The following is a 48,502-nucleotide window of genomic DNA, read 5'->3' on the forward strand; positions in this document are numbered from 1 at the left end:
CGATGTGATTAAAAATCCACAAGTGGAACAATACTTAGCAGACTACCAAGCACACTTAGAAAAAGTATTCGGCTAATGGCAAAAAAGGTGGGTAAAATGCCCACTTTTTTATTATTGATGAATGGGTGTGATCATTGTAAATGAGCCACATCGTTAAGCTGCTCAATATGAAAACCGCTTTCACTATCATATTTCACAATACTGATTGAAGTATGCAACAATGACACGGATTTACCCTCATCACGATGGTTTTCCCAAGTCGCTCCGCCTAGTAAGGACAATAAAAGCCGCAGGGTATGACCATGCGATACCACTAAAATATTAGCGCCCGATTGATGTATCGTAAAGGGCGGCCATTGCACGTACTGCTAATTGTTCAAAGGTTTCAGGCCGTCTGAAAAATTTTCAGACGGCCTTTTCACTCATATCGTTTTATGCGGCGAAGCGTTTGGCAACTTCATCCCAGTTAACAATTTCCCAGAAACCTTTCAGGTAGTTAGGACGGCTGTTGCGGTAGTCGATGTAGTAGGCGTGTTCCCATACGTCGCAAGTCAACAGCGGAGTGTTTTCAGTAGTCAGCGGAGTACCTGCATTGGAAGTAGAAACCAGATCCAATTCACCGGCAGGTGTTTTCACCAACCATGCCCAACCGGAGCCGAAAGTACCGGCCGCGCAAGCATTGAACGCTTCTTGAAATTTCTCGAAGCTGCCCCATTTGGCGTCGATGGCTGCAGCCAATTCGCCGGCAGGTTTGCCTTGGCCTTTAGGGGTAAAGCCCAGCCAGTAGAAAGTGTGGTTCCAAGTTTGGGCAGCGTTGTTGAACATACCGCCGGAAGATTTTTTCACGATTTCTTCCAAAGGCATTTCTTCAAACTCAGTGCCTTTGATTTGATTGTTCAAATTGGTGATGTAAGTTTGATGGTGTTTGCCGTAGTGAAACTCCAAAGTTTCTTTGGTTAGATGGGGAGATAACGCATCCAGTTCATAAGGCAATTGTGGCAGCTTGTGTTCCATTTTTATGCTCCTAATTATTGATATTTATATTTTGGTAGTGTACGTCGTCATATTGACAATATAGCTATTTTACCTGCTTTAGCCTAAACAAACCAATTGAACTTACACTGCGTTATAATAGCGGATTACAATTTTCCAGCCAGAGATGCCCGTCATGAGCAATTATTCCGATATGCCGTCTGAAGACCGTGAAATCAGCGCATTATCACTGCCGCCACATTCCACAGAAGCGGAGCAATCCGTATTGGGCGGCCTGATGCTGGAAAATTCTGCTTGGGACCGTATTGCCGATGTCGTTTCCGGCGAGGATTTCTACCGCCACGAACACCGCCTGATTTTTCGTGCCATTGCCAACCTGATTAACGAAAGCCGCCCTGCCGACGTCATTACCGTTCAAGAAAGTTTGGAACGCAATGAAGAATTGGAAGCAGCAGGCGGATTCAACTATCTGATTACACTGGCGCAAAACACGCCATCCGCTGCCAATATCCGCCGCTACGCCGAAATCGTGCGAGAACGTTCCATCATGCGCCAGCTTGCCGAAGTCGGCACGGAAATTGCGCGTAGCGCATACAATCCACAAGGGCGCGATGCAGGTCAGCTTTTGGACGAGGCGGAAAACAAAGTATTCCAAATTGCCGAAAGTACCGCCAAATCCAAACAAGGCTTCCTTGAGATGCCCGACCTTTTGAAAGAAGTGGTCGAGCGCATCGATATGCTTTATTCGCGCGACAATCCTGATGAAGTAACCGGTATATCGACAGGCTTTATCGACCTCGATAAAAAAACATCAGGCCTCCAACCGGGCGATTTGATCATCGTCGCAGGCCGTCCTTCCATGGGTAAAACCGCCTTTTCGATCAACATCGCAGAACACGTTGCCGTAGATGGCAAGCTGCCTGTTGCCGTATTCTCGATGGAAATGGGCGGTGCGCAGCTGGTTATGCGTATGCTGGGTTCTGTCGGACGTTTGGATCAAAGCGTTTTAAAAACCGGCAGATTACAAGACGAACACTGGGGCCGTCTGAACGAGGCGGTCGTTAAACTCTCCGATGCACCCATGTATATCGATGAAACGCCGGGTTTGACTGCACTCGAACTGCGCGCCCGCGCCCGTCGTCTTGCCCGCCAGTTCAACGGTAAATTGGGCTTGATCGTCATCGACTACCTGCAATTAATGTCAGGCTCCGGCCGTTCTGACAACCGCGCTTCCGAGCTTGGCGAAATTTCCCGCTCACTCAAAGCATTAGCCAAAGAATTGCAAGTTCCCGTCATTGCACTGTCGCAGTTAAGCCGTACCGTTGAGCAGCGTACCGACAAACGCCCGATGATGTCCGACTTGCGTGAATCCGGCGCAATCGAACAAGATGCCGACTTGATTATGTTTATGTATCGTGATGAATACTACAACTCAGAATCACCCGCAAAAGGCTTGGCGGAATGTATTATCGGTAAACACCGTAACGGTCCCGTCGGGAAAGTATTCCTCACTTGGATGGGTCAATTTACCAAATTTGATAATGCCGCCTATGTTCCAGAATCCATGTTGATGGAAGATTGAGACAGATTGTCTGAAAAACTAACCGAATTTCATATTTCATTAGTCACGCATTACAAAATCGTTTAAAATAAATCTAATAAAAGCAAAAGCATTGCCACAGGCAAATGCAAAAGAGAAAACGTCAGTTACCCAACACATTACTACCAAAAATCACTCATGTATCAGACACAAAAAGGCTTCACCCTAATTGAGTTGCTGATCGTCATTACTATTGCAGCAGTAATGGCCGTCATCGCACTTCCCAATATGAATCAATGGATTGCCTCCAGACGTGCAGCATCGCAAGCAGAGCAAATTGCCAATCTGCTGCGCTTCGCGCGAAATGAGGCCGTCCGTCTCAATCTTCCCGTTTACATCTGCCCGGTCAAAATCAAATCCGATGGCTCGCCCAATAATGGTTGCGATTCCAAATATGCCGGTAATGGTATGTTGGCCTACGCCGATAAAAACGAAGACTTACGCTATCAAAACGATACTGTCGATTTATCCATCCGCTCCATTATCCTTAATGGAGATACTGACAAAGTGGAATACAGCTTTAACTATATCCCTATCGGCAATGACCGTTCTGCCCTCTCTGCTTCAGCTCCAAAAGAAGTCTGGTGGAGATTTCTTCCCAATGGTACATTTGGCCATTCAATCGATGGAAAGAATTATCAATTTTCAGACGGCCACATCAAAATCAGCCTGACGGATAAATCCGCCACCGATGCTGAAACCAAGAAAGCCCGTGCTACCGTACTTTTAATCAATGGCAATGGGCATGTCGAAATCTGTGCTAAAAACGATGAGCGCAAAATGTGCGAATACTCTTCCAAATAATAACAACGGTATCTTATGAACATTACTAATCCTACTCATATCAGATTATTTAAAGGCCGTCTGAAAACGAGCTCAACAAGCTTTACTCCAAAACTTCAATCAGGCATGACCCTGATTGAAGTTTTGATTGCCATGTTTGTCCTTGCCATCGGTGTGCTTGCCCTTCTGGCTGTCCAACTGCGTACCGTATCCAACGTGCGCGAGTCTGAAAATCAAACCACCGTCGCCCAAATTACGCAAAATCTGATTGAAGGCATGCTCATTAACCCAACGCTCTCTGAAGAAACCGATACTACAGGGGAAAAAACCTCCCGTTATAAAAAATCCTATGATGCCTATCTAAAATCCGACTCTAAACAAACTGGAAAATTTGAAGCCAAAATGAGCAAAGCCCAACTTGCACAGGCTCAAATTGCACAGTTTAAGGCCGACTTAGCCAAAGCCCTTCCCGAAGCCCAAGTGTTCTCAACCATCTGCAAAGATTCTTCCGGTGCAGAGCCGACTTACGAAAATGGCTTCCAAGCAAACTGCGATGGCAAAGGCGACACAACCATCGTTAAAGTTTTATGGTTGCAAGATGTCGAAGAAGAAAATAGCGCAAAAAATCTCAACACATCGGGGCATCACGTTGTCTATACCTACCAATCACGCGTAAGAGACTAACAATGAACAATAAACGCTTACTCAACCATATTCCCAATAAAACTGCTATGCGCGGTTTCAGCATCCTTGAATTTCTGGTTGCCAGCCTGCTCAGCATGATCGTCTTAATGGCTGTCAGCTCCACCTACTTTACTGCACGCGGATTGAACAAATCTGCCAACACCCGTATCGGTATCCAACAAGATTTGCGTAACACCGCCAACATGATTGTCCGCGATGCGCGTATGGCAGGCAATTTCGGCTGCTTCAATATGGCGAATTCTCCTGCCTCTGCAGTGATAGAAGACAAAAGCTCAGATGAATATACCTTAAAAACAGCCGGTGTGAATAAGCTGTTGCCAGTTAAAGAAATCAATAAATTAGGCTATGCAGGTTTTGCTCAAACCGGCAAAGCTCTGCTGTTTCAATACGGTATCGACAAAGCAAACCCTGCTGCAAAAACTACCATTGTCAGCAGCTGTTTCGGCATTGCCAAACCTCAAACAGAAATTAAAGATTTGGCTGCGGCAAAATTGGCTTTAAAAATTAACGACTCTGATCAAGACGGCAGTATCGCCATCATGAAACATGAAATGATTGCTTACGCTGTCGGAAAACTTGGCGAAGAGAGCGGTTTGTTCCGTTTCCAATTATCAAATGATGGCTCATGGAGTAATCCGCAGCTGTTGATTAAAGGCATTACAACCATGGATATCCACTATATCTATGCAGAATGTCCTGATTCTGAAAATGCATCTGCCAGCGGAGTAAATACAGAATCATTTGATTACAAAAACGCATTGGATATCTCAGCTGAGGCTAAGTCTCCGGCTTCTATCCAAATCGTACTGAATAACGGCAGTATTGACCCATCAAAAGAACAAGACAATAAAGTCGATATCTATAATATTAATGCCACTATCCGCGGAGGAAACGTATGTGCCGACCGATCACTCTAATCAAACCTGACCGGCAGCAGGGCTATGCTTTGTTTATCGTCTTAATGATGATGGTCGTCATCGCCCTGCTCGTGGTCACAGCTACCCAGTCCTACAATACTGAACAGCGTATCAGCACCAATGATGCCGACCGCAAACTGGCAACCACTTTGGCCGAAGCGGCACTGCGTGAAGGTGAAAATCAAATTTTTGATATTGAAGGTAAAAAGACTACTTTTACCGCAAAATGTGAAAAAGGTTTATGTTCCACGCCAAACGTCAAATCCAATGGCGATTTTACTGAAGAAGGTAGCCCAACCGTAGATGCTTGGAAGCGTAAATGCGACAAAAGCCTGTGTATTGACATCAATGGTATGGAATATCCTGTAGATAAAAAAAGCGGCATCGCAAACAATCCACGCTACATCATCGAATATTTAGGCAAAACTACTGAGGGTCGAATTACCTACCGCGTTACTGCCAAAGCATGGGGTAAGAATGCCAATACCCAAGTCGTTCTTCAGTCTTACGTTGCCAGCGAATAATATAATGAATAAAACCTTTACCAAACAACTAGGCTTTACGCTGGTTGAAATGATGATTGCCGTCGCCATCTTAGCCATCCTGAGCGTCATTGCCATTCCGTCTTACAACCGCTACATTGAACGCGGCTACCAATCACAAGCGCATGCCGAGTTAGTCGCCATCAATTCCGCTTTTAAAAACCAGATGGTTAAAAATCCAAAGTGGAAAACTGATGAGGTTAAAACTCAGTTGGATGACTTTATTACCTCATATAAAGGCCATAAAGATTTGGCAGACAAATACAAATACTCCGCCGAAATGATTGATGCCAGTACAAGCCGAGCCTATCGTTTGAAAGCCATTCCCACAAAAACAGGCTATACCCTTTCCGTTTGGATGGATAGTTTGGGCAATGCTTACAAATGCACTGATATTGATTCAGCCAATAATTTCAAAACCGCAATGACCAATGGCAAAGGTTGCGAATCAATTTCCAAAAAGAAATCTTCTTAGTCTGACAACCATAAAAAAGCAGTGTCATTTTATCGACACTGCTTTTTATATTTTACTGTTTCCAATCATCGTCTCGGCGTTGACGCTTCAACAAAATCCTGACTGCGCCATCATTGCCTTGTCGAGGTTCGACATAAGCCAACACGTCAGGATGCTGCATCAACCAGCGACGCGTCATATTTTTCAAAACCGGTTTATAGCCTGCAGAACCCAAGCCGCTGCCATGGACAATCTCGCCACAAACGCCGCGTTTTTTCGTAAACTCAATAAATTCGTTCAATACCTGCTGCGCTTCTTCCTGCGTATAGCCGTGTAAATCTACATCCGCCACCACGGGATAATGGCCGTTTCGCAAACGCATCAAATCATTTTTACCCTGCCCGTTTTTACTGAACGAAGCCGGCGGTTCTTCCCAGCCGCCGCTACCCACATAAAAATAATCTTCCTGCTCCAAAGTTGCCATTTCTTTAGGTCGCGGCTTGATAGGTGATTTATCACGGGGCTGTTCATAATAGTTACCGGCATTTTTTAACGGCGTAACCTTACCAACCGCCTTGCTGAAATCCACATCTTCTGCCTGCTTTTTAGCCTTCGCTTCCGCTTCCCGTTCCGCAGCTTCCTTTTTCGCCTGTTTGCCCAAAGCCTTCAGCGTTTCTTGAAAGTTTGCCGTCATGGTTTGTCCTTTCCAAAAAATTGATTGCGCACATTATAGCAAACCCGATTACAAGTCCGTCTGAAAGACTCTTATCATTGCTTCTTGTTTAGGGTATAGTATTAACGCATTGCCAGTCTTATAAAAGAGAGAAAATATGTTTAAACGCCCGGAAGAAATCATCGTCTTGATACTTGCCCTATTATGGGTCGCACTCAGCTACTACTTTGCCGCCATCCTGATTTCAGATGCCTACACCATTCTCCTGATTACCGTACTGACTTTTGTTTGGGCGGTCATCTGTTTCCTTTTATGGCAACGCAACTTAAGCCGTCATATTTGGCCGCTGTTCCTCGGCAGCCTGGTTGCCTGCTGGTGGCCATACTTCACTTGGCTTGCAAGCGACGTTCCTGAAGGTACATGGTATTCAGGCTGGACATTCAAATCCATTATCGCCCTGATTCCCGTTGTTGCCGCTTATGTTTTCAAGTGGAAACGGAGCCGAAAAAACAAAATCGGCAATACCCTTGCCTGATACCTCGCGCCGTCTTTTTCAGACGGCGTTTTCTATATCTGACATAACGCTCAGACTGTCAACAATCCCAATAAAATGCTATACTCTTCACACGATTTAACACCCTAAAACAGGCCGTCTGAAAGACTTATCAAGATGATCAGCAAACAAGAATACCAAGCCCAAGCCACACAAGGTTACAACCGCATTCCACTCGTTCAAGAGCTGCTTGCCGACTTGGACACACCGCTCTCAATCTACCTCAAACTTGCCAACAAGCCTTTCACCTACCTGCTCGAATCCGTTGTCGGTGGCGAACGCTTCGGCCGCTATTCCTTTATCGGCCTGCCTTGCAGCCACTATCTCAAAACCAGCGGCAAACATGTCGATGTGTATCAAAACGGCGAAATCGTCGAACAACACGACGGCAATCCCCTGCCCTTTATCGAAGCCTTCCACAACCGCTTCAAAACGCCCGAAATCCCAAGCCTGCCGCGCTTTACCGGCGGCCTGGTCGGCTATTTCGGTTATGAAACCATCTACAATTTCGAACATTTTGCCCACCGCCTGAAACATACAGCCAAAGCCGATCCGCTCGGTACGCCCGACATCCTCCTGATGCTCTCGCAAGAGCTTGCCGTAGTGGATAATCTAAGCGGCAAAATCTACCTGATTGTTTATGCCGATCCCTCTCAAGCCAATAGCTACGAACACGCGCGCGAACGTCTTGAAGACATCCGTACCCAGTTACGCCAAAGTTGCGCCATCCCGCTTTCCCTCGGCAGCAAGCAGACGCAAGCAGTCAGCGAATTTGGAGAAGAACCTTTCAAAGCCTGCGTCAACAAAATCAAAGACTACATCTTTGCAGGCGACTGCATGCAGGTTGTCCCCAGCCAACGCATGAGCATGGAATTTACCGACAATCCGCTTGCCCTCTACCGCGCCCTGCGTACGCTGAACCCATCGCCGTATATGTTCTACTACGATTTCGGCGATTTCCATATTGTCGGCTCTTCGCCCGAAATCCTCGTCCGCCGCGAATGCGACGATGTTATCGTCCGTCCTATCGCCGGTACACGCCTGCGCGGCAAAACACTAGCCGAAGACCTTGCCAACGAACAAGACCTGCTGAGCGATGCCAAAGAGATTGCCGAACACGTCATGTTGATTGACTTAGGACGCAACGACGTCGGCCGTATCAGTAAAACCGGCGAAGTCAAAGTCACCGACAAAATGGTGATTGAAAAATACTCCCATGTGATGCACATCGTCTCCAATGTCGAAGGCCGTCTGAAAGACGGCATGACCAACATGGACATCCTCGCCGCCACCTTCCCGGCAGGCACACTTTCCGGTGCCCCCAAAGTCCGCGCCATGGAAATCATCGAAGAAGTCGAACCGAGCAAACGCGGCATCTACGGCGGCGCAGTCGGCGTATGGAGTTTCAACAACGACATGGATTTGGCCATTGCCATCCGCACCGCCGTGATTAAAAACAATACCCTCTTCGTCCAAAGCGGCGCAGGCGTAGTTGCCGACTCTGACCCAACCTCCGAATGGCAGGAAACCCAAAACAAAGCCCGCGCAGTAATCCGCGCAGCGCAAATGGTGCAAGAAGGATTGGATAAATAATTTTCAGACGGCCTGCACTCTGAAATAAATAAACAACAAGATTATGATACTCAACGAAAAACAATTAAAATCCGTCAGCAAATTCCTCAGCTTTATCTTGCGCCACCATCCCGAGCAAATCGGCATTACTTTGGATAAAGACGGCTGGGTGGATATTGATACCCTACTGACGCAGGTAAATCATCCCGAGCGTGGCTTTACAGGTAATCCGCTGACCTACGAAGTATTGCTGGAAGTGGTCGAAAACAATGATAAAAAACGGTTTACCCTTTCTGAAGACGGCAAACGCATCCGCGCTGCACAAGGTCATTCGACGGCACAAGTTCAGGTTGAACACAAAGTGGCAACGCCTCCTCAGATTTTGTATCACGGTACGGCTGAGCGCTCTGTTCCGTCTATATTGGAACAAGGTCTGCATTCTGCCTCCCGTCATTTTGTCCATCTGTCTGCCGATGCCGAAACAGCCGTCAACGTCGGCTCTCGCCACGGCAAACCGGTTGTATTGACCATCGACACTGTCGCCATGCTTGCAGCAGGACATCAATTTTATTTGGCGGACAACGGCGTATGGTTAACTGAAAACGTTCCGCCGCAATTTATCGGCAAACTTTAAAACATCAGGCCGTCTGAAGCCGTAAAACCATTTTCAGACGGCCTGCAAACACCCTACCCAATTTCTTCATAAAGCGATTATCCATGAACACATCCCCCATCCTCCCTCCTGCTATGCTCGGCATTCTTGGCGGCGGACAATTAGGCAGAATGTTTACTGTTGCTGCCAAAACCATGGGCTACAAAGTAACCGTACTCGATCCCGACCCGAATGCGCCGGCAGCAGAATTTGCCGACCGTCATTTATGCGTGCCGTTTGACGACCAAGCTGCTTTGGAAGAATTGGCAAAATGCGCGGCAGTTACGACTGAGTTTGAAAACGTCAATGCCGACGCGATGCGTTTTCTCGCCAAACACACCAATGTTTCCCCCAGCGGCGACTGTGTTGCCATCGCGCAAAACCGCATTCAGGAAAAGGCATGGATACGCAAAGCAGGCCTGCAAACCGCGCCGTATCAAGCAGTTTGCAAGACCGAAGACATCACTGAAGAAAGCATACAATTTCTGCCCGGTATCCTGAAAACCGCCACTTTGGGCTACGACGGCAAAGGCCAAATCCGCGTAAAAACATTGGATGAACTCAAAGCCGCGTTTGCCGAACACGGCGGCGTGGATTGCGTTTTGGAAAAAATGGTGGACTTGCGCGGCGAGATTTCCGTTATCGTATGCCGTCTGAACAATGACAACGTGCAAACTTTCGACCCTGCCGAAAACATTCACGAAAACGGTATCCTCGCCTACTCCATCGTCCCTGCACGACTGAGTGCCGACATTCAGCTACAAGCGCGACAAATGGCGCAGCGTTTGGCCGATGGGTTGAACTACGTCGGCGTATTGGCAGTAGAAATGTTTGTTGTCGGCGACACACATGAATTGGTCGTCAACGAAATCGCCCCGCGTCCGCACAATTCCGGCCACCATACCATCGACGCCTGCGCGACAGACCAATTCCAGCAACAGGTTCGCCTGATGTGCAACCTGCCTCCGGCTGACACCAAATTGCTGAGCTCTTGCTGTATGGCGAATATTTTGGGTGACGTTTGGAAGAAAGACGGCGACGAACCCGAATGGCTGCCGCTGCAAAGCAACCCGAATGCACATCTGCATCTTTACGGTAAAAAAGCCGCGCGCAAAGGCCGAAAAATGGGCCACTTTACCGTCTTGGCCAATGATGCGGACAACGCGTTCCAAACTGCACAAACCTTACATCAAAGCCTGTAACCTTACCCACTTTTTCAGACGGCCTTTGGTTGCCAAAGGCCGTCTGAAATCAATTTTTCCGACCATCCGCCATGAGCCTTCTGACCATCCTCCGTCCGGCAACCGAAAAAGACTGCCAAGCCATACACAACGCCCATCTGCATGCCGTTCAATACGCCTGCATCCGCAGTTACGATGAAACCATTATGCACGCATGGGAAAGTCTGCTCGACATCAACAGCTATTTGGAAACCATCTCCGATAAAAACAAAGCCTTGTGGGTGGTCGAATACAAAGGGCTGATTCAAGGCTTCTTCCAAGTCGATTTCAAAGAAGCGCAACTGGACGCCTTATACGTCCATCCGCTCTTCCACAATCTCGGCTTGGGCACGGCCCTGCTCAGCCGCTCCGAAGAAATGGCACGAAATGCAGGTCTCAGCTTTCTCAAACTGTATGCCTCGCTCAATTCCGTGCCTTTCTATCGCCTCAACCGTTATGAATCGCTCGGCACTGCCGTGTTGCAACTGAACAAAACCGTCCGCGTCGAATGCGAATTGATGCGCAAATACCTGTAAATTCCCCTTCCGCCGTTGCTTTTTGAAAGAAACCGATGTCCCGAATTGCCGCCCTGCCCGACCATCTTGTCAACCAAATCGCCGCCGGCGAAGTGGTCGAACGTCCTGCCAACGCCTTGAAAGAAATCGTTGAAAACAGCATCGATGCAGGAGCGACAACGATTGATGTCGAGCTGGCCGGCGGCGGTATCCGCCTAATTCGCGTCAGCGACAACGGCAGCGGTATCCATCCGGACGACATCGAGCTTGCGCTCCACCGCCACGCCACCAGCAAAATCAAAACCTTAAACGATTTGGAACACGTTGCCAGCATGGGCTTTCGCGGCGAAGGCTTGGCCAGTATCGCCTCCGTCAGCCGCCTGACCCTGACCAGCCGTCAAGAAGACAGTTCGCACGCGACCCAAGTCAAAGCCGAAGACGGCAAACTCAGCAGTCCTACGGCAGCCGCCCACCCCGTCGGCACCACCATCGAAGCTGCCGAACTCTTCTTCAATACCCCCGCGCGGCGCAAGTTCCTCAAATCTGAAAACACCGAATACGCCCACTGCGCCACCATGCTCGAACGCCTCGCTCTGGCGCATCCGCACATTGCCTTCTCACTCAAACGCGACAGCAAACAAGTATTCAAACTTCCTGCACAAAGCCTGCATGAACGGATTGCCGCCATTGTCGGCGATGATTTTCAGACGGCCTCATTGGAAATTGACAGCGGCAATGGCGCGCTGCGGCTTTATGGCGCGATTGCCAAGCCGACCTTTGCCAAAGGCAAAACCGACAAACAATACTGCTTCGTCAACCATCGTTTTGTCCGCGACAAAGTCATGCTCCATGCCGTCAAGCAGGCATACCGCGACGTATTGCACAACGCGCTGACGCCTGCTTTCGTCCTCTTCCTCGACCTGCCGCCCGAAGCCGTGGATGTCAACGTCCACCCGACCAAAACAGAGATCCGCTTCCACGACAGCCAGCAGGTGCACCAACTCGTGTTCCACACGCTCAACAAAGCCCTTGCCGATACACGCGCCGACCTGACCGAAAGCGTCAGCAATGCAGGCGAAGTGTTGCATGACATTACCGGCGTTACTCCTGCACCAATGCCGTCTGAAAACAACAGCGAAAATCTGTTTGATAGCGCATCCAACTACCCAACAGGCAACAAACCCGATACACGCAATGCCTTTGGTCCATCAGGCAAAACCGCGCCCATGCCCTACCAAGCCTCGCGTGCGCCGCAACAACGCAGCCTGTCTCTGCGCGAAAGCCGCGCGGCCATGAATACTTACGCCGAGCTCTACAAAAAAACCGACGACATCGACCTTGAGTTGAGCCAATTCGAGCAGGCATGTTTCGGTAATATGCCGTCTGAAACGCCTACTCCCCAAACAGATACGCCGCTTTCAGACGGCCTTCCCTCCCAATCCGAACTGCCGCCACTAGGCTTCGCCATCGCCCAACTCTTAGGCATCTACATCCTTGCCCAAGCCGAAGACAGCCTGTTGCTCATCGATATGCACGCTGCCGCCGAACGCGTCAACTACGAGAAAATGAAACTCCAACGTCAGGAAAACGGCAACCTGCAAAGCCAACGCTTGCTCATCCCCGTTACCTTCGCCGCGTCCCACGAAGAATGCGCCTCCCTTGCCGATCACGCCGAAACGCTGGCAGGCTTTGGCCTGGAATTGTCCGACATGGGCGGCAATACCCTTGCCGTCCGCGCAGTTCCCGCCATGCTCGGCAAAGCCGACGTCGTTTCACTGGCCAAAGATGTATTGGGCGAACTCGCCCAAGTCGGCAGCAGCCAAACCATCGAGGAACACGAAAACCACATCCTCGCCACCATGTCCTGCCACGGCTCAGTCCGCGCCGGCCGCCAACTGACTTTGCCCGAAATGAACGCACTCCTGCGCGATATGGAAAACACACCGCGTAGCAACCAGTGCAATCACGGCCGTCCGACATGGGTCAAACTGACTTTAAAAGAATTGGATGCGTTGTTTTTACGCGGACAGTAATACAGTAATAAAGAGCAGTCAAAAGCTTTAAAGCTCCCTGAAAACATCAATATGTGTTTTTAGATAGCTTATTTGCAAAATCTCGTCTATGAATAAAACCCTATTTTTCATACTGATCACCTTATTGATACAACCTGTTTATGCAGAAAAAATAAGATATGACAAACCTGAATATTGGCAATTAATCCATTCTTATCCCGATAAAAGTAAATCGATCTACGGTAATACTCTTATCCGATCGCTTTCACCCCAAAGTTTATTGATGGAGATACGTCATAAGAAAGCTAAGCCACTGCCTAAAAATAACTCAATAAATAGTCAAAAGAATATGATAGGAAAGGACTATATTAAAGCTCGTTTTAAACTCCAAATTGACTGTGAAAATCAAAAAATGGCATATGAAGACTTTGCATTTTTTGACAGTAAGGATCAATTGAGTGCATATGGAGTCCTATCTTCCGAAGAACTGCAATGGTTTGAAATAAAAAACAATTTAATTGCTGAAAAACTCTATCGCTTTACTTGTGAGTTTTGAATAAATGCAATAAAAAATACAAAAGGCCGTCTGAAAAAATGTTCAGACGGCCTTTTAACTTATTTGCCTTTAACGAATATCCATAGGCGCAAACGATTTCACGGTTTCATCGATTGCTTTAACACGGGTCAGGAAATCTTCCAATTGCGCAAGCGGCAATGCGCTTGGGCCATCACATTTGGCTTGGTCGGGATTGGCATGGGATTCAAGGAACAAACCGGCCAATCGGGTTGCCATGCCGGCAAGCGCCAAGTCCAATACTTGGGTGCGCCGGCCGCCTGATGCTGCGGCACCGGATTCGCGCGTTTGCAGGGAATGGGTTACGTCAAAAATAACGGGCAGGTTGTGACACGTTTTTTTTATCACGCCAAAGCCGAGCATATCGACCACCAAGTTGTCGTAGCCGAAGTTTGCGCCGCGTTCGCACAAAATGATTTGCTCGTTGCCTGCTTCTTGGAATTTCTCGACGATGTTTTTCATTTGAGACGGGCTGAGGAATTGCGGCTTTTTGATGTTGATGACATTGCCGGTTTTCGCCATTGCCACCACCAAATCGGTTTGACGTGCCAAGAAGGCTGGCAGCTGAATGACATCGCAGACTTCGGCAACCGGCTGGCATTGGTAAGGCTCGTGAACGTCGGTAATCACGGGAACGTTAAACTCGCGCTTCACCGCTTGAAAAATCTTCATGCCTTCGTCCAAACCCACACCGCGGAAAGAGTGGATGGAAGAGCGGTTTGCCTTGTCGAAAGAGGCTTTGAACACGTAAGGGATACCGAGTTTATCGGTTACTTTAACGTATTGCTCACAGGCTTTCAGCGTAGAGTCGAGGTCTTCAAGGACATTGATGCCGCCGAAAAGGGTAAAGGGCGCATCGTTGCTGACGGTGATGTTGTTGATTTGGATATTCACGGCAAAGCCTTTCAGATAAGTTGAATTTGGGAAACAGGCCGTCTGAAACGTTTCAGACGGCCTTTGTTTGAATATTACAACACGGTGTGCGGCGGCTCATAAGAAATCACGTCGCGGATTTTATTGTTCTCATCGACGAGGACGACTTTCGGCTCATGCGCTGCAATTTCGGGTTCGGACAACATGACGTAAGACATGATAATTACGATGTCGCCTTTTTGAACCAAACGCGCGGCCGCGCCATTCAAGCAAACGACGCCGCTACCGCGTTCGCCGGGAATGGTGTAGGTTTCAAGACGTTCGCCGTTGTTATTGTTGACGATGGCGACTTTTTCGTTCACGCAAATACCTGCCGCATCCAGCAGGTCTTGGTCAACGGTAATGCTGCCGACGTAGTTGAGGTCGGCTTCGGTAACGGTGGCACGGTGGATTTTGCCGCCGAGCATGGTACGGAACATGGGTTTCCTTTTTGATTGTGGGTTGATTTGCGGTTTTAACTTCAGAGAAGTTAAAACCGCTGTTTGTGTGATTGAGGATTAGTTATTGGGAAAGTCTGATTCGTCGAACTCAGGTTCCGGGTCGCTTTGAAGAACTTTTCCGTTTAATTTCAACTCGCTGTTTTGCAGAGTCAGATGGGTTTTGACATTATCGTCTTCTAAGGTCAAATATTTTTCTCTTGCCATACTTTTGATGGTGCTGTCTACCATCAGGCGCAAGGTCTCGTTGATATCGTCGATGCTGGCACGACCTGCGGCTTCATCTTCGGCATTGACGCTAAACAGGCTGCTTACTTGGTTAACGGCGAGCTGCACCAACAATTTTTGCGGTACGCTCATGTTGAAGTCAGCTTCGGTTTTCTTCAGCATATCGCCCAAATTGTTGAGGTCTTTAGCTGCCAAACCTTTAAACGCGAGTTTGCCGCTGACATCGACATCACCATGAGGCATGGTGAATTTGAAGGTTTTGACGTTCAAAACCGGATTGTTGGTGAACAGGCCTGAAGCCTCGTTTTTGGCCGTCTGAATCAAGGAAGCCTGAATTTCTTCTTCGCTCATTTTCTTCACGGACACTTCGGCAATTTTGTTTTTCAATGCCAAAAGTGATGCCGCATCCAAATGCTCGGCAGCGACATTGATGTCCAGAGGGCCGTATTTGTCTTCGCCATAAGTCAGGCTTTCAAATTGGAAGCGGCCTTCACTGTTGATGAATTTATCGACTTCGCCGGTCTGCGTATCGAAACGCAGTTTGCTGACTTCGATTTTAGACGGAGCAATCGTGCCGGTCGGATTGATGAATGCACCGATTTGCAGGTTGGTCACAAGGTTGACCAACTCATTCAACTTAACGTTGTAATCGATGTTTTCTTTCCATTGCAGCAGGAATTTATCCAGCGTAATGCTGCTCTTGCCCAAAGCAAGCTTGGTCAGGCCGTCTTCCGTTTCGGATTGGAAGCGCAGGTTTTCCAAAGATACATCGCCTTTGTCGGCCAATTTGACTTGTAAAGACGGCGCGAGGTAATCGTGGCGATAGCTTTTGAAGCCTTGGCTGTAATCGGTATTGCCGCCAAAGCCTTTCCAGTTGAGCTTGATACCGGAGAGCTCTTCATAGTCGAAGGCGGGGATATTGAGGCTGAGTTTGCCGTCGCCGGAAAGATAAACCGTATTGGTCATGGTCAACGGCGTTTGCTGGCCGAAGAAGCGATCCAAAACTTTTTTGGTTTCCGGATGGTATTGGAACTCGGTTTCCACGTGCGCACGCGTACCGAAGCCGCCGGCAAACGGGCCGTGGGTCACGTGGTTGATGACCGTAATCGGCTCTTGCAGGACGGTTTTCAAATTGTCCGGCAGATATTTTTGCGTATTTTGAAGCAGGGTCGGCTTGAGGCGGATGACGGTCGTCTCGGTTGAACTGAACCAGCCGCGATCGTATTGGTGGGACTCAACGGTCAGGAAACCGGATTCCTGCAACAGCTTTTGCTGCTCGGTCAGGCTTTCTTCCGCTTTGACACCAAGATAATAAGGCGTGCCGAGCGCAGCGGCGACAACAACGGCGGCAGTCGGGATAAGATACTTTTTCATCACTTCAATTTTTCATCACTTCAAACAGATTAGGTTCAAAGCGTAAAGCATAGCATTTTTTAGCTGTTTTGTCTTATCCGCCGTTTCAGACGGCCTTTAGGTAAAGATTGTGATATTATGCAAACATAAACGATTTTTACACTTTTGGCAGGCCTTACCCTGTCTGCCAAGATGTCATTAAAGGTTTGCAAATGCTTTTATTTATCGACAATTACGACAGCTTCACCTACAACATCGTCCAATACTTTGCCGAATTGGGGCAGGAAGTTTTGGTTCGCTGCAACGATGAAATCACCATCGAAGAAATCGAAGCCGTGAAACCTCAATATCTGGTCATCGGCCCCGGCCCTTGTTCCCCGAAAGAAGCAGGCATTTCTGTTGCGGCCATGCAGCACTTTGCCGGCAGGCTGCCCGTCATGGGCGTGTGCCTCGGCCATCAAACCATGGGCGAAGCGTTCGGCGGCAATGTCGTGCGCGCGCAAACAATGATGCACGGCAAAGTCTCCCCTGTTTTCCATCACGGCACAGGCATGTTTAAAGACCTGCCCAATCCGGTCAACTGCACGCGCTACCACAGCCTCGCCATCGACCGCGCCACCCTGCCCGACTGCCTCGAAATTACCGCATGGACGGAAGATGGTGAAATCATGGGCGTACGCCACAAGGAATATGCCGTCGAAGGCGTACAGTTCCACCCCGAAGCCCTGCTGACCGAACACGGCCACGATATGCTGAAAAACTTCTTGGAAGAATTCAAAGACTACCGCCCGCAAAAATCTTAATGAAAGGCCGTCTGAAAGGTGTTTGACAATGTTCAAACCGCATTTTCAGACGGCCTGAATCACATCGGACACGAACAAAGGAAAAATCATGATTACCCCTCAACAAGCGATTGAACGCCTTATCAGCAACAACGAACTTTTCTACGATGAAATGACCGACCTCATGCGCCAAATCATGAGCGGCCAAGTTCCGCCCGAGCAAATCGCCGCCATTCTGACCGGACTGCGGATTAAAGTTGAAACCGTTTCCGAGATTACCGCTGCAGCCAGCGTGATGCGCGAATTTGCCACCAAAGTGCCGCTAGAAAACGCCGATGACTTGGTCGATATTGTCGGCACAGGCGGCGACGGTGCCAAAACCTTCAATATTTCCACAACTTCCATGTTTGTCGCGGCTGCGGCAGGCGCGAAAGTCGCCAAACACGGCGGCCGCTCCGTTTCTTCATCCAGCGGCGCTGCCGATGTCATGGAACAAATGGGCGCCAACCTCAACCTCAACCCCGAACAGGTTGCCCAAAGCATTCAGCAAACCGGCATCGGCTTTATGTTCGCGCCCAACCATCACAGCGCCATGCGCTATGTTGCCCCTGTCCGCCGTTCGCTCGGCTTCCGCAGCATCTTCAATATCTTAGGCCCGCTGACCAATCCTGCCGGCGCGGCAAACCAACTGTTGGGCGTGTTCCACATCGACTTGTGCGGCATTCTTTCCCGCGTATTGCAACAGCTTGGTTCCAAGCATGTTTTGGTTGTGTGCGGCGAAGGCGGTTTGGATGAAATCACGCTGACCGGCAAAACCCGCGTTGCCGAACTGAAAGACGGCAAAATCACCGAATACGATATCAGCCCGGCCGATTTCGGCATGGAAATCCGCCGCAATTTGGACGAAATCAAAGTCGAAAACGCGCAAGAATCCCTGCAAAAAATGAACGAAGTGCTGGATGGCAAAGCCGGTTCCGCACGCGACATCGTCGTCCTCAATGCAGCCGCCGCGCTCTACGCAGGAAATGTGGTCGCATCGCTGGCGGACGGTGTCAAAGCCGCGCAAGAAGCCATCGACTCCGGCAAAGCCAAAGCCAAAAAAGACGAGTTTATCGAATTTGGCAAACAGTTTGCCTAAACTTTAAAACCATAAACAAAGGCCGTCTGAAAAATCTTTCAGACGGCCTTTTATTCTTTAAATATTAAAATTTGCTTTTAATATCATTAATCAAGCCTTCAGCTTTTTCTTTGGCTTCTTCAGCCAAGTGTGCTACTTTCTCTTTGGCTTCACCGGCTAAATGAGCTGCTTTTTCTTTAGCTTCACCTGCAAAGTTTTCTGCTTTTTCTTTAGCATCCGCAGCAACTTCTTTTGTCTTACCGACGCCTTGTTGAACTACGCCTTCAGCTTTGAGTTTGGAATCGTCAAGAACTTCGCCGGCTTTCTCTTTTACTTCACCGCTGATTTGATCTAATTTGCCAGTCATCATTTATTCCTTCTTAGTTTCATGTTGATAAGAGTAATCACTATACCCCAATAGATATTGGGTTGCAACTTAAAGTCTGTCTCAATATTAAAAACATAATAAAAATGGATTACGTCAAGTTAGCACAACTGTTTCAATATCGCTTCGGCTACTGCCTCGCCTATCATCTTGCTGCCGAACTCATTGAAATGAAGTCCATCGCACAGCATCACATCGGTCAAATCCTGCTCAAACATCAGACTGTATAAATCATTGACGGTAAAACCATATTGCCTTGCCAAATCCTCCGCCACACGGTTATAGGCCTTCAAGTCGGCCAGATAGCGGCGCGAGGGTTTGACGATATTGTGTACGCTTTCCAAAAACGGCGTACTGCTCGCCCAAATAATTTTTGCCCCTGTCTGTTTCAGATAATCGAAAATTTGGGTCAGGTTGTTGCTGTAGGTTTCTATATCGGCCACCGGCCCATTACAGCCTTGATTGTGGCGGATGTCGTGCAAACCGCAGTTGATGTGGATAATGTCTCCCACAGTCGCGCCCTCTGTCCATTGCACGATATGCTCTAACACATCATGCGACGAACGGCAGTTTTCCGATGGAGAAACAATATCCACCTCAGGCAAAGCGGCGCGCGTGTAAGGCTCCGATGCAAGCCGCACGGAGTCGCCGATTAAGTAAACGGTCATTTTTGTTCTCCTCCCTTTATTTGAACCAACAGTAAGGCCGTCTGAAATATCACTTATATTATTATAAGAGTGCTATTTCAGACGGCCTTAACTTCAGTCAAGTTCTATCGTTAAATCATCAATTAACGCTGACTGTTTTTATAAAAATCAATTAATTGCTTGGCCTGCAACATGGGCAGCCCAAAACGGTCGCTTACGACTTTCAAATCCTTCCATTCCTGACCGGTTAGATTCTGCCCAACCCACTTGAGGTTTTCCGGATTGCTTTTGATTTTCTCAAAATACGCCTGCTTGCGTTTCCAGTTGCGCGACCACACCAGCAACATGGTAAAAATACATAAAACAATCAATACAATATTGGTAAACAACATCATGTCCATACGACATACTCCCGCTTGGGTCTCAAAATCAGAAAATATGGATTAAAGGCCGTCTGAAAAAAAACAATGTTTCAGACGGCCTCAGCGTGACGCTCAACGTTGCATTTCCAGCATTAATGCCTGGCAAGCGGATTCGTTTTCCAAAGCACAAGATTCGCTCAGTTGGTTTAAACGGCTGTCGCGGTCTGGTGTATTGCCTTGCGCCATCTCTGCTTTAGTTTCTTCAAAATTGGTACAGGCATTTTCATAACCGCCTTTACAGGCTCGCTCGTAGAGCTTGACCGCTGCGGCATAATCCATGCCCAAACCACTGGACGGATTGAGATACAGATTACCCAAAACATTGCAGCCGCGCATATTGCCGCCATCGCAGGCTTTTTTCAGAAACGGATACGCATGAGCAGGCGCTTCAAGATAATCGCGCATCCAAATGGCCGCAGTGACGCAACTCTCCAGATTGTTCCGATTGCATTCCCGTATCAGCTTATCGTGCTGCTTCTCGCTGTAATCCTCAGCCTGCACGCTAAATGCAGTGGCAACCAATGCTAAACCAAACAATAAACGAAGTGTTTTCATCTGATTATTTCTCCAAAAATACTTGATGACAGGCCGTCTGAAAAAACAGTCTTCAGACGGCCTTTATATTATCACTCAATATTCACCCGTTTCAGGCGCAAGGCATTACCCAATACCGAAACCGAGCTTGCCGCCATTGCCGCGCCTGCGATGACGGGGTTTAAAAAGCCGAGCGCGGCGAGCGGAATGCCCAAAATATTGTAGAAGAAGGCGAAAAACAGGTTTTGCTTAATGTTTTTCAAAGTTGCCTGCGACACCAGCAGGGCATCGGCGAGCTGATTAACCGAATGCTGCATCAGCGTAGCGGATGCGGTGTGTTCGGCAACGTCCGCACCGCCTTTCATGGCGAAGCTGACGTTGGCGGCGGCGAGTGCGGGAGCGTCGTTGATGCCGTCGCCGACCATCGCCACGGTTTTGCCGGCAGCTTTGAGTTTCTGCACTTCGGCAGCTTTATCGCGCGGACTCATGTTGCCAAAGGCGTGTGCGATACCCAGTTGTTTGGCGACGTATTCGACCGTGCCTTGGTTGTCGCCGCTCATAATATAGACATCGATATTGTGTTTTTTCAGACGGCCTATGGCTTCGGCGGTATCGGCTTTCAACGCGTCGGCAAGTGCGAATGCGCCGATAGGTTTGTTATCGACTGAGACTGCAACAATGCTTGCAATATCCCAAACGCCGTCTGAAAACTTCGGCAAGGTCAGTTCGGCAAATTCGGCTTTGCCTGCTTTCACCAAACCCACGCCGTCCACTTCGGCGGTAATGCCTGCGCCGACAACGGTTTGCGCGTTTTGTGCGGCAGGAATCTCCAAGCCGCGCGCTTGGGCGGCGGAAACGATGGCGCGGGCAAGCGGATGAGCGGCGTTTTGTTCGACGGCGGCGGCGATGCGGTACAAAGCGTCTTCGTCAAAGCCACTGTCGGGAACGCAATAAACGGCGGCAACCTGCGGCCTGCCTTCGGTCAGCGTGCCGGTTTTGTCCAGCACGACGGCATCGACGTGGGCGGCTTCTTCCATTGCCGCCGCGTCTTTAAACCAAATGCCGTGTTTCACTGCTTTGCCCATGCCGACCATAATCGCGGCGGGCGTTGCCAGACCGAGCGCGCACGGGCAGGCAATCACCAAAACGGCGACGGCGTGCATCAGCGCCACCGTCCAATCGCCTTTCACCAGCCAAGTAACGATAAAAGTCAAAAGCGCAATGCCCACGACGGCAGGCACGAATACCGCCGCCGCTTTATCGGCTACGCGCGCAATCGGTGCTTTACTGCCTTGTGCTTCAGAGAGCGCATTCATCATGTCGCCGAGCAGGGTTTGGCTGCCGAGCTGCGTAGCGCGGTATACCACGCTGCCTTCGGTCATCAGCGCACCTGCCAACACTTTGCCGCCCACCTTTTTCTCTTCGGGGTTGGATTCGCCGGTAAGATGGCTCTCGTCCGCCCAACCGCTGCCGCTCTCGATGATGCCGTCGGCGGCAATGCGTTCGCCGTGGTTGGCGCGGATAAGGTCGCCGATTTGCACTTGGTCGATGGGCAGTTGTTTCCATTCGCCATCGCGTTGCACGTTGACTTGGGTCGGCGTGAGTTTGAGCAGCAAGCCCAAGCTGTTCAGGCTGGATTTTTTGGTGCGGTGTTCCAAAAATTTGCCCAGCGACACAAAACCAATCACCATCACGCCTACTTCAAAATACACGTGTGCCATGCCGTGCGCCGCGTGCGGGCTGAAAAACAGCATATAGACGGAATACAGGTAAATCGACACCGTACCGATGGTAACCAACACGTCCATATTCGCCAGTCCGCCCTTAATGCTCGCCCACGCGCTTTTGTAAAACGGGATGGCCAGCCAAAGTTGCACTATGCTTGCCAGTACAAATTGCCATACAGGCGGAATCATCCAATCGTGCCGCCCGATCATCATGCCTACCATGCCGATTAAAAACGGAATATTAATGGCCAGCAAAAGCCACAGCCTCCAGCCGATATGGTGTTCTGCTTCAGGTTGCGGCAATGTATCTTCCGTTTTTTCCTTTGCGCCGTAACCGGTTTTCTCAATGATTTTGGCGATGTCGGCAGCGGAAGTTTTGCTGTCGTCAAACGTAACCTGCGCCTCCTCGCTGGCAAAGTTTACCCCTGCCGATTCGACAAAATCTTTTTTGTTCAACACTTTTTCAATACGAGAAGCGCAGGCCTGACAGGTCATGCCTTCGATTTGGAAACGGACTTTTTGTTGCATGGTTTCTTCCTTCTGAATGTGATTGGGCTACCTGAAAAAAGCGGAGCAGGGTTTTCAGGTAGCCTTTGGGGTGTTGCAGTCGATTTGTTGCGATTCGATTTACAAAGCCGCATCAAAGCCGCCGTCTTCCACCGCTTCTATCAGCGCGGCGGGGTTGGTTTGGGCGGGGTCGAATTCCACGACGGCATTCTTGTTTTCCAGGCTCACTTCGGCCTTGTCCACGCCGTTTACGCCTTCGAGGATGCTGGTAACGCTTTTCACGCAGCCGCCGCAAGTCATGCCTTCGATGTTTAATGTGATGGTTTGCATAGGGTTTCCTTTCTGTTGGAATGAGGCTGAGGTTTTAAAGCCCGTTGCAGCCAAAGCTTTCAGGTAACCTGAAATGATGGGTCTGCTCTTGCTTTCCCGCTAAGTGCCGCCACTATAAAGCTTTACCCGAAGTAAAGGTCAAGCATCATGATGAACATCAGCCAGGCTGCGGCCGAGAGCGGCCTTTCCGCCAAACAAATCCGCGACTACGAAAAGCACGGCCTAATCGCTCCGGCCGCGCGCAGCGAAGCGGGCTACCGCCGCTACGGACAGGCCGACCTTGTCCGGCTGCGCTTTATCCGCCATGCGCGGGAAGTGGGCTTTTCGCTGCCGCAGATCGGGCAGCTTTTGAGCCTGCAACACAACCCGCAGCGTACCAGCCGCGAAGTGAAAACGCTCACCGCGCGGCACATCGCCGAGCTGGAAGCCAAAATCGAACGCTTGCAGGGCATGGTGGCCGAGCTGCAACGTTGGCACGATGCCTGCGCGGGAGACGACTGCCCGGATTGTGCGATTTTGGCCGGGCTGGAGGAGCGTTAGGCGGCTTGGGCAGAATAGAAACAGGCTACCTGAAAAGTTTCAGGTAGCCTTAGTCGGCCGCTAACGGTTTGGTACAGGCCTCGTCGTAATACGGCAGCCACTTGCCGCCGCTTTGCTTCAGATATGCGCGAAAACTTTTGTTTACCCGTGTGGCGGTGTAATCCAAATAATGGCAAAAAGTAAGTTATCAAGAGACAGAGGCCGTCTGAAGCGTTTCAGACGGCCTTTTCAAAATACGCTTATCGGTTACAAAGCCACATCGTAGCCGCCATCTTCTACGGCATCAATCAGCGCATCGGTATCTGTCTTGCTTTCATCAAAAGTAATCACTGCATTTTTGTTTTCCAAGCTGACTTCTGCTTTTTCCACGCCTTCTACGCCTTCCAAAAGACGGGTTACGCTTTTCACGCAGCCGCCACAGGTCATGCCATCGATGTTGAGGGTAACAGTTTGCATTTGTATTTCCTTTCATTCACACAAATCAAATATGGTTGCCAAATACTTTACTCCTTACACAAACAGCTTGCAAATTCTTCATTAAGGCCGTCTGAAAAATGCAGATAGGTGTACAATAACGCCTTTTGCTTCATCAAACGGACATAATAATGACTTCAACATTCAAACAATGGGTTAGCGTATGCGCTCTGGCGGTGGGGGCGTTTATTTTCAATACCACCGAATACATTCCGATTGCGCTTTTGAGCGATATTGGCCAAAGCTTCAAAATGCAGGCAACGGAAGTAGGCATGATGATCACGGTGTATGCGTGGATTGTGGCGTTGCTGTCTCTGCCGCTAATGCTGATGACGAAAAACATCGAACGGCGCAAATTATTGCTGGCGTTGTTTGCATTATTCGTCGTATTCCACGCGCTGTCGTTCTTTTCTTGGAACTTCAACATCCTCTTGATCAGCCGTATTGGTATTGCGCTGACACACGCTGTCTTTTGGTCGATTACGGCTTCTTTGGCGGTACGGCTTGCACCCACCGGCAAAACCAATCAGGCTTTGGGCCTGCTCAGTACGGGTACGGTTTTGGCGATGGTGTTGGGTATTCCGCTGGGGCGCGTGGTCGGGCAATACTTCGGCTGGCAGCTCAGCTTCCTGCTGATCGGCGTCTGTGCTGCCGGCGTAATGCTGGTGTTGGCTAAAAACCTGCCTGCTTTACCTAGCCAAAATACCGGCTCTTTAAGCAGCCTGCCGAGTCTGTTCAAACGCCGCAACCTGATGTTGCTTTATGCCATGACGGTGTTGATTATTACGGCACACTTCACGGCATACAGCTATATCGAGCCTTTTGTGTTGCAAGTTGGCGGATTTAAGGCAGAACAAGTTACCATCGTTTTGAGCCTGTACGGTTTGGCAGGCTTTGCCGCTTCTTACTTGTTTGGTAAATGGTTTGCCAAATCGCAACGCCTGTTTATGCTCGGCGCAGTGGCGGTCATCCTACTCTCCGCCCTTCTGCTTCTGCCGTTTGCCTCTTTCCCTTATGCGGTGTATGCGCTGGTGTTTATTTGGGGCGTGGCCATCGTCATCGTCAGCTTGGGCATGGTGTCGAAAGTCTTGGCATTTGCCTCGGATGCAACAGATGTGGCCAACTCGATTTATTCAGGTTTGTACAATGTCGGTATCGGCGGCGGTGCGCTTTTGGGGCATTATGTAACCGTCTGGTTCGGCCTTTCCAATATCGGCATTGCAGGCGCGCTCTTAGCTGCGACAGGTTTTGCCGTTTGCGGTTTGTTGTTTAAGGAACAAGACAATCTGACGCAAAACGTTTAAATCCATATAAATCAGGATGGTATTACTGACCCGGCCGTAATTTTGGCAGTTTTACCGATTTGTCCTGATGCTTATTAACCCACGATGGGTCTTCATTCCGCCGGATAAGCAGTTTTCTTGCTGCTTATCCGGTTTTCATTTCATTTTTAAAAAATAATTTACAATTTGTTTACACTACATCAAATTACAAATATACTGTCGCCTATTAGGCCGTCTGAACGTTCGGCTGAAAAGAAAAACCAATCATGTTTCAGAGGAATACATCATGGACTTAAACGCCAAGGATAAGACTCAGCATCCTGAGAACGTCGAGCTTCTCAGTGCGCAGAAGCCGATTACCGATTTTAAAGGACTGCTGACGACCATTATCTCTGCTGTTGTCTGCTTCGGCATTTATTACATCCTTCCCTACAGCCCCGATGCCAACAAAAGTATCGCGCTGTTGATTTTTGTTGCGGCACTTTGGTTTACCGAAGCCGTACACATTACCGTTACCGCACTGATGATCCCTATCCTTGCCGTTGTACTCGGTTTCCCGGATATGGACATCAAAAAAGCGATGGCCGGTTTCTCCGACCCGACGATTTACATCTTCTTCGGCGGCTTCGCGCTTGCAACCGCCCTGCACATGCAGCGTCTCGACCGTAAAATCGCCGTCAGCCTGTTGCGCCTGTCCCGCGGCAATATGAAAGTTGCCGTGTTGATGCTGTTTGCCGTTACCGCCTTCCTGTCTATGTGGATCAGTAACACTGCGACTGCCGCGATGATGCTGCCTTTGGCAATGGGTATGATGAGCCACCTCGACCAAGAAAAAGAACGCAAAACCTACGTTTTCGTCCTGCTCGGTATCGCCTACTGCGCCAGTATCGGCGGCTTGGGTACCGTGGTCGGTTCTCCGCCGAACATGATTGCCGCCAAAGCGCTGAACTTGGACTTCGTCGGCTGGATGAAGCTCGGCCTGCCGATGATGCTATTGATTCTGCCGCTGATGCTGTTCTCCATGTACGTCATCCTCAAACCTAATTTGAACGAACGCGTAGAAGTTAAAGAGGAGTCTATCCCTTGGACACTGCACCGCGTGATCGCATTGTTGATTTTCTTGGCAGCCGCCATCGCTTGGGTATTCAGTTCCAAAATCAAAGCCGCATTCGGTATTTCCAACCCCGACACCGTTATCGCCCTGATTGCCGCCGTTGCCGTCGTTGTATTCGGCGTGGCGCAATGGAAAGAAGTTGCCCGCAATACCGACTGGGGTGTATTGATGCTCTTCGGCGGCGGTATCAGCTTGAGCGCATTGCTGCAATCTTCCGGCGCATCTGAAGCACTGGGTCAGCAAGTTGCTTCCACGTTCTCCCATTCTCCTGCATTACTGGTGATTTTCGTGGTTGCCGCCTTCATCATCTTCCTGACCGAGTTCACCAGTAACACGGCTTCTGCCGCCCTGCTTGTGCCTATTTTCGCCAGCATCGCCTCGCAAATGGGTCTGCCCGAACAAGTCTTGGTATTCGTGATCGGTGTTGGCGCATCTTGTGCCTTCATGTTGCCGGTTGCCACACCGCCTAACGCGATTGTGTTCGGTACAGGCTTAATCAAACAACGCGAGATGATGAATGTCGGCTTATTGCTGAACATCCTCTGCGTAGTATTGGTTGCTCTGTGGGCTTATGCTGTACTGATGTAAACCATCGACCTAAACAACAAGGCCGTCTGAAAGAATATTTTTCAGACGGCCTTGAAGTTTGTCGTTCAGACACAATTTAATGAATGATTCAAAACCGGATTCTAACGAAAGGAAACCCATGATTATCCTGCACACCAACAAAGGCGACATCAAAATCGAACTGGATTTCGACAAAGCCCCCGTTACTGCTAAAAACTTCGAGCAATACGTTAAAGACGGCTTCTACGACGGCGTAATCTTCCACCGCGTCATCAAAGGCTTCATGATTCAAGGCGGCGGCATGGATGAAAACATGAACGAAAAAGAAACCCGCGATCCGATTCAAAACGAAGCGTCCAACGGTTTGCCTAACGAGAAATACACCATCGCCATGGCGCGTACTTCCGATCCTCATTCTGCCAGCGCGCAATTCTTCATCAACACTGCCGACAATGCCTTCCTGAACTTCCGTTCTAAAGAGCTGTACGGCAAAACCGTTGTCCAAGACTGGGGCTATGCCGTATTTGGTAAAGTCGTTGACGGTTTTGACGTTGTCGATGCCATCGAAGGCGTTTCTACCAAACGTCACGGCTACCACGACGACGTACCGAGCGAACCTGTCATCATCACTAAAGCCGAAGTGGTTTAATTGATTTGATTTCCCATAAAAACAGCCTGTCCGAATTAAAACCGGACAGGCTGTTTTCAATAATGACGCATACCGTCACACATCATAAGTACCGACCACGCATGCCGAATCCAACACATGACCCTGCATGGCAAAATGCAGCTCATTAAAGCGGAAACCGCGCGGTAAATCCAAAACGGTATCCAGCGCGTACACAATCAGCTCATAACGATGTCGGTTGTTCGGTGGCGCCATACCGCCGTAAAAAGAAGCCTCTTCGATTTCAAATTTACCCAACGCGCTCGCCCAAGTGTTCGCGCCCTGCGTGAAATCTGTTGCAGAAATACTCTCATTTTCTGCCACGGAAGTGCGTTTCAAATCCGAAATCAACCAATGTGTCCATACGAAGCCAGATGCCGAAATGGCATCTTTGTCTTCCAACACCACGGCAAACGATTTTGTTCCTTCAGGCGCATCTTCGATTTCAAAAGGAATCGAATAAGAAGGCATACCGCTCGGGCTGAACTGGCTGCCGCGCTTGCCGTATTTATCTTCAAATTCGCCGTTGACAATAGCTTTACTGCTGACTTTCATCTTATATCTCCCAATAGTAGGTTGGCTCATTCTAACAAACACCAAGGCCGTCTGAAAGATACTGCCGTTTTCACTTTCCCGATGCCGCATTTTCAGACAGCCTCCAGCAATATTCGCAATTCGATCAAACACATTTGACATTCCATAGTATAATCCGCCGCATGAAAACTACACAGGATACACATTATGGATTGGAAAGGTCGTGAACAAAGCCAAAACGTCGAAGATCGCCGCGGAAGCCGTGGCGGCGGCGGTGGCGGCAGAACGCCGAGCATACTCGGTATTATCGTGGTTTTGGTCGGCGCATATTACGGCGTGGATTTGAGCGGTTTGGTTGGCGGCTCATCTTCGATGGGCATTCCTACCCAGCAAGCTACCCGACTCGACAGCCAACAAGAAGCCGAGTTGAACGAACTGTCCCGCGTCGTCCTTGCCGATACGGAAAAAGCATGGAGCAAATATTTCCAACAGCACGGCCAACGCTACACGCCGGCAACCATGGTATTGTATGAAGGCGGTACATCCACCGCCTGTGGTACGGGTCAATCTGCCATGGGCCCGTTTTACTGCCCGGGCGACCAAAAAGTTTATTTGGATTTGAGCTTCTACGAAGACATGCGCACTAAGCTCAAATCCGCCAGCGATGCCGCGTTTGCCTACGTTATTGCCCATGAAGTCGGCCATCACGTTCAAAACCTGCTCGGCATTCTGCCTAAAGTCCACAAAATGCAACAACAAGTCGGCAAGAAAGAGGCCAATGCCCTTTCCGTCAAACTCGAATTGCAGGCCGACTGTTTCGCCGGCATTTGGGGACACTATGCCGTCAACAACAACATCTTCAAAGCCGAAGACATTCAAAAAGCGATGCTGGCCGCCGAATCCGTCGGCGACGACCGCTTGCAGAAACAGGCGCAGGGCTATGTCGTTCCCGACAGCTTTACCCATGGCTCGTCCGAAGAACGCATGACTTGGCTCAAGCGCGGCTTGGAAAGCGGCGACATCAACCAGTGCAACACTTTCAACAATTGATTCGTCCAAACAACACTGTTCTTTGATGTAACGACAAAAGGTCGTCTGAATTCTTCAGACGGCCTTTTAGCCGTGTTAAAATAACGCCTATTATTTTCCCTTAAATTCAAAGGAAATCCACATGGCAAATATCGCCCGCGACATTTTCAAAGCCTACGACATCCGAGGCATCGTCGGTAAAACCCTGACCGACGAAGCTGCCTACTTAATTGGCAAAGCCATTGCCACCAAAGCCTCCGAAAAAGGCATTACCCGCATCGCACTCGGTCGCGACGGTCGTTTGAGCGGTCCCGGCCTGATGGCACAAATTCAACGCGGTTTTACAGACAGCGGCATCGACGTCCTCAACGTCGGCATGGTTGCCACTCCTATGCTTTACTTCGCAGCCATCAACGAATGCGGCGGCAGCGGCGTGATGATTACCGGCAGCCACAATCCGCCCGATTACAACGGTTTCAAAATGATGCTCGGCGGCGACACGCTCGCAGGCGAAGCCATTCAAGAACTTTTAGCCATTGTTGAAAAAGACGGTTTTGTTGCCGCCGACAAACAAGGCAGCGTAACCGAAAAAGACATCTCCGGCGAATACCACAACAACATCGTCGGCCACATCAAGCTCAAACGCCCGATGAAAATCGCCATCGACGCGGGTAACGGTGTCGGCGGTGCATTCGCGGGCAAACTCTACAAAGGCTTGGGCAACGAAGTGACCGAACTTTTCTGCGAAGTGGACGGCAACTTCCCTAATCACCACCCCGACCCTTCCAAACCGAAAAACCTGCAAGACCTCATCGTCGAGCTTAAAAACAGCGATGCTGAAATTGGCTTGGCATTTGACGGCGATGCCGACCGCTTGGGCGTGGTCACCAAAGACGGCAACATCATCTATCCGGACCGCCAATTAATGCTTTTCGCGCAAGACGTGTTGAGCCGCAATCCTAAAGCCAAAGTGATTTTCGACGTCAAATCCACCCGTCTGCTCGCCCCTTGGATTAAAGAACACGGCGGCGAACCTGTGATGGAAAAAACCGGCCACAGCTTCATCAAATCCACCATGAAAAAAACCGGCGCACTGGTGGCCGGCGAAATGAGCGGTCACGTTTTCTTTAAAGAACGCTGGTTCGGCTTCGACGACGGTATGTATGCCGGTGCACGCCTCTTGGAAATCCTGTCTGCCTTCGACAATCCGTCCGAAGTGTTGAACAAGCTACCGCAAAGCATTTCCACTCCGGAACTCAACATTGACCTGCCGGAAGGCAGCAACGGCCACAAAGTGATTGAAGAGCTGGCTGCCAATGCCAAGTTTGAAGGTGCGACCGAAATCATCACCATCGACGGCTTGCGCGTTGAATTCCCTGACGGCTTCGGCCTGATGCGTGCTTCCAATACCACGCCGATTTTGGTATTGCGTTTTGAAGCGGATACGCAAGAAGCGATTGAACGTATCCAAAACCAATTCAAAGCAGTCATTGAAAGCAATCCTGCATTGAAATGGCCGCTGTAAGGGTTTAGGCTAAAACAAAAGGCCGTCTGAAAATCATTTCAGACGGCCTTTAATATTAAACATTGATTATTTAAAGTTTGGAAACCAAGAATATCCCAGCTTAGTTATCCGACTTGCGCCAACTGTTGACGCATTTCATCAATAACGGCTTTGTAATCCGATTTGCCAAAAATCGCCGAACCGGCCACAAACGTATCCGCACCTGCCGCCGCAATTTCAGCAATATTGTCTGTCTTCACGCCGCCATCGACTTCCAATGCGATATGGCGGCCGCTTTGCCGTTCATACTCGTCCAACATCTCGCGCACTTTGCGGATTTTCACCAGCGTATTCGGGATAAAGCTTTGCCCGCCAAAGCCCGGGTTGACCGACATCAGCAACACCATATCCAGTTTGTCCAAAACGTTTTCCAGAATATTGACCGGCGTAGCAGGATTCAATACCAAACCTGCCTGACAGCCGTATTCTTTAATCAAACCTAAGCTGCGGTCGACATGGCGGCTGGCTTCCGGATGAAAAGTAATGATATTGGCACCGGCTTTGGCAAACGCATGAATCAAATCGTCCACCGGCTCAACCATCAAATGCACATCGACCGGCACGGTTGCATACGGTTTCAAAGCCGCGCAAACCATAGGGCCGAAAGTCAGATTCGGCACATAATGATTGTCCATCACGTCAAAATGAATCAAATCCGCACCCGCGCGGATAACTTCGGCAACCTCTTCGCCCAAGCGGGCAAAATCGGCAGACAAAATACTGGGGGCGATACGGTAGTCGGTCATGTTTGTTCTCCTAAAGTGTGTTCCTTTGTCATTATCGCATTTTTGCCCCTATGTTGTATGCTGCCGACAACGTCTCTACTGTCATTTTTATGAATTTACATTTCACATACATTAATGAAACTTAAAATCAAATTGTAAGGCTTTGAAAATAAATTATTTGAATACATACATGTGCAGAAAAATCTAACATCATTAACAAAAGTTAACTGCTTTGATACTGCCTTTCACACGCTAATCGGTTATATTTCCAAACCTGATGAAATATTAGGAAAACACCGTGTCTGTCGCACTTTCCCGCTATCCGACTTTTACTTTCTTAGCACTCGCCCTACTCTGTTCCAGCCTGCCTGCCCATGCAGGTCCGTTTCTGGCCACTTTGGACGACTTCCACCCCAATTGCGATATCCGACAGCTTAATCTATCCGCCGACCAACACGCCGCCCTGCGCCGCCTGCGTACCGACTTCAAACAAATCAACGATAAAGCCTACCGCAAAACCGTACGCTCCGACCGCAATCGCCGTCAAACCATCATCAAAATCCTCTCCGGCGACTCATTCGACTCAAACGCCGCCCGCGATTATGTTGAAAACCGCTACCTCTCCAGCATGGACTATGCGGTGGATGAAATGGAAATCCAATACCGCCTCTATCATCTGCTCAATCCGCGTCAACGCCAGCAATGGTTGTCTTCATGCTTGCGCTGATGGATAAATAAAAATACAAAAGGCCGTCTGAAACCATATTCAGACGGCCTTTGCTTTTTTCAGCCTTAATCTAGCACTCTTTCTTCCGGCAAGCGTCCTGCCCAGTCGCAGGCAAACTGCCATGCCGAACGGCCTGAACGGCTGCCGCGCATTTGCGCCCATTGCAACGCGGCTTTGCGCGCGGTATCGTCAAAAGGCACATTGAAATCGTCCAACCAGTTGGCTACGGCGGTCAGATAATCGTTTTGGTCGAAAGGATAAAAACTCAGCCATAAGCCGAAGCGGTCGGAAAGGGAGATTTTCTCCTCGACGGCTTCCTTCTGATGGATTTCGCCGCGAGTGCCCGTAGTACCGCCGTTTTCATCCATGTATTCTGGAATCAGGTGGCGGCGGTTGGAAGTGGCATAAACCAAAACATTGGTGCAACGTTGCGACAGTCCGCCATCCAAAGCGGTTTTCAAGGCTTTATAGGTTTCATCGCCGGTTTCAAACGACAAATCATCGCAGAAGACGATAAATTTCTCAGGACGGCCGGATAACAGCGTCAACAAAGCCGGCAAGCTGACCAAATCGCTTTTGTCCACTTCAATCAGTCGCAGGCCGCGCTCGGCGTATTCGTGCAACAACGCTTTAACCAAGGAGGATTTACCCGTACCGCGCGCGCCGGTCATCAAAACATTATTGGCCGGACGGCCTGCCAAAAATTGCTCGGTATTGCGTTTCAGCCTGTCGGTTTGCGAACCGACTGCCGCCAATCTGCTCAAAGGAAACGTATGCGGACGTGGCAGGCTTTCCAAAATGCCTTTTTTGCCCACGCTGTGCCAACGGTAGGCCAAAGCGCGCCAGTCGGTTTTACCAGCTTCGTCAGGCAGGATTAAATCCAGACGGTTTAAAACGGAATTCGCTTTTTTCAAAAAATTGGATAATTTCATTTCGGCTTTCTTTTTTTCAGACGGCCTTTTGCGCCAATACTCGCATCACGGTATCGACAACGGCTTGGGTTTGCGGATCGATTTCAATATTAATGAGGTCGCCTTCTTTGCGGCTGCCAAACAGGGTGCGCTCCAAAGTCTCCGGAATCAGGTGTACGCAAAATTCGCTGTCGCTGATTTCACCTATGGTCAGGCTGCAACCGTCCAAACCGACAAAGCCTTTGGTCAGGATGTAGGGCTTGAGGTTTTCCGGCAGCTCAAACCAAACTGTACGGTTGAACTCGCTTGATTCAATTCGGGAAATTCGGGTAACCGCCATCACATGGCCGCTCATTACATGGCCGCCGATTTCATCGCCAAACCGCGCCGCGCGTTCCAAATTGACACTGTCGCCGACCTTCAAGCTGCCGAGATTGGTTTTACGTAAGGTCTCGTCCATCAAATCAAAGCTGACTTTGTTGCCGTCGATTCGGGTAATGGTCAGGCAGCAACCATTGTTGGCGACAGAGGCGCCGGTTTGCAGATTGTCGGCGATTTCGGGGGGCAGCTCAACTGTGTGGGTACGAAAGTCGGGCGAAGGTTGGGCGATGTCTGTAATTTTGCCCATACCTTGTACGATGCCTGTAAACATGATGTCTTCTTTCCGATGGTACGATAAGGCGGATATTGTAGCATTTTCCAGGCACAAAGGCCGTCTGAAAGCGGTGATGGCGATGGTTTGGGGTATAATCGAATTTTTATTTCCGCAGCCCGATCATGCTCAGCTACCGCCACGCCTTCCATGCCGGCAACCATGCCGATATGCTCAAGCACTTTACCCTCTTCCTCGTCCTCGAATATTTCAACCGCAAAGACAAGCCCTATTGGTATATCGATACGCACAGCGGTGCCGGTTTGTATGATTTGAGCGGCGATGAAGCGCAAAAAGTCGGCGAATACAAACAAGGCTTTGTGCTCTTGGAACAAGCTGACAAGCTGCCTGCCGAATTGGCCGAATTTGTGGGCCGTCTGAAACAAATACTGCCGCAAGACAACCTTTACTGCGGCTCGCCTTGGCTAGCACAGGCGCTCACGCGCGACAGCGACAAAATGCGCCTCTTTGAGCTGCACCCTGCCGATTTTGTCCATTTACAAAACAATATGCGCGAAGTTCGCCCTGCGCGTAAAGTGCAGGTCAGCCAAGCGGACGGTTATCAAGGTTTGATTTCACTTCTGCCTCCTCCGCCGCGCCGCGCCGCCGTCTTGATTGATCCGCCCTACGAAGAAAAACAAGACTACCGCCGTGTCGTCCAAGTCTTGAAAGATGCTTTAAAACGCTTTGAAACCGGCTGCTACATGGTTTGGTATCCCTGCTTGAGCCGCGAAGAAAGCCGCAAACTTCCGGACGAACTCAAAAAAATCGCTCCCGACAATTATCTGCACGCCGAGCTTCATGTCCATACGCCGCGCAGCGACGGCTTCGGTATGCACGGCAGCGGCATGTTCGTCATCAACCCGCCCTATATGCTTGCCGAACAGTTGCAAAACAATCTGCCCGAACTTGCCAAAATTTTGGCGCAAGATGTCGGCGCGCATTATGTATTGGAAAGCAAAACGAAATAAACACTGCCGTCTGAACGTATACCCAAACGCTTTGATTTTGCCGCCATACCTGTTCAGACGGCCTTAACCCTTTATACTTAAGCCTTTTTCCACTACAATTCACAACATAACAATTAACGGCCGTCCACTCATGAATATACGCACACCCCTAGCCTGCACACTCCTGCTCTGCGCGTGCAGCGAATCAGCAAAAAACGAATTTAAAGAAGAATTTACCCAAAGTTTCCGCACCGAATTTGTCCGCTCGGCAACCGAAGCCTGCGTAGAAAAAGCCTCCGGAAAAAGCCCGTTTGATTCCGCGACCACTGAAAAAATCTGCCGCTGCATCGGCGAAAAAACAGTCGACCAAATCAATCCTGAAGAAGCGACATCGCTTTTGGGCGGCAGCGACTCCATCAGCGACGAGCTGAAAAAACGCATCAAAGACACCAGCATCGCCTGCACTAAAGAAGTTTTAGGCATGGCCGAGAGCAAAACCAAATGAACACGCCGTTTTCAGACGGCCTGAAATTGAAAAATATTCGATTCAAACTTAGGAAAAGAGTGAAACCATGAAGACACTGAACCAATTCTTAGCCCAACACCTGCCCGAACACAAACTGCCGCAAGAGCTGGCCAGCGTACTGGAATCCGTAGCCGCCGCCTGTTTGGACATCAACGCCAAAGTCCGCCTCGGCGCGCTTTCCGGCGTTTTGGGCATGGCAGGTACCGGCAACATCCAAGGCGAAGACCAAAAGAAACTTGACGTCATTGCCAACAACATCATGATTGATGTTTTAAAAGCCAATGCCAACATCGCAGGCCTTGCCAGCGAAGAAGAAGACACCTATGTCGCCACACACGAAAACGGCGGCTATTTGGTATTGTTTGACCCGTTGGACGGCTCTTCCAATATCGACGTCAACATCTCCGTCGGCACCATCTTCTCCATCTTGGCGAAACCAGAAGGCGCATTAACTACCGAGTCCTTCCTGCAAAAAGGCCGCGACCAAGTGGCCGCAGGTTATGTTTTATACGGTCCGCAAACACAACTGGTACTGACTGTCGGTCACGGCGTGTTCGTCTTCACTCTGGACGATGCCAACCAATTCCTGCTGACCAAAGAAAATCCGCGCGTTCCCGAGTCTACTAAAGAATTCGCCATCAATATGTCCAACCAAAGACATTGGTTCGCCCCTGTTCAACAATACATTGACGAATTGCTGGCAGGCGAAACCGGCGTACGCGGCAAAAACTACAATATGCGCTGGGTAGCCAGCATGGTTGCCGAAATCCACCGCATCCTGATGCGCGGCGGCGTATTCATGTATCCGCAAGACAAACGCGACCCATCCAAACCGGGCAAACTGCGCCTGATGTACGAAGCCAACCCGATGAGCCTGCTTATGGAACAAGCCGGCGGCGCATCAAACAACGCCATCGAAGCCATGCTCGACATCCAACCTACCGGCCTGCACCAACGTGTTGCCGTATTCATGGGCAGCCGCGAAGAAGTCGAATACGTTTACAATCTGCATCAAAAATAATCGGATATATTGAAACCAAAAAAGGCCGTCTGAAATATAATTTTCAGACGGCCTTTCGTTAAGAAATCAAAGAAATGAAAAATCAAAAGGCAGACTCAAATCTGCCCTTTACTACTTTCCATCTAAGCTTTATTGGATTACGCCGAACGAGCCAGCTCTTCCGCTGCTTTTTGCACCCTATCCGGCGTCAGCTTGTTCAAACAATCCGTATGCCCTAACGGACATTCGCGTTTAAAACATGGCGAACAATCCAAATTCAAGCTGACGATTTTTGCCTTTTGGCTTAGAGGCGGCGTATGGTCAGGGCTGGATGAGCCGTAAACCGCAACCAATTTCCGATCAAGCGCGGCCGCAAGATGCATCAGACCGCTGTCGTTGCACACGACCGTATCGGCGCAAGACAACAGATCAATCGCCTCCGGAAGATTGGTTTTGCCGCAAAGATTGGTACACAGGCCGTCTGAAAGTTGGTTGATTTCATCTGCAATATCGAAATCTTTTTGCGAACCAAACAGCCAAACCTGCCAACCCTCGGCCAAATATCGGCGGCCGAGTTCGGCAAAATGACGCGCAGGCCAACGCTTGGCCGGGCCATATTCCGCACCGGGACAAAATGCCAAAATCGGTTTATCCGTCGTCAAACCATGTTTTGCCAAAGCGGCTTGACGGCTTTCGGAATCAATCGTGAAACAGGGATTATCGGAATGCCCGTTAAAATCCGCTTGGGTCGGATGTGCCAGCGCAGTATAGCGGTCGACCATCAACGGCAACGCGGCCTTATCCAACTTGCGGATATCGTTCAACAAAAAATAGCGCGACTCGCCAACATAGCCCGTACGCTGCTTAATGCCCGCAGCCAAGGCAATAATGGCGGATTTGAGCGAACCGGGCAAAACAATTACTTGATCATAGCCTTCTTTTCCCAATTCACGTCCGATACGCCAGCGTTTTTTTAATTCCAACGCACCATGTCCAAACGGGTTTTCCATCACACGGTTGATTTCAGGCATACGCTCAAATACGGCCATCGACCATTTGGGCGCAAAAGCATCAATAGTGCAGCCGGGATGCAGCTCATGCAAACGGCGATAAAGCGGTTGGGTCATGACGCAGTCCCCAATCCAGCTTGGGGTAATAATCAGGATTTTTTTGGACATAATGGAATGTGTTTTTAATTTTGGCTTATTGTAATACGATTTTTAAAAGGCCGTCTGAAACTCGGTTTAATCGCCTAGATCAGAACGTACTGGTTGATACATATTATTTCAACAGATGCACTCTGGCTCGAGCGCGTGAAGCGTTTGTCTTCCCAATTATTCGGCAAATACCACACCCCAAATACTAAGCATAACGGCAGCAAGCAATATTTGCTTCATTTTTAAAACCTTATAAAAACAGAAAGGCCGTCTGAAATATTTTCAGACGACCTTTTTATACTCGTTTAACGATGGTAGTTAGGCGCTTCTTTGGTGATTTGTACGTCGTGAACGTGAGATTCGCTCATACCGGCAGAAGTGATTTCCACAAATTCTGCTTTCTCGTGCATTTCAGCAATATTGGCGCAACCCAAATAACCCATGCTGGAGCGCAGGCCGCCGGTCAGCTGGTGGATGATGTTCACGATCGGACCTTTGTAAGGAACGCGGCCTTCGATGCCTTCAGGAACATATTTGTCTGTGCTGTCGGTTTTGTCTTGGAAGTAGCGGTCGGCAGAGCCTTGGCTCATCGCACCCAACGAACCCATGCCGCGGTAAGACTTGTAAGAGCGGCCTTGGTAAAGTTCGATTTCACCCGGAGCTTCTTCCGTACCGGCAAACATACCGCCCAGCATGACGCTGTATGCACCTGCTGCCAGAGCTTTGGCAATATCGCCGGAGAAGCGGATACCTCCGTCAGCAATCAGGGGAACGCCTGTACCTTTCAGGGCTTCGGAAACATTGTGAATCGCAGTCAGTTGAGGCACGCCCACGCCGGCCACGATACGGGTCGTACAAATCGAGCCCGGGCCGATACCGACTTTAACGGCATCCGCACCGGCAGCGACTAAATCCAAAGCAGCTTTAGCAGTCGCGATGTTGCCGCCGATGACTTGGATGTGTGGGTAGGTTTCTTTTACCCAGCGCACGCGATCGATAACGCCTTGGCTATGACCGTGGGCAGTATCAACCACAATCACGTCCACGCCTGCTTCTACCAATGCTTTGACGCGCTCTTCGGTATCGCCGCCGGTACCCACCGCGGCACCGACGCGCAGGCGGCCTTCGGCATCTTTGTTGGCATTAGGGAATTCGGTTGTTTTCAGAATATCTTTAACTGTAATCAGACCTTTGAGTTCGTCTTGGTCATTTAACACCAAAACGCGCTCAACTTTGTGCGCATGCATGATTTCGCGGGCTTCATCGATGCTGGTACCTTCAGGAACGGTAACCAAACGGTCACGGGGAGTCATGATAGCAGAAACCGGCAGATCGACACGGTTTTCAAAACGCAGGTCGCGGTTGGTCACGATACCGACCACTTTGCCGTTTTCAACAACAGGCAGACCGGACATTTTGCGTTTGCGTTGTGCGCGCATTTCCAAGACTTCGCGGATCAATGCGGTCGGCGCAACGGTAACGGGATCTTTCACCACACCGCTCTCATGGCGCTTCACTTTGGAAACGGCACGCGCTTGCAACTCCGGCGTCATGTTTTTATGGATAATGCCGATGCCGCCTTCTTGAGCCATAGAGATGGCCAGACGCGCTTCGGTAACGGTATCCATTGCAGCAGAAAGTAGAGGGAGGTTGAGCGTGATATCGCGGGTGAGTTTGGTTTGAAGTTTGACATCTCGAGGCAGCACGTTTGAGTGCGCTGGAACCAACAAAACGTCGTCGAAAGTATAGGCTTTTTCTACAATACGCATGATGCTCGGTCTTTCAGTTTGTGCAAGATGCACGGCATTATATCACACCGGCTTGATGCTAACATTGGCAATACACGTTTTAACGTTATTTTTTTACATGATTTGATTTGGCGTACAAAAATATGCCAACGCATTGCAGTTTCAAGTAAAATAAGCCGCATGAGAACATCATTTACATAAGGGAAACCCATGAAATCTTCCGTACTCAAAACCTGTCTGATAGCAGCCCTTCTCTCTTCCGCCGCCCTGACCGGCGCGGCCGAGGTTTACACTTGGAAAGGCACATCGGGCAACAGCTATTCCGATACGCCAAACCGTCTGCAACCGAAGCGTTCCGGCGTGGTCAACATCCGCACGCACAACGTCAAACCTGCCGTTGCGCCTGCTGTTGCGGCATCTGAGCCGGTTGCCGAGCAGCCCAACGAACAGGTTGCGGAACAAAACAAACAAATCGAAGAGCGCAATAAAAAAATCGAAGAGCAAAACCGCCAAAACAAGCTGGAAAACTGCAAAATCGCCAAAATCAACCGTCAAGTCGCCGAAAGCGCACGCTTGACCAATCGCGACAGCCTGATTAAGCAATACCAAAACGACGTCAATAAATACTGCAATTAAGCTCTCGGATAACAATATCAAAAAGGCCGTCTGAAATTTAATTTCAGACGGCCTTTATTTTTCAGTCCATCAATAATACAGTTGAACCAACAACAAACCGAAAGCCAGACTAAATGCCATGCTCAACAGGCCCGGAATCATGAAGCTGTGGTTGAAGATGAATTTGCCGATTTTGGTCGAGCCGGTTGTATCGAAGTCGATAGCGGCAATAATCGGACCGTAGTTCGGAATGAAGAAATAACCGTTTACCGCAACAAATGTGCCGATAATGATGGGCGCAGGAATACCCAGTTTGATGGCGATCGGAAACAGCGTTGCCACTGTCGCGCCTTGGCTATTGACCAATACCGACAAGACAAACAGGGCAAAGGCAAAGGTCCATGGTGCAGATTCAACCAAATGGCTGACTGTCGATTCCACTTCTGTTAAGTGGCCGTTCATCAAGGTATCGCCCAACCAAGCCACGCCAAACACCGCAATCACGGCACGCATACCGGCATGGAATACCGAACCTCGGGTAATCGCATCGCCATTGGGTTTACACGCCAAGATAATCAATGCAGAAGCAGACAACATCACGATTTCAATCGTATGCGCCATGCCCATAGGCTTGATCGCGCCATCGTGTTCAAAAGCCGGACGCAGCTCAGGCAGCGCACCCATCACAACTACCAGCAATGCCGCAGTCAAGAAAATACCGACTGACAATTTGGCTTTCGGCGAAATGGCGACATCGGTTTGTTGTTCCTCCACATCGATGTATTCTTTCACATAGTTCGGGTCTTTCAGCAAAGCCTGATAATGCGGATCGTCTTTCAATTCTTTGCCCAGTTTGTTTACGAACACGCAAGCCAAACCGATACCCAAAATCGTGGACGGAACAGTAACTTTCAACACATCCGCCATCGTGATGTGTTGCGGCTCAAGCATGGTAACACAGGCAACAACCGCGGCGGCAATCGGGCTGGCAACGATCGCAAATTGGGAAGCAATAACCGCCATCGTCAACGGACGGGAAGGACGGATGCCATTGCGACGGCTGACTTCGGCAATCACGGGCAAGACCGAGTAAGCCACATGGCCCGTACCTGCCAACACGGTAAAGGTATAAGTCACCGCCGGCGCGATAAAGGTGATGTATTTCGGATTGCGGTGCAACACGCGCGTGGCAATCTTAATCATATAGTCCAAACCGCCGCTGGCCTGCATGGCCGCCGCGGCAGACACTACCGCCATAATCATCAGCATCACATCAATCGGCGGGCTGGTCGGCTGAAGATGGAAACCAAAAGACAATACGGCCAAGCCGATACCGCCGAGCACGCCCAAACCAATACCGCCAACCTGCGCACCAATCAGGATACACAGCAGCACAACGGCAAACTGGATAAAAAACATAGTTGACATAACAACTCCCAAAATCCGGCCTTAGCCGAAATAAAATTACAAACGGTTGGATTATAGAGTAAACCCTCTTTCCTAACCATACTTTACCTAATTATACATACTGGTCTATATCAAATAAATAATATTCTCATTTAAACACTAGGTTTTAAAAATACAAAAGAGGCCGTCTGAAAATTTTCAGACGGCCTCTATGATTTAAAAAGATGATAAGGCTATTTTCCGGCTACTTCTTCATCTTTTATAAAATCCGATACGCCATGAACACAGCGGATTTTGCGTTCCGACAAAGTTGCCTCCAACAAGGCATCGTTTTGCGGCAATGAATCGCGTTCTGCCTCATTGTGCCAGAGGTGGTACGCAATGCCGGCAAATTTCAGATTATGGCGCTTCATCCCGTTATGATAGCAACGGGCGACAAATTCGCTGTCCTCCCTGCCCCAGCCGACAAAGCTATTGTCAAACCCGTTGACGGCAAGCGCATCGCTGCGGAAAAAGCCCATATTGCAAGTTTTGATGCCTTTGTGTTTGCGGTTGCCTTTTCGGCCTGCCAATTTGGCCAAACAACGGCAGCGCAGGGCGGAAAGCCGTTTTTCTATTCCCGAGCTGAACATGGACAAGGCAGGCAAATCGCCTTCGTTCAAAATATCCTGCGTTTTATCCGCAGTCAAAATCACGCGGGAACCCTGTATCAGACGGCCCTTTCGGGCAATCTTCAAATGATCGGCGATAAAAGACGGATTCAAGACCATATCGCCGTCAATCAACACAATATAATCGCTTTTCGCCTGCGCCAGCGCACGGTTGCGCGATTCGGCGGCACGAAAACCTCTATCCGGCTGCCATGAATGCTTGACCGGAATGCTTGTTCTGCGGCGGATAAAATCAACCACTTCGGCGGTTTCCTGCCTTGAGCCGTCATCCGCGACAATAATCTCATCCGGCAGACGGGTTTGCGATAAAGCCGATTTCAACACCAGCTCCAGAGCATCTGGGCGGTTGTAAGTGGTAATGATGAGGGAGACGGTTATCGTGCGGTTGCGCTCGTAGAGTTTGACATATTTGTAATACGAACCTTGTGCGTTGGAAACTGAAATCGTCAGGCCGTCTGCACCATAGGCAAAGCCGCGCTTGAGCAGATAGTTCTTCACAAACGATACGCCGCCATGCAGCAAAGCCTTAACCGGCGAACTGTCTTTCTTGAAGCGGTTTTCTTCCGCATACAGCGAACTGTACTGCTGCATTTTCTGAATCAGCCCTTCGGCGTTTTCAAAAGAATAATGTTTCAGACGGCCATCAAGTTGTTTAATCTTAGCTTCCTGCGGCAACACCAAAGACTCATGCACCTGACGGTCAGAAAAACGGGTAAATTTTCGATGATAAAGGCGTGGAATAATATCCGGATACCAGCCGCAGCCTTTAATCAGTCTGCCGTGGTAATGGTTCAGACGGGAAAGCGAAAAAATATGTTCCTTCTCATTTTCCAAAACGGCCGCACGAATGGATTCGATTAAAGCCTCATCCGCCACTTCATCGCTGTCTATGCTGAAAATCCAATCGTTTTGCGCCAGTCTGGCCGCCAGATTTTTCATCGGGCCAAACCCGATAAAGTCATGCTTGTAATAGCTGACATTGGGAAAGCCCTTGGCAATTTCAAAAGTACGGTCGGTCGAGCCGTTGTCCAACAGCAGGACTTCGTCAAAGTCTTTCAGCGCACTCAAAACTTCTGAAAGATAACGTTCTGAATTTTTTACCAACATGGCGGCGGTTGCCGGAATTGTGTGCATCATAAAAAGGCCGTCTGAAAAAGGAAGCTGTATTTTAACCGATATACCGCTACAATATGTCCTCCTTTTTTCAGACGGCCTGACTCATGCAGCTTATTCTTGCCCCCATGCAGGGGCTGGTGGACGATGTGATGCGCGACCTGTTGACGCGTATCGGCGGATTTGACGAATGCGTCAGCGAATTTGTCCGCATTACGCACACGGTCCACTCACGCGCCACTTGGCTTAAATATGTTCCCGAAATCGCCCATGCCAACCGCACGCCGGCCGGCACGCCCTGTACTGTCCAGCTTTTGGGCAGCGATGCGGAAAACATGGCCGTCAATGCTTTGGAAGCCGTGCGTTTCGGTGCGGACAAAATCGACCTCAACTTCGGCTGCCCCGCGCCGACGGTCAATAAACACAAAGGCGGTGCAGTCTTGCTCAAAGAGCCCGACTTGATTTACCACATCGTCCACACCCTGCGCCAACGCCTGCCACAACACATTCCGCTGACTGCCAAGATGCGGCTCGGTTATGAAGACAAAAGTCTGGCATTGGAATGCGCCTCCGCGATTGAAAACGGCGGTGCATGCGCGTTAACCGTCCATGCGCGCACCAAAGTCGAAGGCTACGAACCGCCAGCACATTGGGAATGGGTGCGCAAAATCCGCGATGCAGTCAATATTTCCGTTACTGCCAACGGCGATGTGTTCAGCCTTCAAGACTATCTCGACATTAAAACCGTCAGCGGCTGCGACAGCGTGATGCTCGGGCGCGGCGCGGTTATCCGTCCCGACTTGGCGCGGCAAATCAAGCAATATGAAAACGGCGAAACAGTCAAAGACACCGACTTTGCCGAAGTCTCCTCATGGATAGTCCAATTCTTCGACTTATGCCTTGCTAAAGAAGCCAACAACAAATATCCGGTTGCCCGTTTGAAACAGTGGCTGGGCATGATGAAAAAAGAGTTTGAACAAGCGCAGGTATTGTTTGACCGCATCCGCGCCGTCAAAGAAGCGGATGAAGTGAAACAGATTCTGCTGTCGTTTGAACAAGAGATGCATTTATGATTCAAAAAGGCCGTCTGAATTTCAGACGGCCTTTAATATGATTACTGACAGATATAATCAGCCAACAGTCTGCCTTTTTCTGCACTGGCTGCATTGGCCATATTCACATGCCTGGTCTCAGGGCCATTCTTGGATTTCAGGGCTTCGCCATATTTTCTGGCAAACTCTTTATTGGCACTGGTCACTCTTGACTCAGTGGCATCCAATATAAACCCGTCTTGCTCATATTTGCCTTGCGCAGTAATAATCAAGATATTTTCAGGTGAAGGATAATCCGGGAAATTAACATAGTTGGTAACCAGCTTGTAGGAAACGCCTTTGCCGTGTTTCATATCCTGACAGATGCCGTTAGGCGCGGTAAAGACTGCATGGCCGATACGGCCGTGGCCGAAATCGTAAAAATCGATTCTCTTCGCAGAAGCCAATTGTTTTTTATCGTTGCCGTCATTGATATTTAATGACTTGCCGTTTACCAAAAACAGGGTTGGCAACAAGGGGCTGCCATGAGAGGCTTCCAAATTATATGCTTCGCCCAACAGCTTGCCCTGACGATACACAGTCAAGACAGGCTTTTTCAGACCATTTTCCGGATTGCCGGTTTTCTTAAAAGAAATCTTCTGAACCACATTGCCAAATTCATAATAAGGCCGCGACTGCACGCCTGTTTTCGTATCCTGCAAGGCGCTCCAGCTGCCGTCCGTCGTTTGGGCGCACGCAGTCAGAGCAACAAACAGAATACCCGATAGTAAAACTTTAGAATGTTTCATTCATAAACTCCTTCTCAAGTAAACAAAAGAACGGATGTGTGCCTTTACTGCTTATTTTTGTTTCTTTGTTAAAATTTTAGAACCATTGCACTAAATTAGCAAGGGATTAAACAACAGGCCGTCTGAACATTCAGACGGCCTTGATTAAGCTCAAATTTTTAAGAAGCCAAAACGCGGGAGAACAAAATCTCATTTTCCAAATGGATATGGTCTTTCAAATCATCCACCATCTCTTTGGCCAAAGTGTACAAACGGGTCCAGCTGCCGCAAGCGCCTTCGGGAAGCTCAAAATTGTAGGTCAATTCTTCCAGACGCGCGATGGCTTGATCGTGTTCTTCATGCTCGTGCATCATTACGCTGATGGGCATTGCCGCGCCGCGACCCACGCCCTGATTAATCATTGGGAACAACATGCGCTCCTCTTTCATCATGTGCATCAACAGCTCGTTTTGCATATAGGCCAACAAATCAGGAACTTCGGCAGGGAAAGTATCAGCATGAACCTGCGCCACTTTTTGCGCCAGCGGAACCAACTCTTCAAACTGGGCGCGGTGGACATTGTGGTAACGCTGCAAAATATGGTCAATGGTGGAATTGAAAGGTGCGGTTTCCCAAACGGTAAAGTCGGTCATGGCTGTGTTCCTTTAAAGATTGATATTGGATGAATGTTAGACATAAGGATACACGCTGCAAACGGCTTTGTATAGTTTTTTTAATTGCTTAATTAATTGATAATAAAAGTTATTTTCAAATTAAAATACCAAACAGGCCGTCTGAAACATAAAGTCAAAGTTTCAGACGGCCTGCCCTTTTCTTAAATAATCCAACGATATAAGGCAATCATTACCGGCATGGTTACCACGCAAAGCAAGGTCGTCAACCCATAAATCGCACTGGCTTTTTGGGCATTTTTGCCGTAAACAACCGCCATTTGGGTAACTGTCGAAGCGGCAGGCGAAGTCGTTGCCAAAAAGCTGATTAACACAACCGTATCCGCATGCGCATCATGATGGGCAAAACCGCAGGCTTTGACGGCGAAAAGCAATAATACCGGAATCAAAATCAGCCTTAAAAAAGCAACGAGATAAAGCCTCGGTGTCCACACAATCGAACGCAACGGCAAAGAGGCCAGCAGCATGCCCGCCACCAACATGGCAACCGGGCCAATCATACTGCCCACCGTCGCCAAAGTATTATCGACAATGTGCGGCAGCTTGATTTGAAAGGCAAACATCAGCAGCCCGACCAACATGGATAAGATGTTGATATTGGTAAAAATGGTTTTCCAAGCCACATTGCCTCGACCGCAAATCAACAGGCGCAGATGCGTCCAAAACAAAAACGTCTGCACCAAGATAAAACCAGTGGTGTAAATCACCCATTCCGGCCCAAAGACCGACATTACCAAAGGGATAATCAGGTTGCCCGAATTGCTGTACACCGTCGCCGCGTGTTCGAGCGCATCGAGTTTGAACAAGTGTTTAAACAACCTGCCTAAAACAATCAATACCACATGGAAAAACACCGCCAACATGACGGAAAGCTTCAGCCCTTCGATAATCTGCGGCGTATTGTCCATCTGAAAGGCATGAATCATGACAGACGGGCTGATCAAGTAAAGCGCGATGACCGAGAGCGTATAGCTGTTTTCCGATTTCAACAGCCCTGCCTTCACTAAGGCCATGCCCATCAAAACAATCAGCGTCAGCTCGGTAATTTTTCCGGCAAGCAGAAAAGAGGTTTCCATAACAAAAAAAGCGGCAAAAACGTTGATTTTACGCTTCTACCGCTTGGCATGCCAAATTCAGACGGCCTGAAGCCTTTTTCCAACAACCCGACATAATTTGCCCTACCGCAAAGCAAATCAATATAAATCTGTCCGTATATCCGCTATAATCAGCCATTTTCTTCAAACAGGAAACATCATGTCCCCCAGCCGTTTCAATCAAACGGGCCCCAAAATCGGCCTGAGCGTACGCCTTGCAGAAACCCAAGCTGAAATCGAAGCCGCCCAAAGATTGCGCTATCAGGTTTTTGCCCAAGAGTTAGGTGCGGAAATCGAAAGCGATGACGGCCGCGATGTCGATCCTTATGATGAACATTGCCACCACCTGCTCGCCTTTGACGATGCAACCGGCGAGGTAATCGGCTGCTACCGCCTGATTACCGAAGAAACCGCAAAAAAAGTCGGTGGCTGGTACAGCGAGCATGAATTTGATCTTGAGCCTTTGAAAGACATCCTGCCGCAAACCGTCGAACTCGGCCGCGCCTGTACCCACCCGGACTACCGCAACGGCGGCTTGGTCATGCTGTTGTGGACCGGTTTGGTCAAATTCATGAAAGACGAAAACCTGCGCTTTATGATTGGTTGCGGCAGTATCGAAATGCGTGACGGCGGCAACGATGCGGCCGGCCTGTATCATGCTTTGAAAGACAAATACCTCGCTCCGGCACAATGGTGTGTCAAACCGCTCAACCCGCTCAAATGGGACAGCATCACGCCGTCTGAAAATCCGCCTGTACCTGCCCTGATCAAAGGCTATCTCAAAGCAGGCGCGTGGTTCTGCGGCGAGCCTTGCGTCGATGAAGCGTTCAACTGCGCGGATGTGCTGATCATGATGGACATCAACCACCTTTCCGACCGCTACTTGCAGCGTTTTGCCCCTAAAGCCGATTCATAATAAAAGGCCGTCTGAAACTTCAGACGGCCTGCCTAATCTTTATAAAAACACACACAATGACCGCCAAAATCCGTTTTATCTTCCGTCTTCTCTGCATTGCCGGCTGCCTTTTATACGGCATGGCCGAAATGTTTTTTCTGTTTCCCTTTTACAGCAGCAAACGCAAACTGCGCGCGATCCAATTATGGTCGCTGCGCGTGCTCGCTTCCTGCGGCATGAAACTGCAAACTTTCGGCACGCCGCCGCAAGAAGATCGCGGTCAGCTGATTATCAGCAACCATATTTCATGGTTGGACATTATGGCGGTCAACGGTGCTTTCCCCGGCCGTTTTGTGGCTAAAGACGATGTGGCCAAATGGCCTGTGGTCGGTTATCTTGCCACACAGGCTCAAACGGTTTACGTCTCGCGCAACCGCGGCATCAAAGGCAATTCTGCCAAAATCGCCGGCGTAACCGAAGCGCTGAAAAACGGCGATACCGTCACCATTTTTCCCGAAGGCACCAGTACCGAAGGCCGTGAAATCCTGCCGTTCAAACCGAGCTTTTTTCAGACGGCCTATGATGCAGGCGTACCGATTATTCCGGCACTCTGCCGCTATCCGAATCCAGACGGCAGCAGCCCCAATCCGCACACTGCCTACTACGGCGACATCAGCCTCTGGCAATCTATCTGCATGGTCATCAGCCAGCCTTCCAACACGGTCGAACTGCATTTCCTCGATCCGATTGAAGCAGGAGAAGACCGCTACGCTACTGCGCTTCAAGTACACGCCCTGTTGAGCGAAAAGCAAAAACAGTTGGGTTGATCAAAAAAAGGCCGTCTGAATGTTCAGACGGCCT

At 49.4% G+C, this 48,502-nt stretch carries 53 protein-coding genes; 29 read left to right on the forward strand and 24 right to left on the reverse strand.

Features of this window, described 5'->3' with window-relative positions; all coding sequences use genetic code 11:
- Positions 1–131 precede the first annotated feature (131 nt).
- Together HMPREF2696_RS11985 and HMPREF2696_RS03000 are read right to left on the reverse strand one after the other, a co-directional pair.
- The gene (locus tag HMPREF2696_RS11985) at positions 132–362 is read right to left on the reverse strand and encodes a histidine phosphatase family protein (protein ID WP_198400583.1); all 231 of its coding nucleotides are present in this window, start codon (positions 360–362) and stop codon (positions 132–134) included.
- A 70-nt stretch (positions 363–432) separates the two neighbouring features.
- Positions 433–1,014, reverse strand: coding sequence for a superoxide dismutase (locus tag HMPREF2696_RS03000; protein WP_003683473.1), 582 nt, complete (start codon positions 1,012–1,014; stop codon positions 433–435).
- 154 nt (positions 1,015–1,168) lie between these two features.
- On the opposite strand from HMPREF2696_RS03000, the gene dnaB reads away from it, so the two are divergent.
- The 6 genes from dnaB (at position 1,169) to HMPREF2696_RS03030 (ending at position 6,015) form a co-directional block, all read left to right on the forward strand.
- Positions 1,169–2,575 (forward strand): replicative DNA helicase, encoded by a 1,407-nt coding sequence (gene dnaB / locus HMPREF2696_RS03005; RefSeq protein WP_070587735.1) that lies wholly within the window; start codon positions 1,169–1,171, stop codon positions 2,573–2,575.
- Positions 2,576–2,731: 156 nt separating this feature from the next.
- The gene (locus tag HMPREF2696_RS03010; protein ID WP_004519798.1) at positions 2,732–3,397 is read left to right on the forward strand and encodes a pilus assembly FimT family protein; all 666 of its coding nucleotides are present in this window, start codon (positions 2,732–2,734) and stop codon (positions 3,395–3,397) included.
- A 15-nt stretch (positions 3,398–3,412) separates the two neighbouring features.
- Positions 3,413–4,060, forward strand: a complete 648-nt coding sequence (gene pilV / locus HMPREF2696_RS03015) for a type IV pilus modification protein PilV (RefSeq protein ID WP_210383756.1) — start codon at positions 3,413–3,415, stop codon at positions 4,058–4,060.
- Between the two features lie 2 nt (positions 4,061–4,062).
- Complete coding sequence (locus HMPREF2696_RS03020) at positions 4,063–4,998, forward strand: PilW family protein (protein ID WP_070587741.1); 936 nt, start codon at positions 4,063–4,065, stop codon at positions 4,996–4,998.
- The gene (locus HMPREF2696_RS03025) at positions 4,977–5,522 is read left to right on the forward strand and encodes a pilus assembly PilX family protein (protein WP_070587744.1); all 546 of its coding nucleotides are present in this window, start codon (positions 4,977–4,979) and stop codon (positions 5,520–5,522) included. Before HMPREF2696_RS03020 ends, HMPREF2696_RS03025 begins: the two co-directional genes overlap by 22 nt.
- 4 nt (positions 5,523–5,526) lie before the next feature.
- A complete protein-coding gene (locus tag HMPREF2696_RS03030; protein WP_070587747.1) occupies positions 5,527–6,015 on the forward strand; it encodes a PilX family type IV pilin in 489 nt (162 codons plus the stop codon).
- A gap of 52 nt (positions 6,016–6,067) precedes the next feature.
- Here the strand turns inward: HMPREF2696_RS03030 and HMPREF2696_RS03035 are convergent, their stop codons facing one another.
- A complete protein-coding gene (locus HMPREF2696_RS03035; protein ID WP_036490614.1) occupies positions 6,068–6,688 on the reverse strand; it encodes a Smr/MutS family protein in 621 nt (206 codons plus the stop codon).
- Positions 6,689–6,824: 136 nt separating this feature from the next.
- On the opposite strand from HMPREF2696_RS03035, the gene HMPREF2696_RS03040 reads away from it, so the two are divergent.
- The 7 genes from HMPREF2696_RS03040 to HMPREF2696_RS03070 all read left to right on the forward strand — a co-directional run bounded on the left by HMPREF2696_RS03040 (position 6,825) and on the right by HMPREF2696_RS03070 (position 13,747).
- Positions 6,825–7,202 carry a hypothetical protein gene (locus HMPREF2696_RS03040; protein ID WP_070587750.1) on the forward strand — a complete coding sequence of 126 codons (378 nt, stop codon included), beginning with the start codon at positions 6,825–6,827 and terminating at the stop codon, positions 7,200–7,202.
- Positions 7,203–7,337: 135 nt separating this feature from the next.
- Positions 7,338–8,813, forward strand: a complete 1,476-nt coding sequence (gene trpE, locus HMPREF2696_RS03045; RefSeq protein ID WP_039862151.1) for an anthranilate synthase component I — start codon at positions 7,338–7,340, stop codon at positions 8,811–8,813.
- A 43-nt stretch (positions 8,814–8,856) separates the two neighbouring features.
- Complete coding sequence (locus HMPREF2696_RS03050; protein WP_004519807.1) at positions 8,857–9,426, forward strand: RNA 2'-phosphotransferase; 570 nt, start codon at positions 8,857–8,859, stop codon at positions 9,424–9,426.
- Positions 9,427–9,509: 83 nt separating this feature from the next.
- A complete protein-coding gene (locus tag HMPREF2696_RS03055) occupies positions 9,510–10,646 on the forward strand; it encodes a 5-(carboxyamino)imidazole ribonucleotide synthase (RefSeq protein ID WP_039862153.1) in 1,137 nt (378 codons plus the stop codon).
- A gap of 71 nt (positions 10,647–10,717) precedes the next feature.
- On the forward strand, positions 10,718–11,200 hold the full coding sequence (locus tag HMPREF2696_RS03060) for a GNAT family N-acetyltransferase (protein ID WP_004519810.1): 483 nt from the start codon (positions 10,718–10,720) through the stop codon (positions 11,198–11,200).
- A 35-nt stretch (positions 11,201–11,235) separates the two neighbouring features.
- Positions 11,236–13,212: a DNA mismatch repair endonuclease MutL gene (gene mutL / locus HMPREF2696_RS03065; RefSeq protein ID WP_070587751.1), complete on the forward strand. Its 1,977-nt coding sequence runs from the start codon at positions 11,236–11,238 to the stop codon at positions 13,210–13,212.
- Positions 13,213–13,300: 88 nt separating this feature from the next.
- The gene (locus HMPREF2696_RS03070; RefSeq protein WP_004519812.1) at positions 13,301–13,747 is read left to right on the forward strand and encodes a hypothetical protein; all 447 of its coding nucleotides are present in this window, start codon (positions 13,301–13,303) and stop codon (positions 13,745–13,747) included.
- 69 nt (positions 13,748–13,816) lie between these two features.
- Here HMPREF2696_RS03070 and kdsA read toward each other — a convergent pair whose 3' ends face one another.
- The 3 genes from kdsA to HMPREF2696_RS03085 all read right to left on the reverse strand — a co-directional run bounded on the left by kdsA (position 13,817) and on the right by HMPREF2696_RS03085 (position 16,737).
- On the reverse strand, positions 13,817–14,659 hold the full coding sequence (kdsA, locus tag HMPREF2696_RS03075) for a 3-deoxy-8-phosphooctulonate synthase (protein ID WP_070587754.1): 843 nt from the start codon (positions 14,657–14,659) through the stop codon (positions 13,817–13,819).
- A 74-nt stretch (positions 14,660–14,733) separates the two neighbouring features.
- Positions 14,734–15,117, reverse strand: coding sequence for an aspartate 1-decarboxylase (panD, locus tag HMPREF2696_RS03080; protein WP_003678944.1), 384 nt, complete (start codon positions 15,115–15,117; stop codon positions 14,734–14,736).
- 78 nt (positions 15,118–15,195) lie between these two features.
- A complete protein-coding gene (locus HMPREF2696_RS03085; protein ID WP_070587757.1) occupies positions 15,196–16,737 on the reverse strand; it encodes a YdgA family protein in 1,542 nt (513 codons plus the stop codon).
- A 191-nt stretch (positions 16,738–16,928) separates the two neighbouring features.
- Here HMPREF2696_RS03085 and HMPREF2696_RS03090 point away from each other — a divergent pair, with 191 nt between their 5' ends.
- The gene (locus HMPREF2696_RS03090) at positions 16,929–17,519 is read left to right on the forward strand and encodes an aminodeoxychorismate/anthranilate synthase component II (protein WP_004519816.1); all 591 of its coding nucleotides are present in this window, start codon (positions 16,929–16,931) and stop codon (positions 17,517–17,519) included.
- An 88-nt stretch (positions 17,520–17,607) separates the two neighbouring features.
- Positions 17,608–18,636, forward strand: coding sequence for an anthranilate phosphoribosyltransferase (gene trpD, locus HMPREF2696_RS03095; RefSeq protein WP_070587759.1), 1,029 nt, complete (start codon positions 17,608–17,610; stop codon positions 18,634–18,636).
- A gap of 64 nt (positions 18,637–18,700) precedes the next feature.
- On the opposite strand, the gene HMPREF2696_RS03100 is transcribed toward trpD, so the two are convergent.
- The 6 genes from HMPREF2696_RS03100 to HMPREF2696_RS03125 form a co-directional block, all read right to left on the reverse strand.
- Positions 18,701–18,982 carry a CsbD family protein gene (locus tag HMPREF2696_RS03100; RefSeq protein ID WP_070504816.1) on the reverse strand — a complete coding sequence of 94 codons (282 nt, stop codon included), beginning with the start codon at positions 18,980–18,982 and terminating at the stop codon, positions 18,701–18,703.
- 119 nt (positions 18,983–19,101) lie between these two features.
- Positions 19,102–19,668, reverse strand: a complete 567-nt coding sequence (locus HMPREF2696_RS03105) for an SGNH/GDSL hydrolase family protein (protein WP_070587763.1) — start codon at positions 19,666–19,668, stop codon at positions 19,102–19,104.
- Positions 19,669–19,790: 122 nt separating this feature from the next.
- Positions 19,791–20,048 carry a hypothetical protein gene (locus HMPREF2696_RS03110; protein WP_070587765.1) on the reverse strand — a complete coding sequence of 86 codons (258 nt, stop codon included), beginning with the start codon at positions 20,046–20,048 and terminating at the stop codon, positions 19,791–19,793.
- A 93-nt stretch (positions 20,049–20,141) separates the two neighbouring features.
- Positions 20,142–20,624, reverse strand: coding sequence for an SEL1-like repeat protein (locus HMPREF2696_RS03115; protein WP_070587768.1), 483 nt, complete (start codon positions 20,622–20,624; stop codon positions 20,142–20,144).
- 71 nt (positions 20,625–20,695) lie between these two features.
- Entirely contained in the window at positions 20,696–22,858 is a 2,163-nt protein-coding gene (locus tag HMPREF2696_RS03120; protein ID WP_070587770.1) for a heavy metal translocating P-type ATPase, read from the reverse strand.
- Positions 22,859–22,957: 99 nt separating this feature from the next.
- Positions 22,958–23,167, reverse strand: coding sequence for a heavy-metal-associated domain-containing protein (locus HMPREF2696_RS03125; protein ID WP_003674677.1), 210 nt, complete (start codon positions 23,165–23,167; stop codon positions 22,958–22,960).
- Between the two features lie 147 nt (positions 23,168–23,314).
- Here HMPREF2696_RS03125 and cueR point away from each other — a divergent pair, with 147 nt between their 5' ends.
- Positions 23,315–23,707, forward strand: a complete 393-nt coding sequence (cueR, locus tag HMPREF2696_RS03130; RefSeq protein ID WP_049336562.1) for a Cu(I)-responsive transcriptional regulator — start codon at positions 23,315–23,317, stop codon at positions 23,705–23,707.
- Positions 23,708–23,953: 246 nt separating this feature from the next.
- Here cueR and HMPREF2696_RS03135 read toward each other — a convergent pair whose 3' ends face one another.
- Positions 23,954–24,163, reverse strand: a complete 210-nt coding sequence (locus tag HMPREF2696_RS03135; RefSeq protein ID WP_004519826.1) for a heavy-metal-associated domain-containing protein — start codon at positions 24,161–24,163, stop codon at positions 23,954–23,956.
- A gap of 149 nt (positions 24,164–24,312) precedes the next feature.
- On the opposite strand from HMPREF2696_RS03135, the gene HMPREF2696_RS03140 reads away from it, so the two are divergent.
- The 3 genes from HMPREF2696_RS03140 (at position 24,313) to HMPREF2696_RS03150 (ending at position 27,794) form a co-directional block, all read left to right on the forward strand.
- Positions 24,313–25,485, forward strand: coding sequence for a sugar transporter (locus tag HMPREF2696_RS03140; protein ID WP_070504804.1), 1,173 nt, complete (start codon positions 24,313–24,315; stop codon positions 25,483–25,485).
- Between the two features lie 265 nt (positions 25,486–25,750).
- Positions 25,751–27,166 (forward strand): SLC13 family permease, encoded by a 1,416-nt coding sequence (locus tag HMPREF2696_RS03145; RefSeq protein WP_070587772.1) that lies wholly within the window; start codon positions 25,751–25,753, stop codon positions 27,164–27,166.
- 118 nt (positions 27,167–27,284) lie between these two features.
- Entirely contained in the window at positions 27,285–27,794 is a 510-nt protein-coding gene (locus HMPREF2696_RS03150; protein WP_004519830.1) for a peptidylprolyl isomerase, read from the forward strand.
- 75 nt (positions 27,795–27,869) lie between these two features.
- Here the strand turns inward: HMPREF2696_RS03150 and HMPREF2696_RS03155 are convergent, their stop codons facing one another.
- Positions 27,870–28,367, reverse strand: a complete 498-nt coding sequence (locus HMPREF2696_RS03155) for a YbhB/YbcL family Raf kinase inhibitor-like protein (RefSeq protein ID WP_002232090.1) — start codon at positions 28,365–28,367, stop codon at positions 27,870–27,872.
- Between the two features lie 186 nt (positions 28,368–28,553).
- Here HMPREF2696_RS03155 and HMPREF2696_RS03160 point away from each other — a divergent pair, with 186 nt between their 5' ends.
- Positions 28,554–29,396, forward strand: coding sequence for a KPN_02809 family neutral zinc metallopeptidase (locus tag HMPREF2696_RS03160; protein ID WP_070587775.1), 843 nt, complete (start codon positions 28,554–28,556; stop codon positions 29,394–29,396).
- A gap of 121 nt (positions 29,397–29,517) precedes the next feature.
- Positions 29,518–30,900, forward strand: a complete 1,383-nt coding sequence (locus HMPREF2696_RS03165) for a phosphomannomutase/phosphoglucomutase (RefSeq protein ID WP_070587777.1) — start codon at positions 29,518–29,520, stop codon at positions 30,898–30,900.
- A gap of 104 nt (positions 30,901–31,004) precedes the next feature.
- On the opposite strand, the gene rpe is transcribed toward HMPREF2696_RS03165, so the two are convergent.
- On the reverse strand, positions 31,005–31,685 hold the full coding sequence (gene rpe, locus HMPREF2696_RS03170; protein WP_070587779.1) for a ribulose-phosphate 3-epimerase: 681 nt from the start codon (positions 31,683–31,685) through the stop codon (positions 31,005–31,007).
- A 277-nt stretch (positions 31,686–31,962) separates the two neighbouring features.
- Here rpe and HMPREF2696_RS03175 point away from each other — a divergent pair, with 277 nt between their 5' ends.
- Positions 31,963–32,391: a Spy/CpxP family protein refolding chaperone gene (locus HMPREF2696_RS03175; protein ID WP_004519835.1), complete on the forward strand. Its 429-nt coding sequence runs from the start codon at positions 31,963–31,965 to the stop codon at positions 32,389–32,391.
- 65 nt (positions 32,392–32,456) lie between these two features.
- Here HMPREF2696_RS03175 and HMPREF2696_RS03180 read toward each other — a convergent pair whose 3' ends face one another.
- Both HMPREF2696_RS03180 and HMPREF2696_RS03185 read right to left on the reverse strand, forming a co-directional pair.
- The gene (locus HMPREF2696_RS03180; RefSeq protein WP_070587782.1) at positions 32,457–33,323 is read right to left on the reverse strand and encodes an ATP-binding protein; all 867 of its coding nucleotides are present in this window, start codon (positions 33,321–33,323) and stop codon (positions 32,457–32,459) included.
- 16 nt (positions 33,324–33,339) lie between these two features.
- The gene (locus HMPREF2696_RS03185; RefSeq protein ID WP_049344692.1) at positions 33,340–33,954 is read right to left on the reverse strand and encodes a riboflavin synthase subunit alpha; all 615 of its coding nucleotides are present in this window, start codon (positions 33,952–33,954) and stop codon (positions 33,340–33,342) included.
- A 125-nt stretch (positions 33,955–34,079) separates the two neighbouring features.
- Here HMPREF2696_RS03185 and HMPREF2696_RS03190 point away from each other — a divergent pair, with 125 nt between their 5' ends.
- The 3 genes from HMPREF2696_RS03190 (at position 34,080) to HMPREF2696_RS03200 (ending at position 36,451) form a co-directional block, all read left to right on the forward strand.
- Positions 34,080–34,925, forward strand: coding sequence for a 23S rRNA (adenine(2030)-N(6))-methyltransferase RlmJ (locus tag HMPREF2696_RS03190; protein WP_049344693.1), 846 nt, complete (start codon positions 34,080–34,082; stop codon positions 34,923–34,925).
- A gap of 130 nt (positions 34,926–35,055) precedes the next feature.
- Positions 35,056–35,409, forward strand: coding sequence for a hypothetical protein (locus tag HMPREF2696_RS03195; protein ID WP_049344694.1), 354 nt, complete (start codon positions 35,056–35,058; stop codon positions 35,407–35,409).
- Between the two features lie 67 nt (positions 35,410–35,476).
- Complete coding sequence (locus HMPREF2696_RS03200) at positions 35,477–36,451, forward strand: class 1 fructose-bisphosphatase (RefSeq protein WP_049344695.1); 975 nt, start codon at positions 35,477–35,479, stop codon at positions 36,449–36,451.
- 137 nt (positions 36,452–36,588) lie between these two features.
- Here the strand turns inward: HMPREF2696_RS03200 and waaF are convergent, their stop codons facing one another.
- Complete coding sequence (gene waaF, locus HMPREF2696_RS03205) at positions 36,589–37,608, reverse strand: lipopolysaccharide heptosyltransferase II (protein ID WP_070587785.1); 1,020 nt, start codon at positions 37,606–37,608, stop codon at positions 36,589–36,591.
- Between the two features lie 284 nt (positions 37,609–37,892).
- Complete coding sequence (guaB, locus tag HMPREF2696_RS03210) at positions 37,893–39,356, reverse strand: IMP dehydrogenase (protein ID WP_003678893.1); 1,464 nt, start codon at positions 39,354–39,356, stop codon at positions 37,893–37,895.
- 189 nt (positions 39,357–39,545) lie between these two features.
- Here guaB and HMPREF2696_RS03215 point away from each other — a divergent pair, with 189 nt between their 5' ends.
- Entirely contained in the window at positions 39,546–39,971 is a 426-nt protein-coding gene (locus HMPREF2696_RS03215) for a DUF4124 domain-containing protein (protein ID WP_049336541.1), read from the forward strand.
- Positions 39,972–40,040: 69 nt separating this feature from the next.
- Here the strand turns inward: HMPREF2696_RS03215 and HMPREF2696_RS03220 are convergent, their stop codons facing one another.
- Together HMPREF2696_RS03220 and HMPREF2696_RS03225 are read right to left on the reverse strand one after the other, a co-directional pair.
- Entirely contained in the window at positions 40,041–41,369 is a 1,329-nt protein-coding gene (locus tag HMPREF2696_RS03220; protein ID WP_049333380.1) for an anaerobic C4-dicarboxylate transporter family protein, read from the reverse strand.
- Between the two features lie 221 nt (positions 41,370–41,590).
- On the reverse strand, positions 41,591–43,165 hold the full coding sequence (locus HMPREF2696_RS03225; RefSeq protein ID WP_004519847.1) for a glycosyltransferase family 2 protein: 1,575 nt from the start codon (positions 43,163–43,165) through the stop codon (positions 41,591–41,593).
- Positions 43,166–43,248: 83 nt separating this feature from the next.
- Here HMPREF2696_RS03225 and HMPREF2696_RS03230 point away from each other — a divergent pair, with 83 nt between their 5' ends.
- Positions 43,249–44,214 (forward strand): tRNA dihydrouridine synthase, encoded by a 966-nt coding sequence (locus HMPREF2696_RS03230; RefSeq protein ID WP_070587787.1) that lies wholly within the window; start codon positions 43,249–43,251, stop codon positions 44,212–44,214.
- 41 nt (positions 44,215–44,255) lie between these two features.
- On the opposite strand, the gene HMPREF2696_RS03235 is transcribed toward HMPREF2696_RS03230, so the two are convergent.
- From HMPREF2696_RS03235 to HMPREF2696_RS03245, 3 genes are all read right to left on the reverse strand, one after another.
- On the reverse strand, positions 44,256–44,981 hold the full coding sequence (locus HMPREF2696_RS03235; protein WP_070587789.1) for a DUF8095 domain-containing protein: 726 nt from the start codon (positions 44,979–44,981) through the stop codon (positions 44,256–44,258).
- Between the two features lie 158 nt (positions 44,982–45,139).
- Positions 45,140–45,613, reverse strand: coding sequence for an iron-sulfur cluster repair protein DnrN (gene dnrN, locus HMPREF2696_RS03240; RefSeq protein WP_049336533.1), 474 nt, complete (start codon positions 45,611–45,613; stop codon positions 45,140–45,142).
- A 182-nt stretch (positions 45,614–45,795) separates the two neighbouring features.
- A complete protein-coding gene (locus HMPREF2696_RS03245; protein WP_070587791.1) occupies positions 45,796–46,728 on the reverse strand; it encodes an AEC family transporter in 933 nt (310 codons plus the stop codon).
- Positions 46,729–46,906: 178 nt separating this feature from the next.
- On the opposite strand from HMPREF2696_RS03245, the gene HMPREF2696_RS03250 reads away from it, so the two are divergent.
- Both HMPREF2696_RS03250 and HMPREF2696_RS03255 read left to right on the forward strand, forming a co-directional pair.
- Positions 46,907–47,662 (forward strand): GNAT family N-acetyltransferase, encoded by a 756-nt coding sequence (locus tag HMPREF2696_RS03250; RefSeq protein WP_004519852.1) that lies wholly within the window; start codon positions 46,907–46,909, stop codon positions 47,660–47,662.
- A 56-nt stretch (positions 47,663–47,718) separates the two neighbouring features.
- Positions 47,719–48,468, forward strand: a complete 750-nt coding sequence (locus tag HMPREF2696_RS03255) for a lysophospholipid acyltransferase family protein (RefSeq protein ID WP_004519853.1) — start codon at positions 47,719–47,721, stop codon at positions 48,466–48,468.
- Positions 48,469–48,502: the final 34 nt, after the last annotated feature.

The sequence above is a fragment of the Neisseria sp. HMSC058F07 genome, assembly GCF_001810035.1.
GTDB lineage: Bacteria > Pseudomonadota > Gammaproteobacteria > Burkholderiales > Neisseriaceae > Neisseria > Neisseria perflava.

What these genes read in the sequence shown, in the direction of transcription:
- HMPREF2696_RS03000 (WP_003683473.1), bottom strand. Translation starts at nt 1,014, where the DNA reads ATGGAACACAAGCTGCCACAATTGCCTTATGAACTGGATGCGTTATCT.
- dnaB (WP_070587735.1), top strand. Translation starts at nt 1,169, where the DNA reads ATGAGCAATTATTCCGATATGCCGTCTGAAGACCGTGAAATCAGCGCA.
- HMPREF2696_RS03010 (WP_004519798.1), top strand. Translation starts at nt 2,732, where the DNA reads ATGTATCAGACACAAAAAGGCTTCACCCTAATTGAGTTGCTGATCGTC.
- pilV (WP_210383756.1), top strand. Translation starts at nt 3,413, where the DNA reads ATGAACATTACTAATCCTACTCATATCAGATTATTTAAAGGCCGTCTG.
- HMPREF2696_RS03020 (WP_070587741.1), top strand. Translation starts at nt 4,063, where the DNA reads ATGAACAATAAACGCTTACTCAACCATATTCCCAATAAAACTGCTATG.
- HMPREF2696_RS03025 (WP_070587744.1), top strand. Translation starts at nt 4,977, where the DNA reads ATGTGCCGACCGATCACTCTAATCAAACCTGACCGGCAGCAGGGCTAT.
- HMPREF2696_RS03030 (WP_070587747.1), top strand. Translation starts at nt 5,527, where the DNA reads ATGAATAAAACCTTTACCAAACAACTAGGCTTTACGCTGGTTGAAATG.
- HMPREF2696_RS03035 (WP_036490614.1), bottom strand. Translation starts at nt 6,688, where the DNA reads ATGACGGCAAACTTTCAAGAAACGCTGAAGGCTTTGGGCAAACAGGCG.
- HMPREF2696_RS03040 (WP_070587750.1), top strand. Translation starts at nt 6,825, where the DNA reads ATGTTTAAACGCCCGGAAGAAATCATCGTCTTGATACTTGCCCTATTA.
- trpE (WP_039862151.1), top strand. Translation starts at nt 7,338, where the DNA reads ATGATCAGCAAACAAGAATACCAAGCCCAAGCCACACAAGGTTACAAC.
- HMPREF2696_RS03050 (WP_004519807.1), top strand. Translation starts at nt 8,857, where the DNA reads ATGATACTCAACGAAAAACAATTAAAATCCGTCAGCAAATTCCTCAGC.
- HMPREF2696_RS03055 (WP_039862153.1), top strand. Translation starts at nt 9,510, where the DNA reads ATGAACACATCCCCCATCCTCCCTCCTGCTATGCTCGGCATTCTTGGC.
- HMPREF2696_RS03060 (WP_004519810.1), top strand. Translation starts at nt 10,718, where the DNA reads ATGAGCCTTCTGACCATCCTCCGTCCGGCAACCGAAAAAGACTGCCAA.
- mutL (WP_070587751.1), top strand. Translation starts at nt 11,236, where the DNA reads ATGTCCCGAATTGCCGCCCTGCCCGACCATCTTGTCAACCAAATCGCC.
- HMPREF2696_RS03070 (WP_004519812.1), top strand. Translation starts at nt 13,301, where the DNA reads ATGAATAAAACCCTATTTTTCATACTGATCACCTTATTGATACAACCT.
- panD (WP_003678944.1), bottom strand. Translation starts at nt 15,117, where the DNA reads ATGTTCCGTACCATGCTCGGCGGCAAAATCCACCGTGCCACCGTTACC.
- HMPREF2696_RS03085 (WP_070587757.1), bottom strand. Translation starts at nt 16,737, where the DNA reads ATGAAAAAGTATCTTATCCCGACTGCCGCCGTTGTTGTCGCCGCTGCG.
- HMPREF2696_RS03090 (WP_004519816.1), top strand. Translation starts at nt 16,929, where the DNA reads ATGCTTTTATTTATCGACAATTACGACAGCTTCACCTACAACATCGTC.
- trpD (WP_070587759.1), top strand. Translation starts at nt 17,608, where the DNA reads ATGATTACCCCTCAACAAGCGATTGAACGCCTTATCAGCAACAACGAA.
- HMPREF2696_RS03100 (WP_070504816.1), bottom strand. Translation starts at nt 18,982, where the DNA reads ATGACTGGCAAATTAGATCAAATCAGCGGTGAAGTAAAAGAGAAAGCC.
- HMPREF2696_RS03105 (WP_070587763.1), bottom strand. Translation starts at nt 19,668, where the DNA reads ATGACCGTTTACTTAATCGGCGACTCCGTGCGGCTTGCATCGGAGCCT.
- HMPREF2696_RS03110 (WP_070587765.1), bottom strand. Translation starts at nt 20,048, where the DNA reads ATGGACATGATGTTGTTTACCAATATTGTATTGATTGTTTTATGTATT.
- HMPREF2696_RS03115 (WP_070587768.1), bottom strand. Translation starts at nt 20,624, where the DNA reads ATGAAAACACTTCGTTTATTGTTTGGTTTAGCATTGGTTGCCACTGCA.
- HMPREF2696_RS03120 (WP_070587770.1), bottom strand. Translation starts at nt 22,858, where the DNA reads ATGCAACAAAAAGTCCGTTTCCAAATCGAAGGCATGACCTGTCAGGCC.
- HMPREF2696_RS03125 (WP_003674677.1), bottom strand. Translation starts at nt 23,167, where the DNA reads ATGCAAACCATCACATTAAACATCGAAGGCATGACTTGCGGCGGCTGC.
- cueR (WP_049336562.1), top strand. Translation starts at nt 23,315, where the DNA reads ATGATGAACATCAGCCAGGCTGCGGCCGAGAGCGGCCTTTCCGCCAAA.
- HMPREF2696_RS03135 (WP_004519826.1), bottom strand. Translation starts at nt 24,163, where the DNA reads ATGCAAACTGTTACCCTCAACATCGATGGCATGACCTGTGGCGGCTGC.
- HMPREF2696_RS03140 (WP_070504804.1), top strand. Translation starts at nt 24,313, where the DNA reads ATGACTTCAACATTCAAACAATGGGTTAGCGTATGCGCTCTGGCGGTG.
- HMPREF2696_RS03145 (WP_070587772.1), top strand. Translation starts at nt 25,751, where the DNA reads ATGGACTTAAACGCCAAGGATAAGACTCAGCATCCTGAGAACGTCGAG.
- HMPREF2696_RS03150 (WP_004519830.1), top strand. Translation starts at nt 27,285, where the DNA reads ATGATTATCCTGCACACCAACAAAGGCGACATCAAAATCGAACTGGAT.
- HMPREF2696_RS03155 (WP_002232090.1), bottom strand. Translation starts at nt 28,367, where the DNA reads ATGAAAGTCAGCAGTAAAGCTATTGTCAACGGCGAATTTGAAGATAAA.
- HMPREF2696_RS03160 (WP_070587775.1), top strand. Translation starts at nt 28,554, where the DNA reads ATGGATTGGAAAGGTCGTGAACAAAGCCAAAACGTCGAAGATCGCCGC.
- HMPREF2696_RS03165 (WP_070587777.1), top strand. Translation starts at nt 29,518, where the DNA reads ATGGCAAATATCGCCCGCGACATTTTCAAAGCCTACGACATCCGAGGC.
- rpe (WP_070587779.1), bottom strand. Translation starts at nt 31,685, where the DNA reads ATGACCGACTACCGTATCGCCCCCAGTATTTTGTCTGCCGATTTTGCC.
- HMPREF2696_RS03180 (WP_070587782.1), bottom strand. Translation starts at nt 33,323, where the DNA reads ATGAAATTATCCAATTTTTTGAAAAAAGCGAATTCCGTTTTAAACCGT.
- HMPREF2696_RS03185 (WP_049344692.1), bottom strand. Translation starts at nt 33,954, where the DNA reads ATGTTTACAGGCATCGTACAAGGTATGGGCAAAATTACAGACATCGCC.
- HMPREF2696_RS03190 (WP_049344693.1), top strand. Translation starts at nt 34,080, where the DNA reads ATGCTCAGCTACCGCCACGCCTTCCATGCCGGCAACCATGCCGATATG.
- HMPREF2696_RS03195 (WP_049344694.1), top strand. Translation starts at nt 35,056, where the DNA reads ATGAATATACGCACACCCCTAGCCTGCACACTCCTGCTCTGCGCGTGC.
- HMPREF2696_RS03200 (WP_049344695.1), top strand. Translation starts at nt 35,477, where the DNA reads ATGAAGACACTGAACCAATTCTTAGCCCAACACCTGCCCGAACACAAA.
- waaF (WP_070587785.1), bottom strand. Translation starts at nt 37,608, where the DNA reads ATGTCCAAAAAAATCCTGATTATTACCCCAAGCTGGATTGGGGACTGC.
- guaB (WP_003678893.1), bottom strand. Translation starts at nt 39,356, where the DNA reads ATGCGTATTGTAGAAAAAGCCTATACTTTCGACGACGTTTTGTTGGTT.
- HMPREF2696_RS03215 (WP_049336541.1), top strand. Translation starts at nt 39,546, where the DNA reads ATGAAATCTTCCGTACTCAAAACCTGTCTGATAGCAGCCCTTCTCTCT.
- HMPREF2696_RS03220 (WP_049333380.1), bottom strand. Translation starts at nt 41,369, where the DNA reads ATGTTTTTTATCCAGTTTGCCGTTGTGCTGCTGTGTATCCTGATTGGT.
- HMPREF2696_RS03225 (WP_004519847.1), bottom strand. Translation starts at nt 43,165, where the DNA reads ATGATGCACACAATTCCGGCAACCGCCGCCATGTTGGTAAAAAATTCA.
- HMPREF2696_RS03230 (WP_070587787.1), top strand. Translation starts at nt 43,249, where the DNA reads ATGCAGCTTATTCTTGCCCCCATGCAGGGGCTGGTGGACGATGTGATG.
- HMPREF2696_RS03235 (WP_070587789.1), bottom strand. Translation starts at nt 44,981, where the DNA reads ATGAAACATTCTAAAGTTTTACTATCGGGTATTCTGTTTGTTGCTCTG.
- dnrN (WP_049336533.1), bottom strand. Translation starts at nt 45,613, where the DNA reads ATGACCGACTTTACCGTTTGGGAAACCGCACCTTTCAATTCCACCATT.
- HMPREF2696_RS03245 (WP_070587791.1), bottom strand. Translation starts at nt 46,728, where the DNA reads ATGGAAACCTCTTTTCTGCTTGCCGGAAAAATTACCGAGCTGACGCTG.
- HMPREF2696_RS03250 (WP_004519852.1), top strand. Translation starts at nt 46,907, where the DNA reads ATGTCCCCCAGCCGTTTCAATCAAACGGGCCCCAAAATCGGCCTGAGC.
- HMPREF2696_RS03255 (WP_004519853.1), top strand. Translation starts at nt 47,719, where the DNA reads ATGACCGCCAAAATCCGTTTTATCTTCCGTCTTCTCTGCATTGCCGGC.